General features: G+C 65.9%; 61 protein-coding genes and 5 pseudogenes (2 of these 66 running past the window's edge). 60 read left to right on the forward strand and 6 right to left on the reverse strand.

Going from position 1 to position 56,566, the window contains the following annotated elements:
• Positions 1-647, reverse strand: partial view of a maltokinase N-terminal cap-like domain-containing protein gene (locus QUE79_RS06230; protein ID WP_286345917.1) — the 5' portion only. 22 nt of this gene lie to the left of the window's left edge; 647 of the gene's 669 nt are visible here — the first part of the coding sequence; its start codon is at positions 645-647; the stop codon falls past the left edge of the window.
• 149 nt (positions 648-796) lie between these two features.
• Here QUE79_RS06230 and QUE79_RS06235 point away from each other — a divergent pair, with 149 nt between their 5' ends.
• Complete coding sequence (locus tag QUE79_RS06235) at positions 797-2,026, forward strand: sensor histidine kinase (RefSeq protein ID WP_286345918.1); 1,230 nt, start codon at positions 797-799, stop codon at positions 2,024-2,026.
• An 82-nt stretch (positions 2,027-2,108) separates the two neighbouring features.
• Here the strand turns inward: QUE79_RS06235 and QUE79_RS06240 are convergent, their stop codons facing one another.
• On the reverse strand, positions 2,109-2,990 hold the full coding sequence (locus tag QUE79_RS06240; protein ID WP_350271651.1) for a LysR family transcriptional regulator ArgP: 882 nt from the start codon (positions 2,988-2,990) through the stop codon (positions 2,109-2,111).
• A 74-nt stretch (positions 2,991-3,064) separates the two neighbouring features.
• Here QUE79_RS06240 and QUE79_RS06245 point away from each other — a divergent pair.
• Positions 3,065-3,687 (forward strand): annotated as a pseudogene (locus tag QUE79_RS06245) (LysE/ArgO family amino acid transporter).
• 237 nt (positions 3,688-3,924) lie between these two features.
• On the opposite strand, the gene QUE79_RS06250 reads toward QUE79_RS06245, so the two are convergent.
• On the reverse strand, positions 3,925-4,791 hold the full coding sequence (locus QUE79_RS06250; protein WP_286345920.1) for a type IV toxin-antitoxin system AbiEi family antitoxin domain-containing protein: 867 nt from the start codon (positions 4,789-4,791) through the stop codon (positions 3,925-3,927).
• Between the two features lie 545 nt (positions 4,792-5,336).
• On the opposite strand from QUE79_RS06250, the gene rpoB reads away from it, so the two are divergent.
• Positions 5,337-8,828 carry a DNA-directed RNA polymerase subunit beta gene (gene rpoB / locus QUE79_RS06255; RefSeq protein ID WP_286345921.1) on the forward strand — a complete coding sequence of 1,164 codons (3,492 nt, stop codon included), beginning with the start codon at positions 5,337-5,339 and terminating at the stop codon, positions 8,826-8,828.
• 52 nt (positions 8,829-8,880) lie between these two features.
• Positions 8,881-12,762 carry a DNA-directed RNA polymerase subunit beta' gene (locus QUE79_RS06260; protein ID WP_286345922.1) on the forward strand — a complete coding sequence of 1,294 codons (3,882 nt, stop codon included), beginning with the start codon at positions 8,881-8,883 and terminating at the stop codon, positions 12,760-12,762.
• A 248-nt stretch (positions 12,763-13,010) separates the two neighbouring features.
• Here the strand turns inward: QUE79_RS06260 and QUE79_RS06265 are convergent, their stop codons facing one another.
• Positions 13,011-13,421 (reverse strand): DUF3052 family protein, encoded by a 411-nt coding sequence (locus QUE79_RS06265; protein WP_286345923.1) that lies wholly within the window; start codon positions 13,419-13,421, stop codon positions 13,011-13,013.
• A gap of 36 nt (positions 13,422-13,457) precedes the next feature.
• Here QUE79_RS06265 and QUE79_RS06270 point away from each other — a divergent pair, with 36 nt between their 5' ends.
• Positions 13,458-14,486, forward strand: a complete 1,029-nt coding sequence (locus QUE79_RS06270; protein ID WP_286345924.1) for a GNAT family N-acetyltransferase — start codon at positions 13,458-13,460, stop codon at positions 14,484-14,486.
• Here the strand turns inward: QUE79_RS06270 and QUE79_RS06275 are convergent.
• Positions 14,483-15,604, reverse strand: coding sequence for a Fic family protein (locus tag QUE79_RS06275; RefSeq protein ID WP_350271745.1), 1,122 nt, complete (start codon positions 15,602-15,604; stop codon positions 14,483-14,485). The genes QUE79_RS06270 and QUE79_RS06275 overlap by 4 nt on opposite strands.
• A 406-nt stretch (positions 15,605-16,010) precedes the next feature.
• On the opposite strand from QUE79_RS06275, the gene QUE79_RS06280 reads away from it, so the two are divergent.
• The 47 genes and pseudogenes from QUE79_RS06280 to map all read left to right on the forward strand — a co-directional run bounded on the left by QUE79_RS06280 (position 16,011) and on the right by map (position 50,397).
• Positions 16,011-17,678 carry a GspE/PulE family protein gene (locus tag QUE79_RS06280; protein ID WP_286345925.1) on the forward strand — a complete coding sequence of 556 codons (1,668 nt, stop codon included), beginning with the start codon at positions 16,011-16,013 and terminating at the stop codon, positions 17,676-17,678.
• Between the two features lie 40 nt (positions 17,679-17,718).
• The gene (locus tag QUE79_RS06285) at positions 17,719-18,231 is read left to right on the forward strand and encodes a hypothetical protein (protein ID WP_286345926.1); all 513 of its coding nucleotides are present in this window, start codon (positions 17,719-17,721) and stop codon (positions 18,229-18,231) included.
• 89 nt (positions 18,232-18,320) lie between these two features.
• Positions 18,321-19,391, forward strand: coding sequence for a type IV pilus twitching motility protein PilT (locus tag QUE79_RS06290; RefSeq protein ID WP_434011038.1), 1,071 nt, complete (start codon positions 18,321-18,323; stop codon positions 19,389-19,391).
• The gene (locus tag QUE79_RS25295; protein WP_350271652.1) at positions 19,391-20,164 is read left to right on the forward strand and encodes a type II secretion system F family protein; all 774 of its coding nucleotides are present in this window, start codon (positions 19,391-19,393) and stop codon (positions 20,162-20,164) included. Before QUE79_RS06290 ends, QUE79_RS25295 begins: the two co-directional genes overlap by 1 nt.
• The gene (locus QUE79_RS25300; protein WP_350271653.1) at positions 20,098-20,616 is read left to right on the forward strand and encodes a type II secretion system F family protein; all 519 of its coding nucleotides are present in this window, start codon (positions 20,098-20,100) and stop codon (positions 20,614-20,616) included. The genes QUE79_RS25295 and QUE79_RS25300 overlap by 67 nt, the downstream gene beginning before the upstream one ends.
• 338 nt (positions 20,617-20,954) lie before the next feature.
• Positions 20,955-21,434, forward strand: coding sequence for a type II secretion system protein (locus QUE79_RS06300; protein ID WP_286345927.1), 480 nt, complete (start codon positions 20,955-20,957; stop codon positions 21,432-21,434).
• 96 nt (positions 21,435-21,530) lie between these two features.
• A complete protein-coding gene (locus tag QUE79_RS06305) occupies positions 21,531-22,904 on the forward strand; it encodes a prepilin-type N-terminal cleavage/methylation domain-containing protein (protein ID WP_286345928.1) in 1,374 nt (457 codons plus the stop codon).
• Positions 22,905-22,908: 4 nt separating this feature from the next.
• Positions 22,909-23,616, forward strand: coding sequence for a PulJ/GspJ family protein (locus tag QUE79_RS06310; RefSeq protein ID WP_286345929.1), 708 nt, complete (start codon positions 22,909-22,911; stop codon positions 23,614-23,616).
• 115 nt (positions 23,617-23,731) lie between these two features.
• Positions 23,732-25,438, forward strand: a complete 1,707-nt coding sequence (locus tag QUE79_RS06315; protein ID WP_286345930.1) for a hypothetical protein — start codon at positions 23,732-23,734, stop codon at positions 25,436-25,438.
• Positions 25,435-26,280: a prepilin peptidase gene (locus tag QUE79_RS06320; protein ID WP_286345931.1), complete on the forward strand. Its 846-nt coding sequence runs from the start codon at positions 25,435-25,437 to the stop codon at positions 26,278-26,280. The genes QUE79_RS06315 and QUE79_RS06320 overlap by 4 nt, the downstream gene beginning before the upstream one ends.
• Positions 26,281-26,313: 33 nt before the next feature.
• Complete coding sequence (gene pilM / locus QUE79_RS06325) at positions 26,314-27,033, forward strand: type IV pilus biogenesis protein PilM (protein WP_286345932.1); 720 nt, start codon at positions 26,314-26,316, stop codon at positions 27,031-27,033.
• 89 nt (positions 27,034-27,122) lie between these two features.
• Complete coding sequence (pilM, locus tag QUE79_RS06330; RefSeq protein WP_286345933.1) at positions 27,123-27,362, forward strand: pilus assembly protein PilM; 240 nt, start codon at positions 27,123-27,125, stop codon at positions 27,360-27,362.
• On the forward strand, positions 27,359-28,120 hold the full coding sequence (locus QUE79_RS06335; RefSeq protein WP_286345934.1) for a hypothetical protein: 762 nt from the start codon (positions 27,359-27,361) through the stop codon (positions 28,118-28,120). The genes pilM (QUE79_RS06330) and QUE79_RS06335 overlap by 4 nt, the downstream gene beginning before the upstream one ends.
• A 2-nt stretch (positions 28,121-28,122) precedes the next feature.
• Positions 28,123-28,608, forward strand: coding sequence for a hypothetical protein (locus tag QUE79_RS06340; RefSeq protein ID WP_286345935.1), 486 nt, complete (start codon positions 28,123-28,125; stop codon positions 28,606-28,608).
• Between the two features lie 29 nt (positions 28,609-28,637).
• A complete protein-coding gene (locus QUE79_RS06345; RefSeq protein WP_286345936.1) occupies positions 28,638-28,844 on the forward strand; it encodes a hypothetical protein in 207 nt (68 codons plus the stop codon).
• Between the two features lie 323 nt (positions 28,845-29,167).
• A complete protein-coding gene (locus QUE79_RS06350) occupies positions 29,168-29,641 on the forward strand; it encodes a DUF6121 family protein (RefSeq protein ID WP_286345937.1) in 474 nt (157 codons plus the stop codon).
• A 260-nt stretch (positions 29,642-29,901) separates the two neighbouring features.
• Positions 29,902-30,354 (forward strand): CBU_0592 family membrane protein, encoded by a 453-nt coding sequence (locus QUE79_RS06355; protein WP_286345938.1) that lies wholly within the window; start codon positions 29,902-29,904, stop codon positions 30,352-30,354.
• Positions 30,355-30,647: 293 nt separating this feature from the next.
• On the forward strand, positions 30,648-31,022 hold the full coding sequence (gene rpsL, locus QUE79_RS06360; protein ID WP_055964941.1) for a 30S ribosomal protein S12: 375 nt from the start codon (positions 30,648-30,650) through the stop codon (positions 31,020-31,022).
• On the forward strand, positions 31,022-31,492 hold the full coding sequence (gene rpsG / locus QUE79_RS06365) for a 30S ribosomal protein S7 (protein WP_055964944.1): 471 nt from the start codon (positions 31,022-31,024) through the stop codon (positions 31,490-31,492). The genes rpsL and rpsG overlap by 1 nt, the downstream gene beginning before the upstream one ends.
• A 75-nt stretch (positions 31,493-31,567) precedes the next feature.
• Positions 31,568-33,681 (forward strand): annotated as a pseudogene (gene fusA / locus QUE79_RS06370) (elongation factor G).
• A gap of 160 nt (positions 33,682-33,841) precedes the next feature.
• Entirely contained in the window at positions 33,842-35,035 is a 1,194-nt protein-coding gene (gene tuf / locus QUE79_RS06375; RefSeq protein ID WP_286345939.1) for an elongation factor Tu, read from the forward strand.
• A 197-nt stretch (positions 35,036-35,232) separates the two neighbouring features.
• Entirely contained in the window at positions 35,233-35,448 is a 216-nt protein-coding gene (locus QUE79_RS06380; protein WP_286345940.1) for an Rv0909 family putative TA system antitoxin, read from the forward strand.
• Positions 35,449-35,566: 118 nt separating this feature from the next.
• A pseudogene (locus tag QUE79_RS06385) lies at positions 35,567-36,540 on the forward strand (DNA topoisomerase IB).
• Between the two features lie 66 nt (positions 36,541-36,606).
• The gene (locus QUE79_RS06390; protein ID WP_286345941.1) at positions 36,607-37,386 is read left to right on the forward strand and encodes a DarT ssDNA thymidine ADP-ribosyltransferase family protein; all 780 of its coding nucleotides are present in this window, start codon (positions 36,607-36,609) and stop codon (positions 37,384-37,386) included.
• Positions 37,387-37,903: 517 nt separating this feature from the next.
• Complete coding sequence (gene rpsJ, locus QUE79_RS06395) at positions 37,904-38,212, forward strand: 30S ribosomal protein S10 (protein WP_055964962.1); 309 nt, start codon at positions 37,904-37,906, stop codon at positions 38,210-38,212.
• Positions 38,213-38,226: 14 nt separating this feature from the next.
• Positions 38,227-38,880, forward strand: a complete 654-nt coding sequence (gene rplC, locus QUE79_RS06400; RefSeq protein ID WP_286345942.1) for a 50S ribosomal protein L3 — start codon at positions 38,227-38,229, stop codon at positions 38,878-38,880.
• A 3-nt stretch (positions 38,881-38,883) separates the two neighbouring features.
• Complete coding sequence (gene rplD / locus QUE79_RS06405) at positions 38,884-39,546, forward strand: 50S ribosomal protein L4 (protein ID WP_286345943.1); 663 nt, start codon at positions 38,884-38,886, stop codon at positions 39,544-39,546.
• Positions 39,543-39,842, forward strand: a complete 300-nt coding sequence (rplW, locus tag QUE79_RS06410; RefSeq protein ID WP_055964972.1) for a 50S ribosomal protein L23 — start codon at positions 39,543-39,545, stop codon at positions 39,840-39,842. The genes rplD and rplW overlap by 4 nt, the downstream gene beginning before the upstream one ends.
• Positions 39,843-39,861: 19 nt before the next feature.
• Positions 39,862-40,701 carry a 50S ribosomal protein L2 gene (gene rplB, locus QUE79_RS06415; protein WP_286345944.1) on the forward strand — a complete coding sequence of 280 codons (840 nt, stop codon included), beginning with the start codon at positions 39,862-39,864 and terminating at the stop codon, positions 40,699-40,701.
• A gap of 12 nt (positions 40,702-40,713) precedes the next feature.
• Positions 40,714-40,995, forward strand: a complete 282-nt coding sequence (rpsS, locus tag QUE79_RS06420; protein ID WP_055964978.1) for a 30S ribosomal protein S19 — start codon at positions 40,714-40,716, stop codon at positions 40,993-40,995.
• A gap of 25 nt (positions 40,996-41,020) precedes the next feature.
• Entirely contained in the window at positions 41,021-41,413 is a 393-nt protein-coding gene (rplV, locus tag QUE79_RS06425) for a 50S ribosomal protein L22 (RefSeq protein ID WP_286345945.1), read from the forward strand.
• Positions 41,413-42,204, forward strand: coding sequence for a 30S ribosomal protein S3 (gene rpsC, locus QUE79_RS06430; protein WP_286345946.1), 792 nt, complete (start codon positions 41,413-41,415; stop codon positions 42,202-42,204). The genes rplV and rpsC overlap by 1 nt, the downstream gene beginning before the upstream one ends.
• A 2-nt stretch (positions 42,205-42,206) precedes the next feature.
• Positions 42,207-42,626, forward strand: coding sequence for a 50S ribosomal protein L16 (gene rplP / locus QUE79_RS06435; protein WP_055964987.1), 420 nt, complete (start codon positions 42,207-42,209; stop codon positions 42,624-42,626).
• The gene (gene rpmC / locus QUE79_RS06440) at positions 42,626-42,976 is read left to right on the forward strand and encodes a 50S ribosomal protein L29 (RefSeq protein WP_286345947.1); all 351 of its coding nucleotides are present in this window, start codon (positions 42,626-42,628) and stop codon (positions 42,974-42,976) included. Before rplP ends, rpmC begins: the two co-directional genes overlap by 1 nt.
• On the forward strand, positions 42,936-43,271 hold the full coding sequence (locus tag QUE79_RS06445) for a small ribosomal subunit protein uS17 (RefSeq protein ID WP_350271746.1): 336 nt from the start codon (positions 42,936-42,938) through the stop codon (positions 43,269-43,271). The genes rpmC and QUE79_RS06445 overlap by 41 nt, the downstream gene beginning before the upstream one ends.
• 29 nt (positions 43,272-43,300) lie before the next feature.
• Entirely contained in the window at positions 43,301-43,669 is a 369-nt protein-coding gene (gene rplN / locus QUE79_RS06450; protein WP_286345948.1) for a 50S ribosomal protein L14, read from the forward strand.
• A gap of 3 nt (positions 43,670-43,672) precedes the next feature.
• Entirely contained in the window at positions 43,673-44,032 is a 360-nt protein-coding gene (gene rplX / locus QUE79_RS06455) for a 50S ribosomal protein L24 (RefSeq protein WP_286345949.1), read from the forward strand.
• Positions 44,032-44,622: a 50S ribosomal protein L5 gene (gene rplE / locus QUE79_RS06460; RefSeq protein WP_286345950.1), complete on the forward strand. Its 591-nt coding sequence runs from the start codon at positions 44,032-44,034 to the stop codon at positions 44,620-44,622. The genes rplX and rplE overlap by 1 nt, the downstream gene beginning before the upstream one ends.
• Positions 44,623-44,764: 142 nt before the next feature.
• Positions 44,765-45,163 carry a 30S ribosomal protein S8 gene (gene rpsH, locus QUE79_RS06465; RefSeq protein ID WP_286345951.1) on the forward strand — a complete coding sequence of 133 codons (399 nt, stop codon included), beginning with the start codon at positions 44,765-44,767 and terminating at the stop codon, positions 45,161-45,163.
• Between the two features lie 6 nt (positions 45,164-45,169).
• On the forward strand, positions 45,170-45,706 hold the full coding sequence (rplF, locus tag QUE79_RS06470) for a 50S ribosomal protein L6 (RefSeq protein ID WP_286345952.1): 537 nt from the start codon (positions 45,170-45,172) through the stop codon (positions 45,704-45,706).
• 2 nt (positions 45,707-45,708) lie between these two features.
• Positions 45,709-46,080 (forward strand): 50S ribosomal protein L18, encoded by a 372-nt coding sequence (gene rplR, locus QUE79_RS06475; RefSeq protein WP_286345953.1) that lies wholly within the window; start codon positions 45,709-45,711, stop codon positions 46,078-46,080.
• Entirely contained in the window at positions 46,077-46,802 is a 726-nt protein-coding gene (gene rpsE, locus QUE79_RS06480; protein ID WP_286345954.1) for a 30S ribosomal protein S5, read from the forward strand. The genes rplR and rpsE overlap by 4 nt, the downstream gene beginning before the upstream one ends.
• The gene (rpmD, locus tag QUE79_RS06485; RefSeq protein WP_194600685.1) at positions 46,802-46,984 is read left to right on the forward strand and encodes a 50S ribosomal protein L30; all 183 of its coding nucleotides are present in this window, start codon (positions 46,802-46,804) and stop codon (positions 46,982-46,984) included. The genes rpsE and rpmD overlap by 1 nt, the downstream gene beginning before the upstream one ends.
• Complete coding sequence (gene rplO, locus QUE79_RS06490; RefSeq protein WP_286345955.1) at positions 46,984-47,553, forward strand: 50S ribosomal protein L15; 570 nt, start codon at positions 46,984-46,986, stop codon at positions 47,551-47,553. Before rpmD ends, rplO begins: the two co-directional genes overlap by 1 nt.
• 67 nt (positions 47,554-47,620) lie before the next feature.
• Positions 47,621-48,943, forward strand: coding sequence for a preprotein translocase subunit SecY (gene secY, locus QUE79_RS06495; protein ID WP_286345956.1), 1,323 nt, complete (start codon positions 47,621-47,623; stop codon positions 48,941-48,943).
• Positions 48,940-49,554, forward strand: coding sequence for an adenylate kinase (locus QUE79_RS06500; protein WP_286345957.1), 615 nt, complete (start codon positions 48,940-48,942; stop codon positions 49,552-49,554). Before secY ends, QUE79_RS06500 begins: the two co-directional genes overlap by 4 nt.
• 9 nt (positions 49,555-49,563) lie before the next feature.
• Complete coding sequence (gene map / locus QUE79_RS06505; RefSeq protein WP_286345958.1) at positions 49,564-50,397, forward strand: type I methionyl aminopeptidase; 834 nt, start codon at positions 49,564-49,566, stop codon at positions 50,395-50,397.
• 20 nt (positions 50,398-50,417) lie between these two features.
• On the opposite strand, the gene QUE79_RS06510 is transcribed toward map, so the two are convergent.
• Positions 50,418-51,614 (reverse strand): LCP family protein, encoded by a 1,197-nt coding sequence (locus QUE79_RS06510; RefSeq protein ID WP_286345959.1) that lies wholly within the window; start codon positions 51,612-51,614, stop codon positions 50,418-50,420.
• 311 nt (positions 51,615-51,925) lie between these two features.
• Between QUE79_RS06510 and infA the strand changes: the two genes are divergently transcribed.
• From infA to rplM, 8 genes and pseudogenes are all read left to right on the forward strand, one after another.
• On the forward strand, positions 51,926-52,147 hold the full coding sequence (gene infA, locus QUE79_RS06515; protein WP_055965022.1) for a translation initiation factor IF-1: 222 nt from the start codon (positions 51,926-51,928) through the stop codon (positions 52,145-52,147).
• A 68-nt stretch (positions 52,148-52,215) separates the two neighbouring features.
• The gene (rpmJ, locus tag QUE79_RS06520; protein ID WP_286345960.1) at positions 52,216-52,332 is read left to right on the forward strand and encodes a 50S ribosomal protein L36; all 117 of its coding nucleotides are present in this window, start codon (positions 52,216-52,218) and stop codon (positions 52,330-52,332) included.
• Positions 52,333-52,510: 178 nt separating this feature from the next.
• Positions 52,511-52,885, forward strand: coding sequence for a 30S ribosomal protein S13 (rpsM, locus tag QUE79_RS06525; RefSeq protein ID WP_286345961.1), 375 nt, complete (start codon positions 52,511-52,513; stop codon positions 52,883-52,885).
• Positions 52,886-52,927: 42 nt separating this feature from the next.
• Positions 52,928-53,325: pseudogene (gene rpsK / locus QUE79_RS06530) on the forward strand (30S ribosomal protein S11).
• A gap of 177 nt (positions 53,326-53,502) precedes the next feature.
• A complete protein-coding gene (locus QUE79_RS06535) occupies positions 53,503-54,495 on the forward strand; it encodes a DNA-directed RNA polymerase subunit alpha (RefSeq protein WP_286345962.1) in 993 nt (330 codons plus the stop codon).
• Between the two features lie 49 nt (positions 54,496-54,544).
• Positions 54,545-55,198 carry a 50S ribosomal protein L17 gene (gene rplQ / locus QUE79_RS06540; protein WP_286345963.1) on the forward strand — a complete coding sequence of 218 codons (654 nt, stop codon included), beginning with the start codon at positions 54,545-54,547 and terminating at the stop codon, positions 55,196-55,198.
• A gap of 213 nt (positions 55,199-55,411) precedes the next feature.
• Complete coding sequence (locus QUE79_RS06545) at positions 55,412-56,296, forward strand: tRNA pseudouridine synthase A (protein ID WP_286345964.1); 885 nt, start codon at positions 55,412-55,414, stop codon at positions 56,294-56,296.
• Positions 56,297-56,496: 200 nt separating this feature from the next.
• A pseudogene (gene rplM / locus QUE79_RS06550) lies at positions 56,497-56,566 on the forward strand (50S ribosomal protein L13); it runs 376 nt beyond the window's last position.

Raw genomic sequence — 56,566 nt, forward strand, 5'->3', positions numbered from 1 at the left:
AGCGTCATGGGCTCGTCGTGACCCTGCCACGAGCCGCTCAGCACCTCGCGCTCGGCTCCGGTGCCGGCGGCCGCGGCAAGGGCCGCCGCGTCCGCGCCGGGCACCCTGGCCAGGGCCACCCGCAGGTCGCCGGCGCTCGCGACGGTGATCCCGTCGTCGTCGCGGGTCGCCACGGCGGCGACGTCGGGTGCGGTGACCTCTCGTGATCCTGCCGCCCCGCTCCCCGCTGCGACGGCGGTGGGCTCACGGGGGACCCGGGCTCCGTCGATCTCGTAGAACTCGTCGGCCTGGACTCCGCCGCCGAGGGCCGCATTCGCGACCGCGGCGAGGTACGCGGGATCGCCGAGGGCGTCGTAGACGAACCGGGTGCCGAGGACGGAGTGCTCCATCGTGCCGAGCAGCCAGGCCTCACCGCCCGCGAGAGCGGTGTCGCGATAGGTCAGCGGCACCTGCAGCACGGGCCCCGCGCCTGCGCTGACGAACAGCGTCTCGATGCCGACGCGCCCCTCGGGATCGTCGAACCGGAACGCGGCGACCTTGTCGAAGTCGCGCTCGGGATCGCCGTCGAACCAGGGCTGCGCCCGGGCCCAGTCGGCGAGGATCTCGGTCTTCGACGGAGTCAGTTCCGACTTGTGCAGGAGTGCCATGCCCCGATCGTAGGGGGCGACGCGGCGCACCCCCAATACACGGTTCGTTTCGCGGATCACCCTCCCGATGCCTGCGCCGGGCCAGTACTCTTTCGATCCCGTCGAGCGTTCCACCCGGGCCTCGGCGTCACCCGACACGAAAACCCGACATGACTGTTCGCGAGCCCGCGCTCGTTCCCGTGCCCAGCCGGCGCGGACCTCTCCGGCCGATCACCGGCCTCCTGCTCGAGAGGATCCTCGGCCGGTGCCTCGCCGTGTTCACGGTCGTGTTCGGGGCGCAGGGACTGCCGTTCGCGATCCTGCAGCAGGACGTCCTCCGCGCACCGTTGTCGCTGATCGTCGTCGTCGCTCTGTTCGGGGCGTTCCTCGCGACCGCGGTCGCCGGATTCGCCGGCCGATCCGTCGAGGTCGCCGCCCCGATCGTGCCGATCGTCTATCTCGTGTCGATGGCGACCTGGCCGCTGACGGTGCGGGATCCTGCGCTGGTCCAGCCCTCGGTGCCGTGGCTCTGGTTCGTCTGCAATCTCGTCCTCGCGACGGGGGTGTTCGCGTTCCGGCCGTTGATCGCGTCGGTCTACCTCGTGCTGATCCCGGCCGTGTTCTTCGTCGTGCGCCAGACGCCGTCGGGCGGTGGGGCGTCGGTCGGGCACGCCCTGCTCGACAGCACCTACACCGTCGTCCTCGGAGCGGCCGTGCTGGTGCTGGTCGTGCTGCTGAGGAAGGCCGCGCACGACGTCGATGCGGCTCAGGGGGCCGCGGTCAGCCGCTACGGCGACGCCGTGCGCGAGCACGCCACGGAGCTGGAGCGCGTCCAGGTCGACTCGATCGTGCACGACGGCGTCCTGACCGCCCTCCTGTCGGCCTCGAGGGCCGAGACTCCGCGCGCGCGCCGCCTGGCCTCCGTCATGGCGGAAACCAGCATGACGCGGCTGGTCACGGCTGCGGAGGCCCCGAGAGCTGCCGGCAAGGAGGTGCCGCTCGCGCGGATCCGGGAGCGACTGGACCGAGCGCGCGTCCACCTCGACCCCGAGGCCCACCTCTCGCCCGAGAGCGAGGCGGGTTGGCTCCACCTGCCGGCCGACATCGCGCAGACCCTGGCCGACGCCGCGGTTCAGGCACTCGTGAACAGCTGCCAGCACGCCGGTGAGGACGCCGCGCGGTGGCTGGGGGTCGTCGCAGACGGTGACACGGCCGTCGTCATCGTCGGGGACGACGGAGCGGGGTTCGACACGGAACTGCCGTCCGAGCGTCTCGGGGTGCGGGTGTCCATCGTCGAGCGCGTGGAGAACTGCGGCGGCACGGCGGACATCGTCAGCGCTCCCGGCCGCGGCACGGTCGTCACGCTCCGTTGGCCGTCGCCCGCGCTCTCGTCGCCGTAGGGCGCGCCTCACGGCACGTGTGCGCGAGGCACGCTGGTGCGCACGACGCCGGGGCCGTCACGCCCGGCCCCATCCGCGACACCTACTGCCGCAGCGAACCGGCCCCCGCCACCCGCACCGCCTCGGTGACCGCGTCCAGCAGCACGGACGCCAGGTTCCAGCGCTGCCAGTAGAGCGGAACGTCCAGCGGATCGTCCGGCGCCAGCTCGACCAGCCGCCCCTCGGCGATGGCCCCGAGACACTGCTGCTCGGGCAGCACGCCCCAGCCGAAGCCGAGTGCGACGGCCCGCGCGAAGTCGTCCGACGTCGGGATGTAGTGCCGCGGAGCCGTGGAGGCCGAGCCCGTGTGCTTCCGCACGAAGGACTCCTGGAGGTCGTCGTCCCGATCGAAGTAGACCACGGGTGCCGCCGCCAGCGACGAGGGCGCAGGATCCCGCAGCCCCCACCGCAGGGCGAATCCCGGCGAGCACACCGCCCGATACCGCATCGCCCCCAGCGCCTGGGTCGTGCAGCCCTGCACGGGTTCGCGCGTCGACGTGACCGCCGCCATCACGGTGCCCGACCGCAGCAGCCGCGTGGTGTGCTCCTGATCTTCGCGGTGGAGGTCGAACACCACGCCGAGGTCGTCGCCCAGCCCGGCGAGCGCCTCGAGGAACCAGGTGGCGAGGCTGTCCGCGTTGACGGCCAACGCGATCCTGCTCGCTCCCGACGTATCGTCCGGCCCGTCGAGCGCGCGACGCGTGTCGGCCTCGAGCAACTCGACCTGACGGGCGTAGCGGAGCACCACCATCCCCGCCTCGGTGAGGCTCACCGGCGTCGTGCGCTGCACCAGCACGCGGCCCGTCGAGGTCTCCATCGCCTTCACGCGCTGCGAGACGGCCGACGCCGTGACGTGCAGTCGCCGAGCCGCCGCCTCGAACGTGCCCTCGTCTACCAGGGCGCTGAGGGTCTCGAGCTGGTCCATCTGCATAAGTAGAGCTTAGGCAACCTGAAAATCATTAGCTGTACTGAATCGCTTCCGCTCCCTACCGTGAAACCGTGACCGCAACCGTTCTGCCCGCTCTCGTCGGTTTCCTGACCGGGCTCTCTCTGATCGTCGCCATCGGGGCGCAGAACGCCTTCGTGCTCCGCCTCGGGATCGAGGGACGCTCCCGGGTGATCGCTCCGGTCGTCGTGATCTGCGCGGCGTCCGACGGCGTGCTGATCGTGGCCGGAGTCCTCGGGATCGGTGCGCTGATCCAGGCGGCACCGGTCGTCATGATCGTGATCAGGATCGTCGGCGCCGGCTTCCTCCTCGTCTACGGGCTGTCGGCCGCGCGTCGGGCGCTGCGCCCCGCGGCACTCGTCGCAGCGGCGGCGTCGTCTCCGACCGGCGTGCGCACAGCAGTCATCACCGCGCTCGCGTTCACCTGGCTCAACCCGCACGTCTATCTCGACACCGTCCTCTTCCTCGGGTCGGTCGCCAACCAGCAGGGCCTCGACGAGCGCTGGTGGTGGGCCGGGGAGCCCTGCTCGCGAGCTGCGTCTGGTTCGCCGGCCTCGGTTTCGGTGCGCGCCTGCTCCGCCCGGTGTTCGCTCGCCCCGCCGCCTGGCGCGTTGTCGACGCCCTCATCGCCGTCGTCATGATCGCCCTCGGCCTCCGCCTGGCCTTCGGCCTCTAGCTCCTCCCTGCCCTCCTGCCTGCCTGCCTGCCTGCGCGCCTCCCGCCTCCTGCCTGCCCGCCTCCCGCCTGCCTGCCTGCGCTCTCCTGCCTGCCCGCCCGCCTGCCCGCCCCGGGCCCGCCCGCCCGGGCCCCCTCCCGAAATCGAAGGGGATTTTCGCCGCCCACCCCGTTCAGCCGCAGAAAGCGACGGCACGGTCCAAGATCCCCTTCGTTCTGCCGAGCGCCCGACGCTCGATCACCCCCGAAGAACAGCGCACAGGATGGTGTCAAGAACCATCGGCCACTCGAAGAGCACCTGGTGGTAGGTGAACTCGAGCACGGTGTACCCGAGTCGAACGGCGGTCGCGATCCTGGCCCGATCCCTCTCGTAGTCGCGAGCCGACCCGTGGAACTCGAAGCTCGTGCACTCGATGACGACGCGCCCGGCAACGAGGAAGTCGACGCGAATCCCGTCGCTGATCCACTTCTGGCTCTCGAATCGCAGGCCGGCTTCGAGGAGCCCCCACCGCAGGACCGACTCGGTGCCCGATTCCGCCGTCGGGCTGGCGCGCTCCACGACGACCTGGCAGCGCGCGGGGAGCTCCGCGCAGAGCAGAGCCAGCTGCTCGCGCGCCAGCCCGTGCCGCCGAAGGGCGGAATCCAGGACAGCCAGGCCGAAAGCCGGAGGCTCTAGCGTCACGACCTGGCGAAGGCACGACCGCAGCCCGACGTGAAGTCGCTCGCGGCGGCGATCCAGGCGGGCCCCGTCGCGGAGAATCCGAACCCGGTGGTTCTCGCGATCGAGGGGCCGATCGGCCGAATCGGGATCGCGAAGCCCCTTGGCATTCTCGCGAACGCTCACGTGAAGCGACGCTCCCGGCGGTTGCCAGAGATCGAGGGACGGCGTCGCCGACGAGGCTGCGAGGACTCCGCCGACGCGGGCCGCCCGCACGACGGCCTCGGGGAGGTCCGGTCGGCCGTAGACGCCGTGACGGATGCGCGCGATCTCACCGCTCCGCCACGCGGCGTCGATCTGTTCGGGCAGGACACCCCGGCGGAGGAGCTCGGCCCGTCTCGCGATGCCGCCCAGCGAACCCAGGGACGCTCGTAGTTGTCGATCCATGGCGCGAGCATGTCGTCATGGCGGCGCCGCTCGGCGGCCGGGCCCCGCACCTGTGGAACCCGGTCCGCCCTTCGGCCCCTGTGGAGAAGACCTCCCGCCAGAAATCGAAGGGGATTCTCCCTCTTCGGGCCGCAGCGCCCGTCGGAGCCGTCGCTCAGGCGGAATCCCCTTCGATTTCCGGAGGGGGCAGGAGGGGGCAGGAGGGGCAGGAGGGGAGGGCTGGGGTCAAAGGGGGAGAGGGCACGCAGGATCCAAGGCACCCGGCCGCCGATCCGGGCCTCCGCTCAGCCGCTTATACCGGTGATCCGGAAAAAGGTCAACGACCTACTGGACAGGGCGCGTCGGGGCGACATATAGTTGACCTTTGCGCTCCCCATGTCCAGTCGTCATATTGCGGTCGACTTGACTTCCCCGAAAATTGCGGCGGGGTGGGTGACTGTCCGAGGCTACCGCTTCCGGTCATCCTGGTGAGTTCGTCTCCACCAATCACAACGTACTGTCCGACAGACGACACAGGGCCCCTAGGGTCCACGGAGGTAGTTTCCTTGGCTGCTGCGCCCAACGCACAAACCAACTCACCCAAGAACGGCCGGACAGCTCAGCGGCTGTCCTTCGCGAAGATCACCGACACGCTGACGGTCCCCGACCTGCTGGCGCTTCAGACGGAGAGCTTCGATTGGCTGGTCGGCAACGACGTGTGGAAGGGCCGCCTCGCAGAAGGCCAGGCTCAGGGCCGCACCGACCTCGCCGTCCACTCGGGCCTGGAGGAGATCTTCGAGGAGATCTCCCCGATCGAAGACCTCGGCGAGACGATGCAGCTGTCGTTCACCGCTCCCGAGCTCGAAGACCCCAAGTACTCGATCGACGAGTGCAAAGAGCGCGGCAAGACCTATGCCGCGCCGCTGTACGTCAACGCCGAGTTCATGAACCACCTCACCGGTGAGATCAAGACCCAGACGGTCTTCATGGGCGACTTCCCCCTCATGACCGAGCGGGGCACGTTCATCATCAACGGCACCGAGCGCGTCGTCGTGTCGCAGCTCGTCCGCTCTCCCGGCGTGTACTTCGACCGCACGCCCGAGAAGACCTCCGACAAAGACGTGTACTCGTCGCGCATCATCCCGAGCCGCGGTGCCTGGCTCGAGTTCGAGATCGACAAGCGCGACCAGGTCGGTGTCCGCATCGACCGCAAGCGCAAGCAGAGCGTCACCGTCTTCCTGAAGGCCCTCGGCCTCACCAGCGAAGAGATCCTCGAGGAGTTCAAGGGCTTCGCGTCGATCGAGGCGACCCTCGAGAAGGACGCCATCCTGACGAAGGAAGAGGCGCTCAAAGACATCTACCGCAAGCTCCGTCCGGGCGAGCAGGTCGCTGCCGAAGCCGCGCGTGCGCTGCTCGACAACTTCTACTTCAACCCGAAGCGCTACGACCTGGCCAAGGTGGGTCGTTACAAGATCAACCGCAAGCTCGGTATGGACGCCCCGCTGACCGACTCCGTGCTCACGGTCGAGGACATCGTCGCGACCATCAAGTACCTCGTCTCGCTGCACGCCGAAGAGAAGACCATCTCGGGCACCCGCGACGGCAAGCCGGTCGAGATCCGTCTCGACATCGACGACATCGACCACTTCGGCAACCGCCGTATCCGCGCCGTCGGCGAGCTCATCCAGAACCAGGTCCGCACCGGTCTCTCCCGCATGGAGCGTGTCGTCCGCGAGCGCATGACCACGCAAGACATCGAAGCGATCACCCCGCAGACCCTGATCAACGTGCGCCCCGTCGTCGCTGCGATCAAGGAGTTCTTCGGCACCTCGCAGCTGTCGCAGTTCATGGACCAGAACAACCCGCTGTCGGGTCTGACGCACAAGCGTCGCCTTTCGGCCCTCGGCCCGGGTGGTCTGAGCCGCGAGCGCGCCGGCGTCGAGGTCCGCGACGTCCACCCGTCGCACTACGGCCGCATGTGCCCGATCGAGACCCCGGAAGGCCCGAACATCGGTCTGATCGGCTCGCTCGCGTCGTTCGCCCGCATCAACTCGTTCGGTTTCATCGAGACCCCGTACCGCCGCGTCATCGACGGCATCGTCTCGAAACAGATCGACTACCTGACCGCGTCCGAGGAGGACGACTTCGTCGTCGCTCAGGCGAACGCTCCGCTCACCGACGACTTCACCTTCGCCGAAGAGCGCGTTCTCGTCCGCCGCAAGGGCGGCGAGGTCGAGCTCGTGGCCAAGGAGGACGTCGACTACATGGACGTCTCGCCGCGCCAGATGGTGTCGGTCGCGACCTCGCTCATCCCGTTCCTCGAGCACGACGACGCGAACCGCGCCCTCATGGGTGCGAACATGCAGCGCCAGGCCGTCCCGCTGGTCCGCAGCGAGTCGCCGCTCGTCGGCACCGGTATGGAGGGTTACACCGCCATCGACGCCGGAGACGTCGTCACCGCCGAGAAGGCCGGTGTCGTTCTCGAGGTGTCCGCTGACGTCGTCACCGTCCAGCTCGACGAGGGTGGCACCCAGGACTACTACCTGCGCAAGTTCGACCGCTCGAACCAGGGCGCGTCGTACAACCACCGCGTGATCGTCGACGCCGGACAGCGCGTCGAGGTCGGAGAGGTCCTGGCCGACGGCCCGGCCACCGAGAACGGCGAGCTCGCGCTCGGCAAGAACCTCCTCGTGGCGTTCATGCCGTGGGAGGGCTACAACTACGAAGACGCGATGATCCTGAGCCAGAACCTGGTGAAGGACGACACGCTCTCCTCGATCCACATCGAGGAGTACGAGGTCGACGCCCGCGACACCAAGCTCGGCAAGGAGGAGATCACCCGTGACCTCCCCAACGTCAGCCCCGACCTGCTGGCCGACCTCGACGAGCGCGGCATCATCCGCATCGGCGCCGAGGTTCGTCCCGGCGACATCCTGGTCGGCAAGGTCACGCCGAAGGGCGAGACCGAGCTGAGCGCCGAGGAGCGCCTGCTCCGCGCGATCTTCAACGAGAAGAGCCGCGAGGTTCGCGACACGTCGCTGAAGGTGCCGCACGGCGAGCAGGGCACGATCATCGGTGTCAAGGTCTTCGATTCGCAGGATGGCGACGACGAGCTCGGCTCGGGCGTCAACCAGCGCGTCGTGGTCTTCATCGCCCAGAAGCGCAAGATCACCGCGGGTGACAAGCTCGCCGGTCGTCACGGCAACAAGGGCGTCATCTCGACGATCCTCCCGGTCGAAGACATGCCCTTCCTCGCGGATGGCACGCCCGTCGACATCGTCCTCAACCCGCTGGGCGTCCCCGGTCGAATGAACTTCGGCCAGGTGCTCGAGATCCACCTCGGGTGGATCGCCAAGCAGGGCTGGAACGTCGACGGCATCCAGGAGTGGGCCGAGAACCTTCCGAAGCACGCGCTGTCGGCCCCGGCCGGCACCAAGGTCGCCACCCCGGTGTTCGACGGTGCTTCCGAAGACGAGATCGCAGGACTCCTCGACTCCACGCTGGTCACCCGCGACGGCGACCGTCTCATCGGCTCGTCCGGTAAGACGCAGCTCTTCGACGGCCGCTCCGGCGAGCCGTTCCCGGAGCCCGTCTCGGTCGGCTACATGTACATCCTGAAGCTGCACCACCTGGTCGACGACAAGATCCACGCCCGTTCGACCGGTCCGTACTCCATGATCACGCAGCAGCCGCTGGGTGGTAAGGCGCAGTTCGGTGGTCAGCGCTTCGGTGAGATGGAGGTCTGGGCCCTCGAGGCCTACGGAGCGGCTTACGCCCTCCAAGAGCTCCTGACCATCAAGTCCGACGACATCCTGGGCCGCGTGAAGGTCTACGAGGCGATCGTCAAGGGTGAGAACATCCAGGAGCCCGGTATCCCCGAGTCCTTCAAGGTGCTCATCAAAGAGATGCAGTCGCTCTGCCTGAACGTCGAGGTGCTGTCCGCCGACGGCCAGACGGTCAGTCTGCGCGACAACGACGACGAGGTGTTCCGCGCTGCGGAAGAGCTCGGCATCAACATCTCCTCCCGCTTCGAGTCCTCGTCCGTCGACGAGATCTAAAGCACCTCACCCCCATTACGACAACGTCGACACTTTTATAAAGGGATAAACATTGATCGAAGCAACAACTTTCGATGAGCTGCGGATCGGTCTCGCTACTGCCGAGAACATCCGCGCCTGGTCACACGGTGAGGTCAAGAAGCCGGAGACCATCAACTACCGCACACTCAAGCCCGAGAAGGACGGCCTCTTCGGAGAGCAGATCTTCGGACCCAGCCGCGACTGGGAGTGCGCCTGCGGAAAGTACAAGCGAGTCCGCTTCAAAGGCATCGTCTGCGAGCGCTGCGGCGTCGAGGTCACCAAGTCCTCGGTCCGTCGCGAGCGCATGGGCCACATCGAGCTCGCCGCGCCCGTCACGCACATCTGGTACTTCAAGGGTGTTCCGTCGCGTCTCGGCTACCTGCTCGACATGGCACCGAAAGACCTCGAGAAGGTCATCTACTTCGCTGCCTACATGGTCATCTCGATCGACGACGAAGGTCGTCACGCCGACATGCCGGGTCTCGAGAACGAGCTCCGCCTCGAGATCAAGCAGCTCGAGTCGCAGCGCGACAGCCGCATCGCCGACCGTCTGAAGAAGCTCGAAGACGACCTGGCCGCCCTCGAGGCGGAAGGCGCCAAGAGCGACCAGAAGCGTCGTGCCAAGGACGGCGCCGAGAAGGAGATGTCGCAGACCCGCAAGGCGTTCGACGAAGACATCAACCGCCTCGAGCGCGTCTGGGAAGACTTCCGCTCGCTCAAGGTAGGCGACCTCAAGCCGGAAGACGCCGTCTTCCACGAGCTGCAGGATCGCTTCGGCATCTACTTCGAGGCCCACATGGGCGCCGAGGCGATCCAGAAGCGTCTCCAGTCGTTCGACCTCGAGGCCGAGGCCGAGATCCTCCACGACCAGATCGCGAACGGCAAGGGTCAGAAGAAGATCCGCGCCATCAAGCGCCTGCGCGTGGTGAGCTCCTTCCTGTCGACCGGCAACTCGCCGGCCGCCATGGTGCTCGAGGTCGTCCCGGTCATCCCGCCGGAGCTCCGCCCGATGGTGCAGCTCGACGGTGGCCGCTTCGCGACCTCCGACCTGAACGACCTCTACCGTCGCGTGATCAACCGCAACAACCGTCTTCGTCGTCTGCTCGACCTCGGTGCTCCCGAGATCATCGTCAACAACGAGAAGCGGATGCTGCAGGAGGCCGTCGACGCCCTGTTCGACAACGGTCGCCGCGGTCGTCCCGTCACCGGTACCGGTAACCGCGCCCTGAAGTCCCTGAGCGACATGCTCAAGGGAAAACAGGGTCGTTTCCGCCAGAACCTGCTCGGCAAGCGCGTCGACTACTCCGGACGTTCGGTCATCATCGTCGGCCCGACGCTGAAGCTGCACCAGTGCGGTCTGCCCAAGCAGATGGCTCTCGAGCTGTTCAAGCCGTTCGTCATCAAGCGCCTCATCGACCTCAGCCACGCTCAGAACATCAAGAGCGCCAAGCGTATGGTCGAGCGTTCGCGCCCGCAGGTGTGGGACGTCCTCGAAGAGATCATCCGTGAGCGCCCGGTTCTGCTGAACCGTGCTCCCACGCTGCACCGCCTGGGCATCCAGGCCTTCGAGCCGCTCCTCGTCGAGGGCAAGGCCATCCAGCTGCACCCGCTCGTCTGCGCTGCGTTCAACGCGGACTTCGACGGCGACCAGATGGCCGTCCACCTCCCGCTGAGCGTCGAGGCGCAGGCCGAGGCCCGCATCCTCATGCTGGCGTCGAACAACATCCTGAAGCCGTCCGACGGCCGTCCGGTGACCCTGCCCGCGCAGGACATGATCATCGGCCTGCACCACCTCACGACGGTCAACGAGGGAGCAACCGGCGAAGGCCGCGCGTTCTCGTCCGTCTCCGAGGCGATCCTGGCCAAGGATCAGGGCTCGCTCGACCTCAACGCCGTCGTCAAGATCCGCATCCCGGGTCTGACGTTCGCCGAGGGTGAGGCTCCTGCCGGTTACGTCGAGGGTGACACCACCCTGGTCGAGACCACGCTGGGCCGCGCGATCTTCAACGAGGCGCTCCCGGACGACTACCCCTTCGTGCAGGAGGTCACCGACAAGGGTGTCCTCTCGACGATCGTCAACGACCTCGCCGAGCGGTACCCGAAGGTCGCCGTCGCCGCAGCACTCGACAACATCAAAGACGCGGGCTTCTACTGGGCCTCGCGTTCCGGTGTCACGGTCGCTCTCTCCGACATCCTCACGCCTCCGCGCAAGCCGGAGATCGTCGCGGGCTACGAGAAGCAGGCCGCGGCCGTCCAGGGCGAGTTCGACAAGGGCCTCATCTCCGACGCCGAGCGCCGTGCCGACCTGATCAAGATCTGGACGGAGGCGACGAACGAGGTCGCCGCGGCCATGCGCGAGAACTTCCCGAAGAACAACACCATCAACCGCATGGTGACGTCGGGTGCTCGTGGTAACTGGCTGCAGGTCCGCAACATCGCGGGTATGCGTGGTCTGGTGAACAACCCGAAGGGTGACATCATCCCTCGTCCGATCATCTCCTCGTATCGCGAGGGTCTGTCGGTGGCCGAGTACTTCATCGCGACGCACGGTGCCCGCAAGGGTCTGGCCGACACGGCTCTCCGCACGGCCGACTCGGGGTACCTCACGCGTCGTCTCGTCGACGTCTCGCAGGATGTCATCATCCGCGAAGACGACTGCGGCACCACGCGCGGTCTCGAGATGCCCATCGCGGCCCCCGACTCCACCGGCAAGCTCGTCCGTGACGCCACGGTCGAGAACACGGTCTACGCACGCACCCTCTCGGCCGACGCTGTCGACCCGAAGGGCACCGTCGTGGCCGAGGCCGGCGCCGACGTCGGAGACGTCCTGATCGACCTCCTGGTCGCTGCGGGCGTCGAGACCATCAAGGTCCGTTCGGTCCTGACCTGCGAGTCGGCCGTCGGTGTCTGCGCGAAGTGCTACGGCCGTTCGCTCGCCACCGGCAACCTCGTCGACATCGGAGAGGCCGTCGGCATCATCGCGGCCCAGTCGATCGGCGAGCCCGGCACGCAGCTGACCATGCGTACCTTCCACACCGGTGGTTCGGCTTCCGCCGACGACATCACGCAGGGTCTGCCCCGCGTCACCGAGCTGTTCGAGGCGCGTACCCCCAAGGGTGCTTCCCCGATCGCCGATGCCGCCGGACGCGTCACGATCGAAGACACCGACCGTGCCCGCCGCGTGATCCTCACCCCCGACAACGGCGACGAGCCGGTCATCTACCCCGTCCTCAAGCGTTCGACCCTCCTCATCGAGGACGGTCAGCACGTCGAGCTCGGTCAGCAGATCATCGCCGGTGCGGTCGACCCGAAGGAGGTCCTTCGCGTGAAGGGCGTCCGTGCGGTCCAGCAGCACCTCGTCGGCGGCGTGCAAGACGTCTACCGCTCGCAGGGTGTGCCGATCCACGACAAGCACATCGAGGTCATCGTTCGTCAGATGCTCCGCAAGGTGACCGTCGTCGACCACGGCGACACCGACCTGCTGCCGGGTGAGCTCGTCGACCGGATGCGCTACAACGAGATCAACCGCGGCGCCCTGACCGAGGGCAAGAAGACGGCTTCGGCTCGTCAAGAGGTCCTCGGTATCACCAAGGCGTCGCTGGCGACCGAGTCGTGGCTGTCGGCCGCTTCGTTCCAGGAGACCACGCGTGTTCTCACGCAGGCCGCCATGGAGGGGAAGAGCGACCCGCTGATGGGCCTCAAGGAGAACGTCATCATCGGAAAGCTGATCCCGGCCGGTACCGGCCTCAGCCGTTACCGCGACGTGGCCGTCGAGGCCACCGAAGAGGCGAAGGCCGAGCGCTACCCGAACCGTGTCTTCACCGACGACGCGTCGTTCAACGAGGCCGACCTCAGCTTCGTCGACTTCGACTCGTTCTCGAGTGACGACTTCACTCCGGGTACGTACAACTAAGCAGCAGCCCTGCAGAAAAAGCCCCGTCACACTCCGGTGTGGCGGGGCTTTTCGTCCCGCCCGCCCCGCCCCCACTCCTCCCGAAATCGAAGGGGATCTTCGCTCCCCGACCTCCGTCATAGGCGTCCGGGGCCCTTCCGCCGAAAATCCCCTTCGATTTCCGGAGGGGAGGCAGGCAGGAAGGGAGCAGGCAGGCAGGGGGGGGCAGGCAGGAGGGCAGGCGCGCAGGGCGAGCGCGAGGGCAGAGGCTAGAGGGCCCCGCGACGACTGGCGAAGCGCCAGACGAACTTCAGCCCCGACCAGTCCTCGTCGACGGCGGCCACCTTGGTGTCGACGAGGCCGGTCTCGAGCGCCGCGTCGCGCACCACGACGTCGGTCAGGTCGCTGGTGTGGCCCCCGGCGCGTCTCGGCCAGGCGATCCAGAGGACGCCGCCCGGGAAGATCCTGCTGGCCAGGATCGGCAGCCGCACCGGCAGGTCCGCGGCGCGCGTGACGAATGCGAGCACGACGTCGGCCTGCTCGTCGACGTCGGCCCGCACGAGCCCGTCGGGCGGGTCGGCCAGCGACCAGCCCTCGGGAGCCTCGTCCACCGCGAGGCGCACGCCGTCGGCCAGCCCCAGCTTCTTCGCCTGGCTCGCAGGCTGCCCCGTCGTCTCCATGTCGCCAACCCTAGAACCGCCCGGCAGGATGGAGGCATGTTCGACTCGACTCCGCTCCGAGAACGTGTGCCCGCCTTCCGCGACGTGGGCTTGCCGCCGAACGGCCCCGACGTCTTCTGGCGCAGGATCACGCCGCGTGACGTCGCCGCCATCACCTCCCTCGAGCGCGTGGCGGGTCTCCTCGACCACCCGAGCTACGTCGTGACGTCGGAGGAGATCGCCCGCGACCTCGCTCGCTCGGGCGTCGACCTCGCGCAGGACAGCGCACTGGCGGTCGACGGCCGAGGCCACGTGATCGCGTGGGGTCTCGTGATCCTGCTCCCCGCCCAGGAACGCTTCGTCGACTCCGACGTCGAGGGGGCGGTGCACCCCGATCGTCGGCGCGAGGGCATCGGTTCCGCGCTGCTGGAGTGGCAGGAGGCCCGAGGCCTGGCGCAGTTCGCCACCTCCGACGCGCTGCTGCCGGGGTGGCTCACGGCACCCGCCGACGAGCGGGCGACGGCGAAACTCGCGCTGTTCGAGGGCCGCGGCTTCGACAGGCGTCGGTGGTGGTTCGAGATGGAACGCGACCTGGCGGACCCGATTCCGGAGGTGCCTCTCGATCCTGCCCTGACCCTCGTTCCTTTCTCGTTCGAACTCTCGGAGGCGACGCGCCTGGCGCGGAACGACGTCTTCCAGGACCACTGGGGATCGCAGTCGACGTCGGCAGACGACTGGGAGGCCAACCGGCGACTCCCGATCGCCAGGCCCGACCTCTCGTTCCTCGCGCGCGACCGCGAGGGCACGGTCGCCGGATTCGTGTTGACCGAGACGAACCCCGCGGAGTGGGAGCGCGCGGGGCACTCCTACGGCTACGTGGGGTATGTCGGCGTGCGCCGGGACTTCCGCGGCCGGCGGGTGGCTCAGGCGCTGCTGACACACACGATGAGGGCCTATCGCGCCGAAGGGCTCGAGGCGGCCGTGCTCGACGTCGACTCCGAGAGCCCGACAGGTGCTGACGGCCTCTACACGAGCCTCGGCTTCGCGCCGATCAACCGCTCGATCACCCTCGTCAAGGAGTTCTAGGCATCGGCGACGGGCAGCTCCAAGGCGGCGCTCCGTTCGGGAATCGACCCGACCGGAGCCGAGATGGCGCGGAGGACATCGAGAGCTCTGTACTGCCGGTTGTACGTGCCGATCGGGGGTGTCAGCACTCCCCACTCCACGAGGCGCGAGACGGCCGTTCCGGTGGCGGCAGCGGTCTTGCCGAAGCGCCGGGTGAGCAAGGGCACCGTGACGACGGGATCGCCGATGAGAGAGTCGACGATGTCGCGCACGAGCCCTCGACCACTGTGATTCTGAACGATCTGAACGTAGGCCGCTTGAACGGCGATGAGACGATCGACACGCGACGCAGTATCGATGGATGCGGACTCGATTCCGGCGGCGAAAAACTGGATCCATCCGTCCCAATCGCCCGTTGCTGACACTGCTGCCAAGCGATCTTGATATTCGGAGCGGCGCGCTTCGAACCAGGGTGAGACTGTGAGGAGAGGCTCGCGGAGGAGGCCGTCGAGCATGAACTGAAGCACGATTGCGAGCCGACCGATCCTGCCATTTCCGTCGTTGAAAGGATGCAGAGTTTCGAATTGGTAATGAGCCATTGCCGCGGCGATCATCGGCTCGCGCTGCGAGGCGCGGTCTGCACCGATCCAATCGACCCAGTCTCGAACGGCGACGTTCAACTCCGTTCCGGGTGGCATCGGAACGAAGCGCGAGTCCTCCACGGAACCTGTCGGGCTCCCGATCGCGACCAGGGTGGTACGGACGCGCCCGGCATCGTGCGTTTCGGAGTCGGTGCCCCGGACGAGAACTCGGTGAACTTCGTCGAGAAGGCCGGTCGTCACGATGCCTCGCTCAGCGACGAAGTCGAAGGCCAGGTTGGCCGCGTCGATGTAGTTGAGGACCTCGGCCAGCTCCTTCGATGGAGTTGCGTCCGTTGCGTCCGCCGCGAGGACTTGTTCCAGCGGGGCAAAAGTCCCCTCGAGGGCTGACGTACTCTGCGCTTCTCGCCTTAGCGACGGTCTGCGGAGCAAGTGGGGCGAAGGGACCTGGCTGGACGCCTGGTCAAGACGTGCGAGTGCTCTAGTGGCGCGAGTGACGGCGCGCCACGTGTCTGGCAGGAGGGAGGCTCGTCCCCCAATGGTTGGGCAACGTAGGCCACGTGATCAAATGGGCGACGAAACCGGCCGTCTACTCCGGTGATCGGAACGAGATAGCCGAGGGGACTTTTAGCAAACTTCTGGGCATCCACATTGTTAGTTTACGGTTCAAAAATGAACTTGTGAGATCGACAATGTTAGCTCGCCATACGTCGCTCGATCGCAACGTCAGTTTCCCGCCTCGAACTGATAATTACACCCTTGTTATTTTCAGTCAGGGATAAGAATCGTCAAGCGGCGGATGCGCGCACCCCCAACGGGTGCCACTCCCTTTGGGATATGTCCCCCGGGCGTCCCGGCACGCGATGCTTGCCTGGCCCGGCCCCAGTCGCCGGTCGGCCGCGCGTCTGACGGAACTGCCGCGGTCACCTGTCCGAGGAGGTTCCGCATGGCGTCGATGACCGAGATCTTGATCTTGCACGGTCTTCTGCCGATCGAGCAGCTCGACCTGATGTCGAACCCGTCCGACGAAGAAGCGTCGGTGCGCGACCTGCTCGAACGCGGTGTCGTCTCCGAGCTCCAGATCGCCAAGGCCCGCGCGCAGGCCGCCAACATGTCGTTCGTCGAACTGGTCGACTATCCCGTCGACCGCAACGCCGTCACCATGGTCTCGGCTGCCGTCTGCCGCCGCCACAACGCCCTGCCGATCGCGATCCACGGCGGACTCCTGCTCGTCGCGGTCAGCGACGCCGGCAACGTCTTCGCCCTCGACGACGTGCGAGCCGCGAGCCGCATGCCCATCGAGTGGGTCATGGCCGAGAAGGGCGACCTCCGCACGGCCATCGACAGGTACATCCGCGCCGACGACGAGCTCAACGACCTCACCTCCACGCTGGAGGAGGAGAACACCGTCGCCGCCGAGTCCGCGATGGACATCGCGTCGGGCCCGGACGACGACGTCCCCATCGTCCGCTTCGTGAACCTCCTGGTCAGCCAGGCGATCACCGACCAGGCCTCCGACATCCATATCGAGCCGGGTGAGAACGAGGTGCGGGTCCGCTACCGCATCGACGGTGTGCTGCACGAGATGCAGCCGGCTCCGAAGAGCATCCAGAACGGCGTGATCTCGCGCCTCAAGATCATGAGCGACATCGACATCGCCGAGCGTCGCAAGCCTCAGGACGGCCGCATGTCGGTCCGCCACGGCAACCGCCAGATCGACCTCCGCGTGGCGACCCTGCCCACCGTGTGGGGCGAGAAGGTCGTCATGCGAATCCTCGACAACTCGAACACGTCGATGAACCTGCGCGACCTCCACATGCTCGAGCGCAACTTCGACGTGTTCGCCGAGTCGTATTCGAAGCCCTACGGGATGATCCTGGTCACCGGCCCGACGGGTTCGGGCAAGTCGACCACGCTCTACACGACCCTCAACGCGGTCGCCCGACCCGAGATCAACGTCATCACGGTCGAGGATCCCGTCGAGTACCGGATGAAGGGGATCAACCAGGTCCAGGTGAACCCGAAGGCGGGCCTGACGTTCGCCAGTGCGCTCCGCAGCATCCTGCGGTCGGACCCCGACGTGGTCCTGCTCGGTGAGATCCGCGACCACGAGACCGCGCAGATCGCCATCGAAGCCTCGCTCACCGGCCACCTCGTGCTCTCCACCCTGCACACCAATGACGCCCCCAGCGCGATCGTCCGACTCACCGAGATGGACATCGAGCCGTTCCTCGTCGGCTCCGCGCTCGACTGCGTGGTCGCCCAGCGCCTCTCCCGTCGCCTCTGCGACCGGTGCAAGCGCCCCGCCGACTACACGCCGATGCACCTCAACGCGCTGAAGTTCCACATCGATCCCGACCAGGCTCCGCCGACGATCTACGAGCCGGTCGGCTGCCAGTCGTGCTCCAACACGGGCTATCGGGGGCGCGTCGCGCTCCACGAGGTCATGGCCGTGTCGGAGGACATCGAACGCCTCGCCGTGAAGCGCGCCTCCAGCGCGGAGATCGGTCGCCTGGCGCAGGACCAGGGCATGTTGACCCTGCGACAGGACGGCTGGGAGAAGGCCAAGCAGGGCCTCACCAGCGTCGAAGAGATCCTTCGAGTCGTCGCCTAGCCCCCTCTCACGTGATCACACACCACCTAAAGGACCTCCGATGAGTGACCCGCTGTACGACCCGCAGACGCCCCGCCCCGTCTACTCGCTCGACGACGCCGACGGCGCCGAGGCCGCCGGCGGCTGGAGCCCCGCTCCGGTCGGCAGCCGCCGCTGGCTCCGCGAGCAGGAGCCGTCGTCGCCCCTGTCGCCCGGCATCGAGGCATTCCACGAGGTGATCGTGCCCGCCTCGGCTGCCGCCCTCGACAACCCGACCGCCTACGACCTCGCTGCAGCACCCGAGTCGCCTCAGGTCTTCGACCTGCCCGCGCCGACGGCGGCGCAGGTCTTCGACCTGCCCGCGCCGACGGCGGCGCCCGCTTGGCCGGCGTCGTCGTTCCCCGAGCCGCAGTCCTGGTCGGCGCCCGCGCCCACCTCGTCGGCTCCGGCCGTCTTCGACCTCGACGCGCCCGCTCCCACGCTCCCTTTCGTGCCCACCCCCGCGCACGTCGCCACCGCATCCGCGCCGACGGCCGAGTTCGCCCCCGGGGCGCCGCGGCCGGCATCGAGCTGAGCCACCACGCCGCCTACGAGGCGGACAAGGATCTCGTCGAGGCGCTCTGCCAGGTCGTCCTCCAGGGCGGATCCGACCTCCACGTCACCGTGGACGCCGCCCCCACCATCCGGGTCGACGGTCACCTCCAGCCCGTTCTCTCGCCCGAGCCCTGGGGCAAGGAGAAGGTGCGCTCGGCCCTCGCCTCGCTTCTGAACGCCGACCGTCAGGACCAGTTCGACGCAGAGCTCGAACTCGACTTCGCCTACTCGCTCTCGCCCGACTCCCGGTTCCGGGTGAACTTCTACCAGCAGCGCGGTGTCCTCGGCGCCGTGTTCCGCCTGATCCCGACGCTCATCAAGACGCTCGACGAGCTCGGCATGGACCCGGCCATCTCGAAGTTCGCCGGCATGCCCCGCGGTCTCGTGCTCGTCACCGGCCCGACCGGTTCCGGCAAGTCGACCACCCTCGCCGCGCTGATCGATCTGGTGAACGAGACCCGCACGGACCACATCGTGACGGTCGAGGACCCGATCGAGTTCATGCACACCCACAAGAAGGCCCTGGTCAACCAGCGCGAGGTCGGCTCCGACACCCACAGCTTCGCGAACGCGCTCAAGCACGTGCTGCGCCAGGACCCCGACGTGATCCTGATCGGCGAACTCCGCGACCTCGAGACGATCTCGGTCGCCCTCACCGCGGCCGAGACCGGTCACCTGGTCTTCGCGACCCTGCACACGCAGGACGCCGCGCAGACCATCGACCGCGTCATCGACGTGTTCCCGCCGCACCAGCAGGACCAGGTGCGCACCCAGCTCGCCTCGACCCTGCAGGGCGTCGTCTGCCAGACCCTGGTGCCCCGCGCCACCGGCCGCGGCCGCGTCGTCGCCACCGAGATCATGATGATGACCCCCGCCGTGGGCAACCTCATCCGCGAAGGAAAGACCTACCAGATCGCCTCGTCGATGCAGGCCGGCCGCGACCTCGGAATGCACACCATGGACCAGGATCTCGCCGACCTGGTCAACACCGGAAAGGTCACCCTCAAGGCGGCCCTGGACAAGGTGCACGACACAGAGGGCTTCCACCGCCTCGTCACCCGCGCCGACACCGGCGGATCCCAGGGGCTCGCGTCCGGCGGCATCGACTTCGGCGACGCGTTCTCGGGGAGTGACCACTGATGGCAACCGCACTGACCTACGCCTACCGCGGCCGCGACTCCGCCGGAAAGGTCGTCAAGGGAAAGGTCGAGGCCTCCAGCGAGGGCGCGGTCGTCACCCGCCTGCGCACCATGGGCGTCTCGCCGATCGCGATCTCCGAGAGCTCCTCCACCGGCCTTCAGCGCGAGATCTCCATCCCCGGCTTCAACAAGGGCGTCAAGCTCAAAGACCTCGCGATCATGAGCCGGCAGATGTCGACCATGATCGGGTCAGGCCTGTCGCTGCTGCGCACCCTCTCGATCCTCTCCGAGCAGACCGAGAACGTGAAGCTCGCGAAGATCCTGACCGAGATCCGCGAGGACGTCGAGACGGGCGTCTCCTTCTCGGATGCCGTCGGCAAGCACGCGCAGGTCCTCCCGCCCATCATGATCAACATGGTGCGCGCCGGCGAGACCGGCGGCTTCCTCGAGGGCGCGCTCGACTCGCTGGCGACGAACTTCGAGAAGGAGGTCAAGCTGATGGGCACCATCAAGTCGGCCATGACGTATCCGGTCGTCGTTCTGGTGATGTCGTTGGTGGCTGTGGTGGTGATGCTCGTTTTCATCGTTCCGGTGTTTGCCAAGATGTTCTCCGGCCTCGGAGGAAGCTCCCGCTGCCGACTCAGATGCTCGTGTACGCGTCCCATGCGATGGTGTTCGTCGGTCCCGCGCTCGCGATCGCTCTCTTCGTGTTCAGCATCTGGTGGCGCGGAAACAAGAACACCGATCGTGTGCGTAGCGTTGTCGACCCCCTGAAGTTGAGGCTTCCCGTCTTCGGCCCTCTCCTGACCAAGATCGCAATTGCGCGCTTCAGCCGCAATTTCTCCAACATGATCGGTGCCGGCGTCCCGATCTTGACGGCGCTTCGCATCGTCGGCGAAGTGTCGGGCAACTGGGTCCTGCAGCGGGCCCTCGTCACGGTGGCCGAATCCGTTCGTCAGGGCGAGTCGATTGCCGTTCCGTTGGCCGAGGCAAACGTTTTCCCCGCCATGGTCACGCAGATGATTTCTGTCGGGGAGGACTCTGGTTCGCTCGAGACGATGCTCGAGAAGATCGCGTCCTTCTACGACGCTGAAGTCCAGGCCACGACGGAGGCCCTCACGTCCCTCATTGAGCCGCTCCTCATCGCCTTCTTGGGCGTTGTGGTCGGTGGCATGATCGTCTGTCTCTATCTGCCGATCTTCAAGATCACCACTCTCATCCACTGAGCTCGTCACGTCGCAGGGGTGCGTCGTTCGCCGGCCCCTGCCGAGTCCATCAGGATCAACCACCACCGCCTTTGCAAAACGACATACGTTGTCTATTTGTCTGCCGACGGCTGATGTTTCTATGCCCTGGTCGGGAGCTCTATTAGAGGTCTCGTGAAATGGCCCCTGACCTGGGGATAAGGCGGATCTTGTGCTCCCCGGACTGGGGTCATGGAAACAAGGAAAACCCCCGGACAAGGGATTCTGCACCCCCGGACTCCCCAATAACGTCTGTCTTGGCAGGCAGAGCTTGCCTCCGCGAACACCTCCCCATCCACCACATTCCGAACGGATATCTCATGTACTTCGCACTCATGGGCAAGCTCAGTGCTCGCCGCAAGAACCTCGCCGAGCAGGACGACAAGGGCTTCACCCTCATCGAGCTCCTCGTCGTCGTCATCATCATCGGCATCCTGGCTGCCATCGCCATCCCGGTGTACCTCAACGTTCAGAACAACGCGAAGGACAGCGCCGTTCAGTCCGACCTGACGAACGCAAAGACTGCGGTCACTTCGTACTTCACGGCCAACCAGTCCTACCCCGCCGCGATCAACACCACGAAGACGACAGGCACCGTGCTCGGACTCGGTTCCTACGGCTACAGCGGAACCAGCGTCACCTACGGCACGGGCAACTCTCCCGCGTGGGCACCTTCCAAGCCGGCCGACACGGCCACGTCGTTCTGCATCACGGCCACGAGCCCCACCGGCACCAAGTTCTGGGTCACCGACTCGACTGGTGTCGTCAAGTCCGACACTGCTCCCGCCGGCTGCTCCTGATCCGAATCACAGCAGGGCGAGCATCGATGGATGCTCGCCCTGCTGTCGCCTGATCCTCCCATTCTTTCCGCAAAGCACCCGAAGGGGTGAACCTCCGTGAAACGACTCCGTGACGCAGTATCTCCGCAGCACGACCCGGAGGCGGGCCTCAGTCTCATCGAGATCATGGTCGCCATGATGATCTTCTCGATCATCACCATCGGTGTGGCCTTCACTATTTCCAACACGCTGGTGCTGACGCGCGACTCGCAGAATCGCGAGACGGCTGTGAACCTTGCGTCACAGGCGATCGACCTCGATCGATCCTTCAACGACGTTCAGACAATCAAGGTCGGCACCGTCGACACCAGCGTGGGCAACACGACGTATCACGTGAATACCAGCGGCCAGTGGGTCGCCAGCGGTGACAATTCGACCGTGTGCGGCACCGGCGGCGGCATCTTGCAGTTCTATCGCGTGACCGTCCGAGTCACGTGGGACGGTCAGTCGACGTCGACGGCGCCCGTCTACACCGACACGGTCATCGCTCCCAACACCCGTATCAACGACCCCGCGCTCGGCTCCATTCTCGTCGGCGTGACCAATTCATCCGGATCCGGCACGTCCGGCGTCACAGTCACAGTGACGTCGAAGACGTCGGGCCTCGCGGTTCCCGCCCCGACCACGACGGACGGCTCCGGATGCGCATTCTTCTTCAAAGTGAGTCCGGGCTCCTACACCGTCGCGATCAGCCGTACCAACAGCATCGACATTTCTCAAAGAACTGCCCCGACGAAAGACGTCACCGTGAAAGCCGGTGCATCCGCGCCTGCAACGTTCACCTATGACGCCGCTGCGACCTACCCGCTGAAGTACGCCTACAACGCCACCAAAGGGCCGTCGCCCGTCCTCCCGACCAACTTGACGGCGACATTCGTCAATGCGACGACGGGGGCATATACCCCCTTGTCGCCGACCAATCCCATACAGCTCTTCCCGTCGACGAATGGCTATTCCGTCCTCGCGGGAAGCTACGTCGGCTCGACCGGAACCTCCTCGCCGACCTGCCTCAGCCCTGATCCCGCCGCCTGGTCCACTCCGAACTCCTCTGGAGCGGTTGGCACCGCGGTGGTGCCTTCGGCAACGACTCCCGGAGGAACCGTCAGCCCGGCCGTCAACGTCGGCATGGGATCGATCACGGTCAACAACATGGTGAAGAACAACTACCTCACGGCAGTGAGTCGTACGCCCATCGCGGGGTCCGGCGACCCCGGATGCGCGATCGGGATGAGCTACTCGTTCCCGCAGATGACGAACACGACTCAGATGACGATCGCACTTCCCTACGGAACCTGGGCGATCTACCAGAGTTCGACGCCGGGTTCGACGCCTCTTCTCGGTGGTGTGGCCACGACGAACATGACCCTTCAGACGGCGGGTTCGACCAACCTGCTGCTCGGCACCGCGACCCTCGACCCGAGAGGAACGTGATTCCATGAGCCTCTCCCGCTTTCGAGCCCGCCTTCGCCCGGCCGCCCTTCGCGGTGACGCTGGCGTGAGCCTGAGTGAACTGCTCGTGGCGATGGTCATCCTGGCAGTCCTCATGAGCGTCGTGATGGCGTTCTTCGTGACGTCTTCCAAGACGTTCGCGACGAACAAGGCAATCGACGGCAACACGCGTACTGCTTCGAACGCGATGAACGAGGTCTCCCGTGTGCTCCGCGCCGCGACCCCGAATCCGAAGTTGAACAACACGACGGACCCCGCATTCGTTTCGGCCACGGCCACTTCAGTGGTCTTCTACGCCTACATCAACCTCACCTCCTCGCTGGAGACGCCCGTGCAGGTCCGGTTCACTTACAGCGCCGCCGCGGGCACGATCACGGAATCCCGGTGGGTGGCCACCGGGCTCACCGGCGGCCTTTGGTCCTTTCCGTCGGCTTCCTCGACACCGGCGTCGTCCCGAGTCATCGGCACGGCAGTGCTGCCGGCCTCGTCAAGCGTCGGAGCGCTCTTCTCTTACCTCGGAGCAGACGGCACTCCGATCGCTTTCGTGAGCTCGGCCATTCCGTCGACGTCACTCGGAAGCATCGCCTCCGTCAAATTCGCCATCTCGAGTGGTACTTCTTCGACTGCAGGTCAGGCGACCAATCTCGTAAACACCATCGGTTTGCCCAACGTCGGCATTGCGAGGACATCATGAAGGCCCTTCTCCGACGACTCCGAGGAAATGACCCTGAGGGGGCATCGCGCTGGCGATGGTCATCGGCATCGGCATGGTCCTCACACTGCTCGTGGCCACGATGTTGACCACGTCCGTGAGCGGCCTCGTCAAGTCCAATGGAGATCAGGACTCCGCGGCGGCGCTGGCCGCTGCGTATGCCGGCATCGAGGACTACCAGAGCCGTCTCGCAAACGACAACACGTACCAGCAGTACGGCAATGCGGCATCGACGTTCAGCAACCCGCCCAAGACCTCGGCAAATCCAAACCCCTACGTCAGCAAGTTCACGTCCGCGAACGGCAACGACGCGTTCGGCTTGGGAGCCTCGGGTACCTGGGCGAAAATCCCCGGAAGCACCCGTGCGCAGTACCGATACGAGGTCGACAACTCCGCGTACTACTCGACGGGCATCATCAGGCTTCGATCCACTGGTGAAGTCGGGACGACAGTGCGATCCGAGGTGGCTGAATTGAAGCAGAACGGCTTCATCAATTACCTCTACTTCACGGACTACGAAGTGTCGGACCCTGCAGTCAGCAACCTGAACTGCACTCCGACATACGACTGGAAGACCCCGCACGACTCGGACTGCACCGAGCTTCAGTTTGGTCCGAGCGACGACCTCCAAGGGCCGGTTCACTCCAACGATTCCCTCCTGATCTGTGGCTCGAAATTCGAGAGCACCGTGGAGACCGGATATCGGGTTGCAGGAACGGCCAAGCCGTACAACATCCCTTCGAGTACGTGTTCCGCCGCTCAGTTCACCTACCAGGCGGGTTACGCGCCGGTCTACTCGCCGCCAATAACCATGCCTGCGACGAACCTGAATATGAAGCAGGAAACGCGTTCCGACCTGACGGACACGACCGTGCCGCGCCCGGGCTGCTTGTACACCGGCCCGACGACCATCACATTCAACGACGGCGGCACCATGACCGTCCGATCGCCGTGGACGGTCAAGACGAATTGGACTGCGGACGCATCGGGGAACCCGAACGGCGGAATCATCAGTGGTGACTGTGGAACACCTGGCACGGGAGTCGGCCAGCTGGGCAGCTCGACGGGTCAGACCATTAACGTGCCTCAGAACAACCTCATCTACGTGCAGAACGTGCCACACACGACTTCCAACGATCCGAACTACTACTCGACCTCAGCCAAGCCAACTGGCCTCAGCTGCACGGGCGCTGCCGGAGGGTCGACGACGGGAAACGGACTCGGGTATCCCGCAGCGGGTGAAGTCGCTCCCACTTATGCGTCCGGTACCGCGTCCTACGGCTGTGACACGGGCGACGTCTTCGTCAAGGGAACAGTTCAAGGCAAGGTCACCGTCGCTGCCGAGAACTACGTGTACGTGACGGATGATCTCAAGTACAGCACCACGGACGCGTCGAACAACCTGCTGGGCCTCGTCGGTAACGGTGCTGTCTGGGTCTACAACCCGGTCGACTCGAATGGTGCCCTGCTGGACACGTCGAATACGGGGATCACGATCGACGCTGCGATCCTGTCCGTCCTGCACACCTTTCAAGTGCAGAACTACAAGGCGGCGGGGTTCAAGGGCAATCTGACGGTCCTCGGCTCGATCGCACAGAAATTCCGCGGGGCTGTCGGATCGACGACGTCGGACCGCAACGGGAACGTCATTTCCCGAACGGGATACACCAAGGTGTATCTCTACGATTCGCGACTTCGGTACACGGCCCCACCGAAATTCCTCACCCCGGTGTCGACGAGCTACGGCGTATCGACGCTCACCGAAACCAAGCCGGCGTTCACTGCGAATGGAGGCGACCGATGACGGCCTCGCTTGCATGGATCCTGCCGATCGGTGTGGCCGTCGGAGGATTCGGGCTCTTGATCGGTTCATTCCTGAATGTGGTCGTCTACCGGCTACCCAACGGCATGTCTCTGTCGACCCCGCCGAGCGCCTGCCCCGGGTGTGGTTCGAGGATCAAGGCGTATGACAACGTTCCTGTTCTGTCTTGGCTCGCCCTGCAAGGCAAGTGCCGAGGATGCAAGAAAGCCATCTCGGCTCGGTATCCACTCGTCGAACTCGGTACCGCCGCATTCTTCTTCATCGTGGGACTCCGCTTCGTCCCGAGAGGCCTCCTGCTGGAGCCGGGCCACGCGATCGTGGCGCAGCTGCCTGTGGTCCTTGCCTTCCTCTATCTCGCCGCGATCAGCGTCGCCCTCGGGCTCATTGACGTCGATGTGCATCGTCTTCCCAACGCGATCGTGTTGCCTTCCTACGTCGCCGGGGTGGTGCTCTTCACGGCAGCGGCCGTGCTGTCCGGTGAGTGGGATTCCCTGATCCGAGGGCTCATTGGTCTGGCTGTGCTGTGGGTCGCGTACGCAGGAATGGCCCTCGCGTATCCCGGTGGCATGGGGTTCGGCGATGTCAAGCTCGCCGGGGTGCTCGGTCTCTACCTGGGCTGGCTCGGCTGGGGGCCGCTGATCGTCGGAGCTTTCGCAGCCTTCCTCCTAGGGGGCCTCTTCTCCCTGATCCTTCTCGGCACGAAACGTGTCGGTAGGAAAGGCGGAATTCCCTTCGGTCCGTGGATGCTCGTAGGCGCCTGGGTCGGAATCTTCCTGGGCCCGAGCATCTGGGCCGGCTACCTGTCATTCCTCGGTTTCAACTGAGACCGCATCGCGACTGATGAAAGAGAGAACCAAATGACGAAATCCATTGTGGGTGTCGACATCGGACATGCGTCGCTTCGGGCTGTCGAGGTCGTCGGCGCCACGAGCAGCAAGCCCACCATCGTCCGCTACGGCGAAATCCTCCTGCCCGAGGGCAGTGTCAGTCGCGGCGAGGTCCTGGAACCCCAGACTGTCGCCGACTCGATGAAACAGCTCTGGAGTCAGGCCGGGTTTAAGAGCAAGCAGGTGGTCCTCGGAATGGGGAATCAGCGGGTCTTGGCGCGTGACCTCACCGTTGCCAAAGCCAGCAAAGCTCGTATCAAAGAGTCCCTGCCTTTCCAGGTGCAGGACATGCTGCCTGTCCCGGTGGCAGACGCGCTCCTCGACTTCTACCCTGTGTCGGAAGGCATCGGGGAGCACGGCCCCGTGGTCAACGGCCTGCTCATCGCCGCCGTCAAAGACGCGGTGCTTGGGAACGTGCGGGCGACGAAGCTGGCCGGACTGCATGCAGTAGGAGTCGACCTGATCCCGTTCGCAACGTCGCGCCTGCTGATCAATCGTCCTGGGACGCCTGGCACGATCGCCCTGATCGATATCGGAGCGTCCACGACCTCTGTCGTCCTCGTTGCTGATGGTGTGCCGCAATTCGTCCGCATCATTCCGAGCGGCGGTGACGACGTGACCGGCGATCTTGCCACCCGGCTGGAGATTCCGCGCGATCTCGCCGAGGAGCCAAGCGCACGCTTGGACTGACATCACCTTCCACGACGAAGGAAGACAAGTCGGCGTCGGCGGTCATCTTCGAGACCGTCAACGAGCTCCTGGGAAGCCTCCGGAACACAGTGAGCTACTACGCGAACACGCGTCCGACCGAGACGGTGAGCCACATCGTTCTGACTGGTGGCGGTGGCGAGCTGCCCGGCCTGCCAGAAGCGCTCCAAGAGGTGACGCGTCTTCGCGTTGTAAAAGGGGATCCTCTCGTCGGTCTCTCGTTGGCCAAATCCGCACCCGCCGAGCAGCTCCGTCAGAATTCCACGGGTCTGACGGCCGCACTCGGCCTGGCCCTGGGAAGTGCCGCATGAACGTCACTCTGACCCGCAAGAAAAACGACAGCGGGCGCTCGACAGCCAAGACGAAATCGGCGGTCGAGCACACAAAGGTCGGTCGACGGCAGCGGCCGTCCAAGGCGACCCGTCAGAACAGCGCCATGGTGATCGGGGGTCTGCCTCGCGTCGACCTGTTGCCGCGCGAGGTACGGGCCGAACGCCGCGCCGCCGCCGTCGTCCGTCGTACGTGGCTTGGCGTCGCCGGTGTGGCCGCCCTTGTGCTCCTCGCCAGCGCAAGCGCGTCATTGCTCTCGGCTCAGGCCAAGAGCGATCTGTCCTCTGCACAGTCGGCAACAGTCACACTCAATGCCCAACAGCAGAAGTACGCGAAGGTTCGCACCGTCCAAAATCAGGTGAACCTCGCAAAAGCCGCGCAGAGTGTCGGCGGCGCAACAGAGATCGACTGGACGACGTATCTCGCAAAAGTCCAGGCAAGCCTTCCCGACGATGTCTCCATGACGTCTGTCAGCCTCGATTCAGCGTCGCCCCTCACGTCGTACGCCCAGTCGGCCACGCCTGGGCAGGGCACTCGCATTGCGACCGTGACCTTCATTGCCACCAGTGCCTCGTTGCCGTCCGTGCCGGAATGGCTGGACGATCTGACGAAGTTGCCCGGCTACGTGGACGCCACCCCGGGATCCGTCTCCTTCGCGGCGGGCCAGTACACCGCCAATATCACAATGCACATCAACCAGGCCGCGTACTCCGGTCGCTTCACCACGAAGGACAAGTGACCATGGACCGCAACAAGATCCTGATGTTCGTGGCCGTCTTGGCCATGTTCGTGGTGGCCGGCGCAGGCTTTCTCGTCGGCGTCCAGCCGCAGCTTCAAGCGGCCGACGCGGCCAAAGCGCAGACCGCGACGACGAACCAGAACAACAGCGCTCTCGCTACGGGGGTTGCGACCCTCAGGAGTCAGTTCTCGAAGATCGATTCGCTGACGACGCAACTTGCCTCGCTAACAGCTTCGGTGCCGGCGGACGCGGCTTCGTCGACTCTGATCGACGAATACAACGACATTGCCAAGGCCACTGACACCACCATCGTCAACCTGACTTTCGCCGACGCGCAGGCCTACACCGAGCCCGTGGCGACGACGTCGGCCGGCGTCGCGGCAGCGCCGAAGTCGGTGACCAGTTCCCTCATCACGCCGACGAACTTCTCAGCCATTCCCGTCACGATCCAGATCAAGGGAGTTACGCCCAGGCGCTCGACTTCATGAAGGGGCTGCACGATGGCAAGCGTCTTTTCTTGATCACGAACGTCGCCAGCTCGGTGACGAGTGATTCGGACTCGACGGCGGCCACCACGGCGCCCAACAGCTGGACGATTTCGGGCCTCGTGTATTCGCTGACGGACGCGAAGACAGTGCAGACGCAGCAGCAGGCAAACACCGCCACCGCCACCGGCACCACGCCGACAGGCAGCTCCTCCACCGACACCGCAGCCGGTAAGTAGAGGAGCGACCAAGCCGCCACGGCCCGGTCGGAGGTCCCGATCGACCGGACCGTGGTGTCAGACCCGCCAGGGATGGCGGGACGGGAGCGTCGACGCGGGCCCCTAGCCCTCGCCGGCGCCTCCTTCTTTAAGGCGACACTCGACGAGCGGGCCCGCAGCGGCGGAGATCGCCCGAAATCGAAGGGGATTTTGCCGTCGGGCCGCAGGGCAGGCGGCGGGAGAGCCCGCGCCGCGAAAATCCCCTTCGATTTCGGGAGGGGGGAGGAGAGGCCGGCGGGAGCACCACCACCAGCCCCCGCGAAGCGCACGCGTAGCCTGGAATCATGTCCCGCGGCCTCCTCACGTTCATGGCCACGGTGACGCATCTCGCGCTCGTGGTCCTGACGATCGGGCTCCTCTTCTACGTCACCGACGACGACGTGATCGTCGAGCGCGACGCGGGGACGACGCTCGGGCCGGCCATGGTCTTCGGCTCGATGGCGGCCGTCTTCTTCGTGTTGGCTCGAAGCTTCGGCGTGGCCGGCCGCGATGGCGAGAGCCGGGCGCCTGCGATCCTGCGACCCTCTCTGCTGGCCGCGGTCGGAAGCTACGTCGTCATGCTGCTCATCGGCAGCCTGCTCTACGCGCTCCGTCGCGACGAAGCGGTCTGGCTGGTGCTGTTCGCCGGGCGGTACGCGGGTTCCGCGTTCGTGATCGTCTCGTCGGTCTGGGCCGGAGTCGTGGTCGCGGGTTTCCTTCTCCTGGCGCGCTTCGAATCCGCTCGTGCGGTCCGCGACGCCCACCACGACGACCTCTAGCGGCACCCCGCGAGGCACCCCGCGACGACCTCTAGCGGCACCCCGCGAGGCACCGCGCGACGCCCGCCACGACGACCTCTAGCGGCACCCCGCGATCGCCGCGGAGGACCACGGCGGACACCCTCGCTCGGGGTGTCGAATCCGGCCGGGAACCGTGCCTACAATTGCTCGTCCGGCACTCGTCCGAACACCTCCCCCGAAGCAGCCGGCATCTCTCCGGCAGCTTCGCCGCGCGCGAAAAGAAAGCAGAGAATCACAGCGTGCTCCTCACCATCCTGGGCTGGGTCGGCGCCGTCGTCATCCTCGCCGGCTACGCTCTCTTCTCCCTCGGAAAACTCCCGAACGGCCCGGTGTACCAGCTCAGCAATCTTGTGGGGGCCTTCGCGATCTCGCTCAACGTCGCGGCGCACGGCGCCTGGCCCTCCGCCGTCGTCAACGTCGTCTGGGCCATCATCGCGGCCGTCGTCCTCGTCCGCATGGCCAGGGCCCGATCGCGCACGAGGCGTCTCGTCGCCGAGGCGCGGCACGACGAGACACACGAGCGCAGGATGCAAGACGTCGAGCGCGCGCACCTGGTCACGTCGTTCCCGGCCGACTCCCTGCCGGCGGTCACGGCCGCTCTCGCCGTGGTCGCTCTCGCGGCCGCGCACCAGCAGCACCCCCGCGACCCCGAGTTCGCTCCGGGCGCAGAGCCCGCATCCACCGCCGTTTGATAAGAGCCTGGCGGCAGGCTATTCTTGCTCGGGTGTGCGTTTAAACGCGCGCCCAGAATCCAGGTGCAGTCGAAACTGGAATCAACCGTCTCTTCGGGGTGGCGAACTTCTCGCCGATTCGATCAGGCCCGACCGCATATGTCCAGGATGCTCCGCATCCATGATGCAGCGGCTCGGGAGAGACGCACGACAACAACACTCAGCATTGCGATGTGTGACGGCCGTGCTCCAGAGATGAGGAAGCCGTCCGACCGGGCCGGCCAGAGCCGAGAAGTACGTAACAAGGAGAACCAGTGCCAACTATTCAGCAGCTGGTCCGAAAGGGACGCACGCCGAAGGTCGTCAAGACCAAGGCCCCCGCCCTCAAGGCCAACCCTCAGCAGCGTGGCGTGTGCACGCGTGTGTACACCACCACCCCCAAGAAGCCGAACTCGGCCCTCCGCAAGGTTGCTCGCGTCAAGCTCAGCAACGGCACCGAGGTCACCGCGTACATTCCCGGTGAAGGCCACAACCTCCAGGAGCACTCGATGGTGCTCGTCCGCGGCGGTCGTGTGAAAGACCTCCCCGGTGTCCGTTACAAGATCGTTCGCGGCGCCCTCGACACCCAGGCCGTCAAGAACCGCAAGCAGGCTCGCAGCCGCTACGGCGCGAAGATGGAGAAGAAGTAATGCCTCGTAAGGGCCCCGCTCCCAAGCGTCCCGTCGTCGCAGACCCCGTCTACGGCGCCCCCATCGTCAGCCAGCTGGTCAACAAGATCCTGCTCGACGGCAAGAAGGGCCTCGCCGAGCGCATCGTCTACGGTGCTCTCGCCGGCGTCTCCGCCAAGAACGGCCAGGACGCCGTCGCCACGCTCAAGAAGGCTCTCGACAACGTCCGCCCGACCCTCGAGGTCCGGTCGCGTCGCGTCGGTGGCTCCACCTACCAGGTGCCGGTCGAGGTCAAGCCTCACCGCGCCAACACCCTGGCTCTCCGCTGGCTCACCAGCTACGCCAAGGCTCGTCGCGAGAAGACGATGACCGAGCGTCTCATGAACGAGATCCTCGACGCATCGAACGGTCTCGGCGCCGCCGTCAAGCGTCGTGAAGACACGCACAAGATGGCCGAGTCGAACAAGGCCTTCGCGCACTACCGCTGGTAACAGCTTTGCGGGGTGGTCACCACCGTGACCACCCCGCAAGAAACCACACTCTCTAACCCCCAATCGGAGGAACCCGTGGCACAGGACGTGCTCACCGACCTGAACAAGGTCCGCAACATCGGCATCATGGCGCACATCGATGCCGGCAAGACGACGACCACCGAGCGCATCCTGTACTACACGGGCATCACCCACAAGATCGGTGAAGTCCACGACGGCGCTGCCACGATGGACTGGATGGCTCAGGAGCAGGAGCGTGGCATCACGATCACCTCCGCTGCGACCACCTGCTTCTGGAACAAGAACCAGATCAACATCATCGACACCCCCGGTCACGTCGACTTCACGGTCGAGGTCGAGCGCAGCCTGCGCGTCCTCGACGGTGCCGTTGCCGTCTTCGACGGCAAGGAGGGCGTCGAGCCCCAGTCCGAGACCGTGTGGCGTCAGGCCGACAAATACGACGTGCCCCGCATCTGCTTCGTCAACAAGATGGACAAGCTGGGCGCCGACTTCTACTACACGGTCGACACCATCATCAAGCGCCTCGGTGCGAAGCCCTCGTCATGCAGCTCCCGATCGGCTCCGAGTCGAACTTCGAGGGCGTCGTCGACCTGGTCGAGATGCGCGCGCTCACGTGGCGCGGCGACTCGAAGGGTGACGTCGAGCTCGGTGCCAAGTACGAGATCGAGCCCATCCCCGAAGACCTCCAGGCCCAGGCCGAGGAGTACCGCGCGAAGCTGCTCGAGGTCGTCGCCGAGTCCGACGACGTCCTGCTCGAGAAGTACTTCGGCGGCGAAGAGCTGACCGTTGCCGAGATCAAGGCCGCCGTCCGCAAGATGACCGTCAACTCCGAGCTGTACCCGGTGTTCTGCGGTTCCGCGTTCAAGAACCGCGGCGTCCAGCCGATGCTCGACGCGGTCATCGACTACCTCCCGTCGCCGCTCGACGTGCCTCCGATGGAGGGCCACGACGTCCGCGACGCCGAGAAGATCATCATCCGCAAGCCGGACTCCGCCGAGCCCTTCTCGGCTCTGGCGTTCAAGGTCGCGGTGCACCCCTTCTTCGGTCGTCTGACCTACGTGCGCGTCTACTCGGGTCACATCGAGTCGGGTGCTCAGGTCATCAACTCGACCAAAGACAAGAAGGAGCGCATCGGCAAGATCTTCCAGATGCACTCCAACAAGGAGAACCCGGTCGACGGCGTCACCGCCGGTCACATCTACGCCGTCATCGGTCTGAAGTTCACGACCACCGGTGACACGCTGTGCGACCCGTCCGAGCAGATCGTCCTCGAGTCGATGACCTTCCCGGAGCCCGTCATCGAGGTCGCCATCGAGCCGAAGACGAAGCAGGACCAGGAGAAGCTCTCGCTGGCCATCCAGAAGCTCGCCGAAGAGGACCCGACGTTCCGCGTCGAGCTGAACGCCGAGACCGGTCAGACGGTCATCAAGGGAATGGGCGAGCTCCACCTCGACATCCTGGTCGACCGCATGAAGCGCGAGTTCAACGTCGAGGCGAACGTCGGCAAGCCCCAGGTCGCGTACCGCGAGACGCTCAAGAAGGGCATCGAGCGCTACGACTACACCCACAAGAAGCAGACCGGTGGGTCGGGTCAGTTCGCCAAGGTGCAGATCGCGCTGGAGCCTTTCGAGGTCACGGCCGAGTCCACCTACGAGTTCGTCAACAAGGTCACGGGTGGCCGCGTTCCGCGCGAGTACATCCCGTCGGTCGACGCCGGCATCCAGGACGCCATGCAGGTCGGTGTCCTCGCCGGTTACCCCACCGTGGGTGTCCGCGCGCTGCTCCTCGACGGTGCTGCGCACGATGTCGACTCGTCCGAGATGGCGTTCAAGATCGCCGGATCGATCGCGTACAAGGAGGCTGCCCGCAAGGCGCAGCCCGTGCTGCTCGAGCCGATCATGGCCGTCGAGGTGCGCACGCCCGAGGAGTACATGGGCGACGTCATCGGCGACCTCAACTCTCGTCGCGGCATGATCGCGTCGATGGACGATGCCAGCGGTGTGAAGGTCGTCAAGGCCAGCGTCCCGCTGTCGGAGATGTTCGGATACGTCGGTGACCTGCGGTCGAAGACCTCGGGTCGCGCCGTCTACTCGATGACGTTCGAGTCGTACGCGGAGGTCCCCAAGGCTGTTGCCGAGGAGATCATCGCGAAGAACAAGGGCGAATAGCCCACCCCGGGGGTTGCGTTCTCCACAGGGCGCACCACCCGAAATGCGGGGTCGAGCCTCGACCGCGTAGCATGAGTACACACCAATGCGCAGGCCCTGAGTCGGCCGGAGGAATCCGGCCGGCCCTGGGACTGCACTCGAGTCCTGAGGAGGACCCACAGTGGCGAAGGCCAAGTTCGAGCGGACTAAGCCGCACGTAAACATCGGAACCATCGGTCACGTTGACCACGGTAAGACGACGCTCACCGCGGCGATCACCAAGGTTCTGCACGACAAGTACCCGACCCTCAACGACGCGTCGGCATTCGACCAGATCGACAACGCGCCCGAAGAGAAGGCTCGTGGTATCACGATCAACATCTCGCACGTCGAGTACCAGACGGAGAAGCGTCACTACGCTCACGTCGACGCTCCGGGCCACGCCGACTACATCAAGAACATGATCACCGGTGCCGCTCAGATGGACGGCGCGATCCTGGTCGTCGCGGCCACTGACGGCCCGATGCCCCAGACGCGTGAGCACGTCCTCCTGGCTCGCCAGGTCGGCGTCCCCTACATCGTCGTGGCGCTGAACAAGTCCGACATGGTCGACGACGAAGAGATCCTCGAGCTCGTCGAGATCGAGGTTCGCGAGCTGCTCTCCAGCCAAGACTTCGATGGCGACAACGCTCCGGTCATCCAGGTCTCCGCTCTCAAGGCCCTCGAGGGCGACGAGAAGTGGGCCGAGACGGTCTTCGAGCTCATGAACGCCGTCGACGAGAACGTCCCGGAGCCCGTTCGTGCCACCGACCAGCCCTTCCTCATGCCCGTCGAGGACGTCTTCACGATCACCGGTCGTGGCACCGTCATCACCGGTCGTGTCGAGCGCGGCATCCTGAAGCCGAACGACGAGGTTGAGATCGTCGGCATCAAGGAGAAGAGCATCAAGACGACCGTCACGGCCATCGAGATGTTCCGCAAGACCCTCGAAGACGCCCGTGCGGGTGAGAACGTCGGTCTGCTCCTCCGCGGTACCAAGCGCGAAGAGGTCGAGCGCGGCCAGGTCGTCGTCAAGCCCGGCTCGATCACGCCTCACACCGAGTTCGAGGGCAACGTCTACATCCTCTCCAAGGATGAGGGCGGCCGTCACAACCCGTTCTACGCGAACTACCGTCCGCAGTTCTACTTCCGCACCACCGACGTCACCGGCGTCATCACGCTGCCCGAGGGCACCGAGATGGTCATGCCCGGCGACACGACTGAGATCACCGTTCAGCTGATCCAGCCGATCGCCATGGAGGAGGGCCTGCGCTTCGCTATCCGCGAGGGTGGCCGCACCGTCGGCGCCGGCACCGTCACGAAGATCATCAAGTAACACGATCCTTCTGACAGGCTGCTAGCCAGCACTGCCACACGAAGCGGGTCGAGCCGAAAGGCTCGGCCCGCTTTCGCGTGTCCGGACGTCTTCCCGGGCGGAACCGCTTTTCACCGAAACAGCGTTGCATCCGCGGCCGGTCGCGCCCATGATGGTTCGCAAGGGCCGGAAGTGCCGGTCACCGAGGAAGGACCGACATGGCAGGCCTGGACGACGTCACGAAAAAAGCCCAAGATTTCTTGAACGACAACAAGGTGAAAGACGCTCTGAAGAGCGACAAGGCAGAAGAGGTCAGCGACAACATCCTCAACGCCGTCGCCGGCGCGGCCGACAAGATCACCGGTGGAAAGTTCCACGAGAAGATCGAAGACGCCCGCGAAGCCGCCGACAAGAAGATCGGCAGCGACGAGTAAGACGTCACCTCGCTGGCCCCCGGTGCTCGCGCCGGGGGCTTTCGCGTGCCGCCACTGCTGCGGCCCGGCGCGTACCCCGGTGGGCGAGCGCGCAGGATCCTGCGAGTTTCGTAGGGGCATGCCTCGCCTTCGTCGCACCGACTCGACCCGCCCCGGTGTCACGCGTGCGCGCTCCGGACGCGGATTCACCTACCGCGACGACCGCGGCCGCACGATCACCGATCCCGACCTCCGCGCGCGCATCGAGCACCTCGCCATCCCGCCGGCCTGGACGGACGTCTGGATCGCGCCGTATCCGAACGGGCACATCCAGGCGACCGGCGTGGACGGTGCCGGGCGGCGACAGTACCTGTACCACCCCACCTGGCGCGAGCAGAAGGACCGCATCAAGTTCGACCGCGCCCTGTCGCTCGCCGAATCGCTGCCGGCGGCGCGGCGGCTCGTCACGATGGACCTGCGGCGCGCCGAACCCGATCGGGAGCGCGCCCTGGCAGCGGCCTTCCGCATGCTCGACTCGGGCTCGCTGCGGGTCGGCTCGGAGCGCTACGCCGAGCAGCACGGCAGCCATGGGCTGTCGACGCTGCTCTGCTCGCACGCGACCGTGAGCGGCGACACGGTGTCACTCTCGTTTCCCGCGAAGAGCGGGCAGGAGTGGGAGAGCGAGATCGTCGACCCGGACCTCGCGCGGGTGATCCGCGGTCTGAAGCAGCGCGGAGCGCGCGCGAACCTCCTCGCCTTCCGGCCGGAGGTGGGAGCATCCTGGTCCCCCTGCACGCCGCGGAGATCAACGAGTACGTCCACGAACGGACCGGGGGAGAGTTCACGGCGAAAGACTTCCGGACCCTCCACGGGACGGTGGCCGCCGCCGTGAGCCTCGCCCGGACGGGTCCGCAGCCGAGCGCGCCCAAGCGCCAGCGGGCCCTCGCCCAGGCGATGCGGGACGCCGCCGAGGTCCTCGGCAACACGCCCTCGATCGCGAAGCAGAGCTACGTCGACCCGCGACTCGTCGACGCCTACACCTCGGGGGAGACCATCGACCCGGCCCGCGCGGCCTCAGCCGAGTCGGAGGTGCGCGCCCTTCTGTACCGGTGACGGCCCCGGGTGACGTAACGTTGGCAGTTGCGCCCGGCTCATCGGGCGCTCGAGAGGACCTCTGCAGTGACCGAGTGCATCCACGGGCTGGATGAAGAATTGTGCGACATCTGCTCGCCCCGCCCGACCATCGAGCCGCAGGATCCCGCGCCGACCGCCCGCAAGACCGCTCCGGCGAGGCGCCTCCCGGCTCGCGTTCCCGGCGCCAAGCGTGCGCCGGCTGCGAGCGACCCGCTCCCCGACATCGACCTCGCCACGATGCGGGTCCACCACTGGACCCACCTCTCCAACCTCGAGGGCATCCTCTCGGCCGGGCTCCTGCGCGCCGATGCGGCCCCCGAACTCGACGTCACGTCGATCGACGCCCGCGAGAAGCGCGCGGCCGTGGCCCTGCCCGACGGATCGACCGCTGCCGGCCACGTGCCTTTCGCCCTGTCGCCCGACGCCGCCACCTGGGACGAAGTGCGGCACGGAGCGGAGGGTGCCCGCTGGTCGACCGCAGCGCGTGCCACCCGACCGACCGACTACGTGATCCTGGTCGCCCCCGTCTCCGCCCTCGGCGACGCGTTCGTGGTGGCCGACGGAGACGCATCGGCACCGCTCACGCGCTTCGCGGCCGGCTCGGCCGAGGGCGGTGCCCTGGTGCGGCGCGCGTCCCTGACCGATCCCGACCTGGTGGGCGTCGAGATCCTGGTTCCCGGATCCTTCGACCTGAAGGCGCTGACACTCATCGGCGTGCCGAACGACAAGGTGCGCGATCACGTCAAGGCCCTGGTCAAAGAGGCCGGCGGAGTCGTGCCCCGCGTGGCGATCTACCCGCCGTGGTTCAAGCCCAGCGAGGCCTGAGCAGGCCTCCGACGAGGTGCGACACGCCCGGGTTGCAGCAAATGCCGGGGTGTGGCAAGATTATCTGGTTCAACACTTCCGCCTCACGGCGTGAATCACTGCCAGGCAGTGCACAGTGTCGGTCTCATGACGAGCAGCGGTTTCATCGCCGCAGACGTACGAGGCCTCTCTGGGCCGCGGGTAGCAGGACACCTCTTCAATCGAATCCGAAGGCCTCGGCTGCGCTTCCGTGCGGCCCGGAGCTGGATCCGAGAGCGACTCCCACCGGGGTGGCGTTCTCGGGCCAAGAGATGGACCTCCCCAGGCCCCAGCGTCCGCTGAAAATCTCTTGCGCGGGTTCGAGCCAGCCCTAGAGCAACGAGCAATCGACTCGCGGGGCGTTGACAGAAAAACAGTGGTGCGGCAGGCGAGCAAGATGCCTTGCCTACCGACCGAGTCCGACCGAGCGAGAGTTCGGGAGGGCGCGTCAGGCGGCCCCGTGAAGGTGCGCGACGTTTACATCGAGAGAGAGTCACACATGGCGGGACAAAAGATCCGCATCCGACTGAAGTCGTATGACCACGAGGTCATCGACACGTCAGCTCGCAAGATCGTCGACACGGTGACCCGTGCCGGTGCGACCGTGGTCGGCCCCGTGCCGCTCCCCACGGAGAAGAACGTGATCGCAGTCATCCGTTCGCCGCACAAGTACAAAGACAGCCGCGAGCACTTCGAGAAGCGCACGCACAAGCGCCTCATCGACATCATCGACCCGACGCCGAAGGCCGTCGACTCGCTCATGCGTCTCGACCTCCCCGCCGACGTCAACATCGAGATCAAGCTGTAGGGGGCGACCGACAAATGGCTAACTCCACCAAGAACGTCAAGGGCCTGCTCGGCAAGAAGCTCGGCATGACCCAGGTCTGGGACGAGAACAACAAGCTCATCCCCGTCACCGTCGTCGAGATCTCGACCAACGTCGTGACCCAGATCCGCACCGAAGAGCTCGACGGCTACGTCGCCGTCCAGATCGCCGCCGGCGCCATCGACCCTCGCAAGTCGAACAAGCCCTCCACCGGTCACTTCGACAAGGCCGGCGTCACGCCGCGCCGCACCCTCACCGAGGTCCGCACCGCTGACGCCGCCGAGTACGCACTCGGCCAGGAGCTCACGGTCGACACCTTCGAAGCCGGCCAGAAGGTCGACGTCGTCGGTACCTCCAAGGGCAAGGGCTTCGCCGGTGTCATGAAGCGTCACAACTTCGCCGGTGTCTCCTCCTCGCACGGTTCGCACCGCAACCACCGCAAGCCCGGCTCGATCGGCGCTTCCTCGACCCCCAGCCGTGTCTTCAAGGGCATGCGCATGGCCGGTCGCATGGGTGGCGACCGCGTCACCGTCCTCAACCTCACGGTCCACGCCGTCGACGCCGAGAAGGGTCTGCTGCTCGTCAAGGGCGCCGTCCCCGGTGCTCGTGGCCGCACCGTCTTCGTCCGTACCGCCGTTAAGGGGGCCTAGCGCATGGCTACCACCACTGCATCCGCCAGCAGCGTCGACGTTCTCGACGCGAAGGGCGCCAAGTCCGGCACCGTCGAGCTCCCCGCCGAGCTCTTCGACGTCACGACCAACGTCCCGCTGATCCACCAGGTCGTCGTCGCGCAGCTCGCTGCCGCACGCCAGGGCACGCACAAGGTCAAGGGCCGCGGCGAGGTCTCCGGTGCCGGCCGCAAGCCGTTCAAGCAGAAAGGAACCGGTCGCGCTCGTCAGGGCTCGATCCGCGCTCCTCAGATGACCGGCGGTGGCATCGTCCACGGCCCGACGCCGCGCAACTACTCGCAGCGCACCCCCAAGAAGATGATCGCCGCTGCTCTGCTCGGTGCTCTCTCCGACCGCGCCCGCGGCGCCCGCGTCCACGTCGTCGAGAGCTTCGTCGCCGACGTCGTGTCGACGAAGGTCGCCCTCGAGCTTCTCGCCGGCATCTCGACGAGCAAGCACGTCCTGGTCGTCATCGAGCGCAGCGACGAGCTGACGCAGAAGAGCGTCCGCAACGTCGACGAGGTCCACGTCATCACGTGGGACCAGCTCAACGCCTACGACGTCCTCGTCTCCGACGACATCGTCTTCACCAAGAGCGCTTTCGAGGCCTTCGTGGCCGCGAAGACCAAGAAGGAGGCCACCGCATGAGCGGCATCCACAAAGACCCCCGCGACGTCGTGATCTCGCCGGTCGTCTCCGAGAAGAGCTACTCCCTGATCGACCAGGGCAAGTACACCTTCTTGGTCGACCCCCGCTCGAACAAGACCGAGATCAAGCTCGCCATCGAGAAGATCTTCGACGTCAAGGTCGACAGCATCAACACGCTGAACCGCCCCGGTAAGACGCGTCGGACCAAGTTCGGGATCGGCAAGCGCAAGAGCACCAAGCGCGCCATCGTGACACTCAAGTCGGGTTCCATCGACATCTTCACGGCTGTCGGCTAGGGCTCGGAGGGATAACAAAATGGCTATTCGTAACTACAAGCCCACGACTCCGGGTCGCCGCGGTTCGTCCGTCGCCGACTTCGCCGAGATCACGCGCTCCACTCCGGAGAAGTCGCTGCTGCGTCCGCTCTCGAAGAGCGGTGGCCGCAACAACGCCGGTCGCATCACGACCCGTCACATCGGTGGTGGCCACAAGCGCCAGTACCGTGTCATCGACTTCCGTCGCAACGACAAGGACGGCGTCAACGCGAAGGTCGCTCACATCGAGTACGACCCCAACCGCACCGCTCGTATCGCGCTGCTCCACTTCGTGGACGGCACCAAGCGCTACATCATCGCGCCGAACAAGCTCAGCCAGGGCGACATCGTCGAGTCGGGTCCCTCGGCCGACATCAAGCCGGGCAACAACCTTCCGCTGAAGAACATCCCGGTCGGTACCGTCATCCACGCGATCGAGCTGAAGCCGGGCGGGGGAGCCAAGATGGCTCGTTCCGCCGGTGCCTCGGTTCGTCTCGTCGCGAAGGACGGCCCCTACGCCCAGTTGCGCCTGCCCTCGGGCGAGGTCCGCAACGTCGACGCCCGATGCCGCGCCACCATCGGTGAGGTCGGCAACGCCGAGCAGTCCAACATCAACTGGGGCAAGGCCGGCCGCATGCGCTGGAAAGGCGTTCGCCCGACCGTCCGTGGTGTCGCCATGAACCCGGTCGACCACCCGCACGGTGGTGGTGAGGGCAAGACCTCCGGTGGTCGTCACCCGGTCTCGCCGTGGGGTCAGAAAGAGGGCCGTACGCGCCACCCCAACAAGGAGAGCGACAAGCTCATCGTCCGCCGCCGCAACGCTGGTAAAAAGCGCAAGTAGGAGTTGTAGAAGATGCCACGCAGTCTGAAGAAGGGCCCCTTCGTCGACGACCACCTGCTTCGCAAGGTTGTTGTCCAGAACGAAGCCAACACGAAGAACGTGATCCGCACCTGGTCGCGTCGTTCGATGATCATCCCGAACATGCTCGGCCACACGATCGCCGTGCACGACGGGCGCAAGCACATCCCCGTGTTCGTGACCGAGAGCATGATCGGCCACAAGCTCGGCGAGTTCGCGCCCACCCGCACCTTCCGCGGCCACGTGAAGGACGACAAGAAGGGTCGTCGCCGCTAACGCGGTGACGAAAGGAGGAGAGAAAATGGTGGAGTCGATCGCACGTGTGCGACACATCCGCGTTACGCCTCAGAAGGCCCGTCGCGTCGTCAACCTGATCCGCGGCAAGCAGGCCCTCGAGGCCCTGGCCATCCTGAAGTTCGCGCCCCAGGGCGCCTCTGAGCCCGTCTACAAGCTCGTCGCGTCGGCCATCGCCAACGCCCGGGTCAAGGCGGATGCCCAGAACAGCTACCTCAACGACGAAGACCTCTACGTTTCGAGCGTCTACGTCGACGAGGGTGCCACCCTCAAGCGGTTCCAGCCGCGTGCTCAGGGCCGTGCGTTCCAGATCCTGAAGCGCACCAGCCACATCACGGTCGTCCTCGCGACACCGGAAGAGGCCGAAGCGGCCGCAACGTCGAAGAAGGCGAGCAAGTAATGGGCCAGAAAGTAAACCCGTACGGCTTCCGTCTCGGAATCACCACCGACCACGTGTCGCGCTGGTTCTCCGACAGCACGAAGGCCGGACAGCGCTACAGCGACTACGTCGCCGAAGACATCAAGATCCGCAACCTGCTCAAGACCTCCCTCGACCGCGCCGGCGTGGCCAAGATCGAGATCGAGCGCACCCGCGACCGCGTTCGCGTCGACATCCACACCGCCCGTCCGGGCATCGTGATCGGTCGTCGTGGCGCCGAGGCCGAGCGCATCCGCGCCGACCTCGAGAAGCTCACGGGCAAGCAGATCCAGCTGAACATCCTCGAGGTCAAGAACCCCGAGGCCGAAGCTCAGCTCGTCGCTCAGGGCATCGCCGAGCAGCTCAGCGCTCGCGTGGCTTTCCGCCGCGCCATGCGCAAGGGACTGCAGGGTGCCCAGCGCGCCGGCGCCAAGGGTGTTCGCATCCAGGTCTCGGGTCGCCTCGGCGGCGCCGAGATGAGCCGTTCGGAGTTCTACCGCGAGGGCCGCGTGCCCCTGCACACCCTTCGCGCCAACATCGACTACGGCTTCTACGAGGCCAAGACGACGTTCGGCCGCATCGGTGTGAAGGTCTGGATCTACAAGGGCGACATCACCAACAAAGAGCTCGCGCGTGAGCAGGCGAACCAGAAGTCGTCGCGCCCCGAGCGTCGTAACGACCGTGGCGGAGACCGCGACCGTGGACCCCGTGGTGGCAACACCCGTGCTCCGCAGACGCAGGATGCTCCGGCCACCGCAGGAGCTGAGGCGTAACCATGTTGATTCCCCGTCGTGTCAAGCACCGCAAGCAGCACCACCCCGGCCGTTCCGGCCAGGCGACCGGTGGCACTCGCGTGAGCTTCGGTGAGTACGGCATCCAGGCGCTCACGCCTGCCTACGTCACCAACCGTCAGATCGAGTCCGCTCGTATCGCCATGACCCGTCACATCAAGCGTGGAGGAAAGGTGTGGATCAACATCTACCCCGACCGCCCGCTGACCAAGAAGCCGGCCGAGACCCGCATGGGTTCCGGTAAGGGTTCGCCCGAGTGGTGGGTCGCCAACGTCAAGCCGGGTCGCGTGCTCTTCGAGCTCAGCGGCGTCAGCGAGGAAGTCGCCAAAGAGGCTCTGACTCGCGCAATCCACAAGCTGCCCCTGAAGGCACGCATCATCAAGCGCGAGGAGGGCGACGCATAATGGCGATCGGATCCAAGGAGCTCGCTTCCACCGAGCTCGACACGTTCGAAGACGAGAAACTCGTCGACGAGTTGAAGAAGTCCAAGGAAGAGCTGTTCAATCTGCGCTTCCAGTCCGCCACGGGCCAGCTCGAGAACCACGGCCGCGTGCGCGCCGTGAAGCGCGACATCGCTCGCATCTACACGGTCCTGCGTGAGCGCGAGCTCGGCATCCGTGCCACCCCCGCCCCGGTCGTGGCCGCCCCCAAGGCAGCTGCGAAGAAGTCGACCAAGAAGGCCGCCGCCCCCAAGGCCGCAGCCGACGAGGCACCTGCCACCGAGGCCGCCGACACCGCCGAGGAGACCAAGTAATGGCTACCGAGAAGAAGACCGCGGACGCCTCGACCGAGACTCTCGTCCGCGGCTACCGCAAGACGCGTCGTGGCTACGTCACCAGCGACAAGATGGAGAAGACCATCGTCGTCGAGGTCGAAGACCGCGTGAAGCACCCCTGTACGGCAAGGTCATCCGCCGCACCTCCAAGGTCAAGGTCCACGACGAGGCTAACTCGGCCGGCGTCGGCGACCTGGTCGTCATCAGCGAGACCCGTCCGCTCAGCGCTTCGAAGCGCTGGCGCCTGGTCGAGATCCTCGAGAAGGCGAAGTAGGCCTCGGCCTACTCCAGAAGGAGACAGAAGTGATTCAGCAGGAATCCCGCCTCAAGGTCGCCGACAACACCGGTGCCAAAGAGATCCTCACCATCCGCGTTCTCGGTGGCTCCGGCCGTCGCTACGCCGGCCTCGGCGACGTCATCGTCGCCACGGTGAAGGACGCCATCCCCGGTGGCAACGTGAAGAAGGGTGACGTCGTCAAGGCGGTCATCGTTCGCACCAAGAAAGAGACCCGTCGCACCGACGGCTCCTACATCAAGTTCGACGAGAACGCCGCAGTGATCCTGAAGGCTGACGGAGACCCTCGCGGTACCCGCATCTTCGGACCGGTCGGTCGCGAACTCCGCGACAAGAAGTTCATGAAGATCATCTCGCTGGCGCCGGAGGTTATCTAAGTCATGGCAAACATCAAGAAGGGTGACCTGGTTCAGGTCATCTCCGGGCCCACGCAGGCTCGCGGCGGAGACCGCGGCAAGCAGGGCAAGGTCATCGAGGTGCTCAAGGCCGAAGACCGCGTCGTCGTGGAGGGTGTCAACTTCGTCACCAAGCACGTCCGCGTCGGTCAGACCCAGCGCGGCACCAAGACCGGTGGCATCGAGACGCACGAGGCTCCCATCCACGTGTCGAACGTGCAACTGGTCGACCCCAAGAGCAAGAAGCCGACCCGCGTCGGTTTCCGCGAAGACAAGGTCACGAAGGACGGCGTCACCAAGACGGTCCGCGTTCGTTACGCCAAGAAGTCGGGTGAGGACCTCTGATGACTGACACCACCGCCCTGCAGGCTGGCACAAACCAGCCGCGCCTCAAGGCCAAATACCAGGCGGAGATCCTTCCGCAGCTGAAGAGCGACTTCGGCTTCACGAACGTGCACCAGGTGCCCGGACTCGTGAAGATCGTCGTCAACACGGGTGTCGGCGAGGCTGCTCGCGACTCCAAGGTCATGGATGGCGCGGTCAAAGACCTCACCGCCATCACCGGCCAGAAGCCGCAGGTCACCAAGGCCCGCAAGTCGATCGCTCAGTTCAAGCTGCGCGAGGGTCAGCCCATCGGCGCTCACGTCACGCTTCGTGGCGACCGCGCCTGGGAGTTCCTCGACCGCCTGCTGTCGCTCGCTCTTCCCCGTATCCGTGACTTCCGCGGTCTCAGCGACCGCCAGTTCGACGGAAACGGCAACTACACGTTCGGTCTCAACGAGCAGAGCATGTTCCACGAGATCGATCAGGACCGCATCGACCGCGTCCGTGGCTTCGACATCACCGTCGTGACCACGGCCAAGAACGACGACGAGGGCCGGGCTCTGCTCAAGGCTCTCGGATTCCCGTTCCGCGCGGCCGACCAGGCCAACTAAGATCGTTCGGTCGGACACTTCGCTTTCTGGAGTGTCCGGCCGTCCTTCCGTGTTCGGAGAACCGCTTCGAACCACCCCGATCGCTCAGGTCGGCTCCCGGTGTACCGGAAGCCGAAACCAGGCGAGAAAGTGATCAAATCGCATGACGATGACAGATCCGGTCGCAGACCTGCTGACCAGACTGCGCAACGCGAACTCGGCGTTCCACGAAACCGTGTCGCTGCCGAGCTCCAAGCTCAAGTCCCACATCGCCGAGATCCTCAAGAAAGAGGGTTTCATCGACGGTTGGAAGGTCGAAGACGCTCGCGTCGGTCAGACCCTCACCATCGACCTCAAGTACGGCCCCGCCCGTGAGCGCTCCATCGTGGGCATCAAGCGCGTGTCCAAGCCGGGCCTCCGCGTCTACGCGAAGTCGACCGAGATCCCTCAGGTTCTCGGCGGTCTCGGCGTGGCCATCCTGTCGACTTCCTCGGGTCTGCTGACCGACCGCGAGGCCGAGCAGAAGGGCGTGGGTGGGGAAGTCCTCGCCTACGTGTGGTAACCCGCCATGTCACGAATCGGACGACTCCCCATTCCGATCCCTGCCGGGGTCGATGTGAAGATCGACGGCCAGGCCGTCACCGTCAAGGGCCCGAAGGGTGAGCTCGCGCTCGTCGTCGCCAGCCCCATCGAGGCCAAGATCGAGGAGGGCACCGTTCTGGTGACCCGTCCCGACGACGAGCGCTCTTCGCGCTCGCTGCACGGCCTCACCCGCACGCTCATCGCGAACCAGATCATCGGCGTCACCCAGGGTTACTCCAAGGGGCTCGAGATCGTCGGTACCGGTTACCGCGTTCAGGCCAAGGGCTCGAACATCGAGTTCGCCCTCGGCTACTCCCACCCCATCACCGTCGAGCCGCCCACGGGCATCAGCTTCACGGTCGAGGGCAACAACAAGCTCACCGTCACCGGCATCGACAAGCAGGCGGTCGGCGAAGTCGCTGCCAACATCCGCAAGCTGCGCAAGCCCGAGCCCTACAAGGGCAAGGGTGTGCGCTACGCCGGCGAAGTTGTCCGCCGCAAGGCCGGAAAGTCAGGTAAGTAATCATGGGTCTCGGAACCAGAGGTAAGAGCAAGTCGGCCGCTACGAGCCGCCGTCACACTCGCCTGCGCAAGAAGATCGCGGGCACCGAACTCCGCCCGCGTCTCGTCGTCAACCGTTCGGCACGTCACGTGTTCGTCCAGGTCGTCGACGACAGCAAGGGCCACACCGTCGCCAGCGCATCGACCCTCGAGGCCGACCTGCGCACGTTCGACGGTGACAAGACTGCCAAGGCCAAGAAGGTCGGCGAACTCGTCGCCGAGCGTGCCAAGGCTGCCGGAATCGAAGCGGTCGTGTTCGACCGCGGTGGTAACAAGTACGCCGGACGCGTCGCGGCTATTGCCGAGGGCGCCCGGGAAGGTGGGTTGGACCTGTGAGCGACGAAACGAACAAGACGCCGGAGGTGGCGGCCGAGGCCGTCGTCGACCGCCCCGTCGAGACGGCTGCCGGCTCGGAGTCGAACAACCGCGAAGGCGCCAACGCCGGTCGTACCGACCGTCGCGGTGGCAACGGCCGCGGTGACCGCAACCAGGGTCGTGGCGGTCGTGACGACCGCGACAAGAGCCAGTTCCTCGAGCGCGTCGTCACCATCAACCGCGTCTCCAAGGTCGTCAAGGGTGGTCGTCGCTTCAGCTTCACCGCTCTCGTCGTCGTCGGCGACGGAAACGGTCTCGTCGGTGTCGGCTACGGCAAGGCCCGCGAGGTCCCCACGGCCATCTCGAAGGGTGTCGAGGAGGCGAAGAAGAACTTCTTCCGCGTCCCCCGCATCGCCAACACGATCCCGCACCCCGTCCAGGGTGAGGCTGCGGCAGGCGTCGTCCTGCTGCGTCCCGCTGCGGCCGGTACCGGTGTCATCGCCGGTGGTCCCGTCCGCGCCGTGCTCGAGTGCGCCGGCATCCACGACGTCCTGAGCAAGTCGCTCGGGTCGTCGAACACCATCAACATCGTGCACGCGACCGTCGCGGCGCTGCAGCAGCTGGAAGAGCCTCGCGCCGTCGCGGCTCGCCGTGGTCTGGACATCGACCACGTCGCTCCGGCCCGTCTGCTTCGCGTCGAGGCCGAGGCTCGCGCCGCAGCAACTGAGAAGGCAGGTGCCTGATGGCTCAGCTCCGCGTAACTCAGATCAAGTCCAAAATTAGCGAGAAGCAGAACCAGCGCGACACGCTGCGGAGCTTGGGTCTCAAGCGAATCGGCCAGACGGTCGTTCGCCCGGACGACAAGCAGAACCGTGGTTACGTCGTGACGGTCGCTCACCTCGTCAAGGTCGAGGAGATTGACTAATGGCTGACGAGAAGACAGAAGCCACCACGAAGGCTGCTGCCCCCAAGGCTGCAGCCAAGAAGCCGGCCACCAAGGCGACTTCGACCAAGGCTGCGGCCTCGAAGTCCGAGACCTCGGACGTCGCTCGCCCCCAGATCCTCAAGGTCCACCACCTTCGCCCGGCTCCCGGTGCCAAGAAGGCGAAGATGCGCGTGGGTCGCGGTGAGGGCTCGAAGGGCAAGACCGCCGGTCGCGGCACCAAGGGCACGAAGGCCCGTTACTCGGTCAAGGTCGGTTTCGAGGGTGGGCAGATGCCTCTGCACATGCGCACCCCGAAGCTGCGCGGGTTCAAGAACCCGTTCCGCGTCGAGTACCAGGTCGTCAACCTCGAGAAGCTGGCCGACCTCTACCCCAAGGGCGGTGAGGTCACCGTGAGCGACCTGGTCGCCAAGGGGGCCGTTCGCAAGAACGAGAAGGTCAAGGTTCTGGGAGGCGGCGATCTCGCCGTCAAGCTCACCGTCGTCGTCGACAAGGTCTCCGGCTCTGCCGAAGAGAAGATCGTCGCCGCGGGCGGAACCGTCACCAAGTAATACCTGAGAGGGTGGCCCGGAAGGGCCACCCTCATCAGTCGTCTATCCTCATTACCGGGAGGCCTTCGTGTTCAGAGCTGTTGCGAGAATTTTCCGCACACCCGACCTTCGGCGAAAGATCGGGTTCACGCTCGGCATCATCGCGCTCTTCCGACTCGGGTCGTTCATCCCCTCGCCGTTCGTCGACTACTCGAACGTCCAGACGTGTCTGGCCGGCAACCAGTCGACATCGGGCCTCTACGAGCTCGTCAACCTGTTCTCCGGTGGCGCGCTCCTCCAACTCTCGGTCTTCGCGCTGGGCATCATGCCCTACATCACGTCGTCGATCATCGTGCAGCTGCTCCGCGTGGTCATCCCCCACTTCGACGCTCTCTACAAAGAGGGCCAGTCGGGCCAGGCCAAGCTGACGCAGTACACGCGTTACCTCACCATCGCCCTGGGCATCCTGCAGTCGACGACCCTCATCACCGTCGCGCGGTCCGGCGCCCTGTTCGGCTCCTCCACCGTCTCCGAGTGCAGCCAGCTGATCACGAACAACGCCTGGTACGCGATCCTGCTCATGGTCATCACCATGACCGCCGGTACGGGCCTCATCATGTGGATGGGCGAGCTCATCACCGAGCGCGGTATCGGCAACGGCATGTCGATCCTGATCTTCACGTCGATCGCCGCCAAGTTCCCCACCGCCCTCTGGGCCATCGAGCAGGCCAAGAGCTTCGAGATCTTCCTGATGGTCATCGTGGTCGGAATCGTGATCATGGGGCTCGTGGTCTTCGTCGAGCAATCGCAGAGACGGATACCCGTGCAATACGCCAAGCGGATGGTCGGGAGGCGGACGTACGGCGGCAACAACACGTACATCCCGATCAAGGTCAACATGGCTGGCGTCGTGCCGGTCATCTTCGCCTCGTCGCTGCTGTACCTGCCGGCTCTCGTGGCGCAGTTCAACACGCCGTCCGACGGCTCCGCGCCGGCCGGCTGGGTCACCTGGGTCCAGACGAACCTGACCTCGGGCGACAAGCCGCTCTACATGCTCCTGTACTTCCTGCTCATCATTGGCTTCACCTACTTCTACGTGGCGATCACGTTCAATCCAGAAGAGGTCGCCGACAACATGAAGAAGTACGGCGGGTTCATCCCCGGCATCCGCGCCGGGCGGCCGACCGCCGACTACCTCGACTACGTCCTCACCCGCGTGACCCTGCCGGGTTCGCTCTACCTGGGGCTGGTCGCACTCATCCCTCTGATCGCCCTGGCCACGGTCGGTGCGAACCAGAACTTCCCCTTCGGAGGAGCGAGCATCCTGATCATCGTCGGTGTCGGTCTCGAGACCGTGAAGCAGGTCGATTCCCAGCTGCAGCAGCGTCACTACGAGGGGCTCCTGCGATGACGGGCGGTGCGCTGCAGGGCGCGCGCCTGCTCATCGTCGGCCCTCCCGGGGCCGGCAAGGGCACCCAGGCCGGCAGGATCGCCGAATCGTACGGGATCCCCGCGATCTCGACCGGCGACATCTTCCGTGCCAACGTCAAGAACGAGACGCCCCTCGGCCTCCAGGTCAAGGCCATCATGGCGGCCGGCGACTACGTACCCGACTCGCTCACCAACGAGCTGATCGAAGACCGCCTCGGCCAGGCCGACGCCGTGAACGGCTTCTTGCTCGACGGCTACCCGCGCACCGCCGACCAGGTGGCCTTCCTCGACTCGCTTCTCGCGGGCAAGGGTGAAGAACTCACGGCCGTCGTGCAGCTCGTGGCCGACCGCGACGAGATCGTCGAGCGACTGCGCAAGCGCGCGCTCGAGCAGGGCCGCAGCGACGACACCGAAGAGGCCATCCGTCACCGCCAAGACGTCTACCTCCGCGAGACGGGGCCCCTGATCGCCGAGTACGGCGACCGCGGCCTGCTGCTCGAGGTCGACGGGCTCGGCACCGTCGACGAGGTCGCAGCGCGAGTCGACGACGCCCTCTCGTCGCGCGGCATCCGCCCCGCGGCCGCGGCCTAGAACTCCCGCGTGGCCTTCCGCCGGTCGGGGATCTACAAGACCCCCGACGAACTCCGCAGGATGCTCCGTCCCGGCCTGCTCACCGAAGCCTCGCTCGATGCGGTCGCCGCCGCCATCCGGCCGGGCATCACCACCGCCGAGCTCGACGCGATCGCGGAGAAGACGATCCGCGACGGCGGCGGAGAACCCAACTTCATGCTCGTCCCCGGCTACCACAAGACGCTCTGCGTCTCGGTGAACGACGACGTCGTGCACGGGATCCCCGGCGATCGGGTGCTCGTGGCCGGCGACATCGTGTCCGTCGACAGCGGGGCCCAGTTCGAGGAGTGGAACGGCGACAGCGCGCGCACGTTCGTCGTGGACGATCCCGCGGATCCTGCTCGCTTCGCCGCCCGCCAGCATCTCAACGAGGTGACCGAGCAGTCCCTCTGGCACGGCATCGCCGCACTGGCGACGGCCAAGCACCTCAACCAGGTCGGTGAAGCCATCGAAGACTTCATCGAGTCGCAGGGCGACTTCGGGATCCTCGAAGACTATGTCGGGCACGGAATCGGCCGGTCGATGCACGAAGATCCGCCCGTGTTCAACTACCGCGTGCGCGGCAACGGCCCGGCCGTCAAGCCCGGGCTGGTCGTGGCGATCGAGCCCATGGTCACCGCGGGCGGCATCGACACGTTCACGCAGGACGACGAGTGGACCGTCACGACGCGCGACGGCTCGGACGCCGCCCACTGGGAGCACTCGGTCGCTGTGCACTCCGGCGGCATCTGGGTGCTCACGGCCTCCGACGGCGGCGCCGAGAAGCTCGCGCCCCTCGGCATCCGCCCCGTCCCCGTTCCCTAGCTGGCGTCCGTCACATCGCCCTAGCCGTTGCCGACCGAGCAGGTCGCCTCGGAGGCGGCCTGGCCGGTGATGGTCGACGGGAGCGTCGACGTGCCGGACGTCGGCGTCGGCGTTGCCGCCGAAGAACCCGACGACGACGGGGAGGCGCTCGATGACGGGGAGGCGCTCGGTGACGGCGAGGCGGTCGACGTCGACGAACCGGAGACCTGGGACGCCCTTCCGACGCTGTCCGCACCGAGGACGAACTTCGTGTCGTGCTGCAGATCCGTGTTCAGCACCGTCGCGGCCGAGCTGTCGGCCACCACGCGGTTCGCGTTGGCCGGATCGGTAGCGGTCGGGTATTGCACGAACAGCACCTTCGACAGGTCGATGTTCTTGAGGGCCAGGCCGAGCTCGACCATCGTGTCGGTATCGCTCAGACTCTTCGAGAGGGTCATGTTCTTCACGGCGGCCGAGGCCAGGCCGTACAACTTCACGGGGTTTCCGAGCGTGCCGCCCGAGACGATTTTCCGCATCATGGCAGAGAGGAAGACCTGCTGGGACGAGATGCGCGCGAGGTCGCTGCCGTCACCGACGCCGTGCCGCGTGCGCAAGAACTGCAGTGCCTGCAACCCCTGGAGGGTGTGGTCGCCGGCGGAGAGCACGAGACCGGAGTCGGAATCGTCGATCGCCTTGGCGACGCAGACGTCGACTCCGCCGATCGCGTTCGACATCTCGATCACGCCGTCGAAGGTGATCTCGGCGGCGTAGGGGATCGACAGCCCGGTCATCGACTCGACCGTGGCGACGGTGCAGCCGAGCCCTTCTCCGAGAGTCGTGTTGAATTGCTGGTAATCCGCTGCAGGGAACGTGGCGCCGTTCGTTCCGGTGCAGGACGGCAGGTCGACCATCAGGTCGCGCGGGAACGAGACGGCGGTCATCTGCTTGTGATCGGCCGACAGGTGGATGAGGATCGTGACGTCGTTGCGGCTCCCGTCGGCGACACCCGCCGCCACCTGCGACTGGCCCACCCGGGTGTCGCTTCCGACGAGCAGGATGTTCGCTCCGCCGGCGATCGCGCCGATCGAGGTGCTCTCGGCGATCCTGTCGTCCTTCGCGCCGATCGAAACACTCTTGATCTGGGATTTAAGCGTGATTCCGGCGTACGCCGCGACGCTTCCGACGCTGACGACGGACACCGCCAGGGCCACGCCCACGAGGAGTGCGACGAACCGCACCGGGCCGCTTCGGGGCAGTCGCCCGTGACGGGCGACGCCCGGTTGGGCAGGATTTCGACGGCTCGAACGTTCTCCGGGCACGGGTCTCTCTTTCGGGCTTTCGGCATCGGGAAGACGCAACGCGAACGACGGCGTGTCGAGTTGACCCGCCGGGTTGGCAAACTATAGCCCCATCGCATAAGATCGATCTTTGGTGTCCCAGGCCCGCTTTCTGCGTGCCGTCGTGGTCCCGATTCGCCGAGGCGATCGTGATCCTGTGGCTACCATTCCCCGCAAGACCAACACAACCAATTTTTAGCGACAGTGAGGCTATGGCCAAAAAAGACGGTGTCATCGAAATCGAAGGCGCAGTGGTCGAAGCGCTGCCCAACGCGATGTTTCGCGTTGAGCTGAGCAACGGACACAAAGTTCTCGCTCACATCTCCGGAAAGATGCGTCAGCACTACATCCGCATCCTCCCCGAAGACCGTGTGATCGTCGAGCTGAGCCCCTACGACCTGACCCGCGGCCGGATCGTCTACCGCTACAAGTAGGGCGTGCTGGAAAGGAACGGCCCGACGCACCCGTCGGGCACGAGGCCAGCGAGTCAAAAGGAAACAACATGAAGGTCAAGCCCAGCGTCAAGCCCATCTGCGAGCACTGCAAGGTGATTCGCCGTAACGGCCGCGTCATGGTCATCTGCAACAGCAACCCGCGCCACAAGCAGCGCCAGGGCTGATTCTCGTCTGAGAATCCTGTTCCAGAGCAACACCAGCTCCACCGGCAACACCCCAAGCAGCACCAGATCCGCAGGATCCCGAGACGGTCACCGTCGAGGGGCCGCGAGGACACCCAGGGCGGAGGCCCTGGCACCGGCGCTGTGACACACCTCCACCATCTCTCAAGGAGAAGCCACAATGGCACGTCTAGCAGGCGTTGACATCCCGCGCGACAAGCGCGTGGAAGTCGCACTGACCTACATCTACGGAGTCGGCCGCACGCGCGCGCTGAAGACTCTCGCCGAGACCTCGATCGACGGCAACATCCGCGTCAAAGACCTGAGCGACGACCAGCTCGTCCTGCTCCGCGACTACATCGAGGGCAACTTCAAGGTAGAGGGTGACCTCCGCCGCGAGGTCGCCGCCGACATCCGCCGCAAGGTCGAGATCGGCAGCTACGAGGGCATCCGCCACCGTCGCGGTCTGCCCGTCCGCGGCCAGCGCACCAAGACGAACGCTCGCACCCGCAAGGGCCCGAAGCGCACCGTCGCCGGCAAGAAGAAGGCTCGATAGGCCCGGCGCCCGCCGTAGCCATCTAGGTTGTAGGAGAAAAAATTGGCAGCACCGAAGTCGGCCGCGCGTAAGCCCCGCCGTAAAGAGAAGAAGAACGTCGCCGTGGGCCAGGCCCACATCAAGTCGACGTTCAACAACACCATCGTTTCGATCACCGACCCGTCCGGGGCCGTGCTGAGCTGGGCTTCGTCCGGCGCGGTCGGCTTCAAGGGCTCGCGCAAGTCGACCCCGTTCGCGGCGCAGCTCGCCGCCGAGTCGGCTGCGCGTCAGGCGCAGGAGCACGGCGTCAAGAAGGTCGACGTGTTCGTGAAGGGCCCGGGTTCCGGGCGCGAGACCGCGATCCGCTCCTCCAGGCCGCCGGCCTCGAGGTGGGTTCGATCAACGACGTCACGCCGCAGGCGCACAACGGTTGCCGCCCGCCGAAGCGCCGTCGCGTCTGATCCGACGCGCGCTTCGCGCTGGTGCTGAAGGCGGGGGCCGCGCGCGGCCCCGCTCCCGGCGTCAGCAGACGCCTCGCGTCACCCGTCATAACTTTCACAACTCAATACCGGCGGGCCCGCCACCTGCCGCATCGCACAAGAGTCATATAGCGGACTCTTCGCCGAAAGGAATCCACAGTGCTCATTGCACAGCGCCCCACTCTCACCGAGGAGAACATCTCGGAGTTCCGCTCCCGCTTCGTGATCGAGCCCCTCGAGCCCGGCTTCGGCTACACGCTCGGCAACTCGATGCGTCGCACGCTCCTCTCGTCGATCCCCGGAGCAGCTGTCACCAGCATCCGCATCGACGGTGTGCTTCACGAGTTCACGACCGTTCCCGGTGTCAAAGAAGATGTCACCGAGGTCATCCTGAACATCAAGAGCCTCGTGGTGTCGAGCGAGCACGACGAGCCGATCACGGCGTACCTGCGGAAGCAGGGTGCCGGCCAGGTCACCGCCGCCGACATCTCGGTTCCCGCCGGTGTCGAAGTCCACAATCCTGAGCTCGTCATCGCGACCCTGAACGACAAGGCCAAGTTCGAACTCGAGCTGACCATCGAGCGCGGCCGCGGCTACGTCTCGGCCGTGCAGAACCGCTCGGAGTTCTCCGAGGCCGGTCAGATCCCGATCGACTCGATCTACTCGCCCGTCCTGAAGGTCACCTACCGCGTCGAGGCGACTCGTGCCGGTGAGCGCACCGACTTCGACCGCCTCGTGGTCGACGTCGAGACCAAGCCCGCGATCAGCCCCCGCGACGCCATCGCTTCGGCCGGCCGCACGCTGACCGAGCTGTTCGGTCTCGCTCGTGAGCTCAACAACGCGGCCGAGGGCATCGAGATCGGCCCCGCGCCGGTCGACGCCGTTCTCTCCAGCGAGCTCCAGACCCCGATCGAAGACCTCGACCTCTCGGTCCGCAGCTACAACTGCCTCAAGCGCGAGGGCATCAACACGGTGTCCGAGCTCGTCGCTCTCTCCGAGACGCAGCTCATGAACATCCGCAACTTCGGTCAGAAGTCGGTCGACGAGGTGAAGGACAAGCTCGTCGAGCTCGGCCTCTCGCTGAAAGACACGGTTCCCGGCTTCGACGGTGCTCACTTCTACAGCGGCTACGACGAGGAGGAGACCAACTAAGGTCTCCCCGCTCGACGCCCTCCACCTCTAAACACTTTTAGGAAAAACAATGCCCAAGCCCACCAAGGGTCCCCGCCTCGGAGGCGGCCCGGCGCACGAGCGCCTTCTGCTCGCCAACATGGCCGGCCAGCTGTTCACGCACAAGAGCATCAAGACGACCGAGACCAAGGCCAAGCGCCTCCGTCCCGTCGCCGAGCGCCTCGTCACCTTCGCGAAGCGCGGCGATCTGCACTCGCGTCGTCGCGTGCAGGGCATCCTGCGCAACAAAGAGACCACGCACATCCTGTTCTCCGAGGTCGCGCCGCTGCTCGAACTGCGTGAGGGCGGCTACACCCGCATCACGAAGCTCGGCTTCCGCAAGGGCGACAACGCGTCCATGGTGCAGATCGAGCTCGTCCTCGAGCCCGTGAGCCCCAAGACCAAGGGTTCCGCCAAGTCGTCCAAGACGGCCGCCGCGACCCCCGCGACGACCGAGGCGCTCCTCGAGGAGTCCTCCGACGAGCTCACGGCTTCCGACGAGACCATCATCGAGGCCACGACCGAGGCCCCCGTCGACACCGACGAGGTCCCCGAGACGACCGCCGAGCTCGAGTCGGAGTCCTCCGACGACCTGACCGCCTCCGACGAGACGATCATCGAGGCGACCACCGAGGCTCCGGCCGACGAGGCTCCGGCCGACGAGGCCGACGGCGACAAGAAGTAGTCGTTCCACTGGCACCACAGCCTGAAGGCCCGCTCTCCTCTGGAGGGCGGGCCTTCTGCCGATCCTGCGCCTCTGCGGCTGTCCGCCGATCCTGCCCCTCCGTAAATCGAAGGGGATTCTCCCGGCAGGGCCCACCCCATCAGGATCGAGCGGGGTCGGGACGAAAATCCCCTTCGATTTAAGGAGGGGAGGGCGTCTCGTAGAATCGACGGCGTGGAAAACGAGACAGGGCCCGTTCGACTTCGGCTCGACGTCTCGTACGACGGCACCGCCTTCAACGGCTGGAGCGCGCAGCCCGGCCTCCGCACCGTCCAGGGCGAGATCGACATCGCGCTCGAGACGACCCTGAGGCGCCACCTGCCGGCACCGCGGCTGATCGTCGCCGGCCGCACCGACACGGGTGTTCACGCGATCGGCCAGGTGGTCCACCTCGACCTCACGGCCGATCAGCACGCCTTCCTGGCCACCCCGCACCGCAACCGGACCAAGTACCCGCCCTTCCCGCCCGCGCTGCGATTGGCGCGCAGGATCAACGGTCTGGCCGGGGCCGCGGACGACCTGCACGTGACGCACGCGGCGGTCGTCCCGCGCACCTTCGATGCGCGCTACTCCGCCCTCTGGCGCGAGTACGAGTACCGGGTGTCCGATCTCACGGGCCCCAGGCACCCCATCCGTCGGTACGACACCCTCTGGTTCGACGCGACCGTCGATCTCGACCTCATGAACGCCGCGGCCCTGTCGTTGCTCGGATTGCACGACTGGGCGGCGTACTGCCGGCCCCGGGACGGCGCCACGACCGTGCGGACCCTCCAGGAGTTCCACTGGCGCCGCGACCCGGACGGGATCCTGGTGGCACGCGTCCGCGCCGACGCTTTCTGCCACAGCATGGTGCGCTCCCTGGTGGGCGCGACGCTGGCCGTGGGGGAGGGGCGGCTCTCGATCGACGACGTGACGCGCATCCGCGAGACGGGGCTGCGCAAGGGCGAGTTCAAGGTGGCGAACGCCCACGGTCTGACACTGCGCGAGGTGGCTTACCCGGGCGAGGAGCACTTCGAGGCGCGGGCGGAGCTGACCCGGGCGCGGCGGGCCGCGCTCTAGCCGCGACGGAGCCCCGCGATCCTGCGCGTGGTTGCCGGCCGCCCCGTGATCCTGTAACGTGTCCCCTTGGTGTCTGCGCAACTGCGCGCTTTCGCCCGAAGTTGAGCCCTCCACCTGACTCGTTCGTGCCTCATCGAGGTGCCAACGGCAACGGAGCGGGATTCACGAACCTCTCACCTCGACCAGAAAGCAGCACTACTGTGACGCGCACTTTCTCTCCCACCCCGGCTGACGTCCAGCCGCAGTGGTTGATCATCGACGCCAACGACA

The organism is Frondihabitans sucicola, assembly GCF_030296615.1.
GTDB classification, from domain to species: Bacteria; Actinomycetota; Actinomycetes; order Actinomycetales; family Microbacteriaceae; genus Frondihabitans; species Frondihabitans sucicola.

Coding starts and splice junctions, on each gene's coding strand:
- rpsG (WP_055964944.1), top strand. CDS start 31,022: ATGCCTCGTAAGGGCCCCGCTCCCAAGCGTCCCGTCGTCGCAGACCCC.
- QUE79_RS06250 (WP_286345920.1), bottom strand. CDS start 4,791: ATGGATCGACAACTACGAGCGTCCCTGGGTTCGCTGGGCGGCATCGCG.
- rplQ (WP_286345963.1), top strand. CDS start 54,545: ATGCCCAAGCCCACCAAGGGTCCCCGCCTCGGAGGCGGCCCGGCGCAC.
- infA (WP_055965022.1), top strand. CDS start 51,926: ATGGCCAAAAAAGACGGTGTCATCGAAATCGAAGGCGCAGTGGTCGAA.
- QUE79_RS06240 (WP_350271651.1), bottom strand. CDS start 2,990: ATGGACCAGCTCGAGACCCTCAGCGCCCTGGTAGACGAGGGCACGTTC.
- rplB (WP_286345944.1), top strand. CDS start 39,862: ATGGCTATTCGTAACTACAAGCCCACGACTCCGGGTCGCCGCGGTTCG.
- rpsS (WP_055964978.1), top strand. CDS start 40,714: ATGCCACGCAGTCTGAAGAAGGGCCCCTTCGTCGACGACCACCTGCTT.
- rpsJ (WP_055964962.1), top strand. CDS start 37,904: ATGGCGGGACAAAAGATCCGCATCCGACTGAAGTCGTATGACCACGAG.
- QUE79_RS06285 (WP_286345926.1), top strand. CDS start 17,719: ATGAGTGACCCGCTGTACGACCCGCAGACGCCCCGCCCCGTCTACTCG.
- rpsH (WP_286345951.1), top strand. CDS start 44,765: ATGACGATGACAGATCCGGTCGCAGACCTGCTGACCAGACTGCGCAAC.
- QUE79_RS06320 (WP_286345931.1), top strand. CDS start 25,435: ATGACGGCCTCGCTTGCATGGATCCTGCCGATCGGTGTGGCCGTCGGA.
- QUE79_RS06265 (WP_286345923.1), bottom strand. CDS start 13,421: ATGGAGACGACGGGGCAGCCTGCGAGCCAGGCGAAGAAGCTGGGGCTG.
- QUE79_RS06300 (WP_286345927.1), top strand. CDS start 20,955: ATGTACTTCGCACTCATGGGCAAGCTCAGTGCTCGCCGCAAGAACCTC.
- QUE79_RS06350 (WP_286345937.1), top strand. CDS start 29,168: ATGTCCCGCGGCCTCCTCACGTTCATGGCCACGGTGACGCATCTCGCG.
- rplO (WP_286345955.1), top strand. CDS start 46,984: ATGGCTGACGAGAAGACAGAAGCCACCACGAAGGCTGCTGCCCCCAAG.
- rplF (WP_286345952.1), top strand. CDS start 45,170: ATGTCACGAATCGGACGACTCCCCATTCCGATCCCTGCCGGGGTCGAT.
- QUE79_RS06280 (WP_286345925.1), top strand. CDS start 16,011: ATGGCGTCGATGACCGAGATCTTGATCTTGCACGGTCTTCTGCCGATC.
- rpsM (WP_286345961.1), top strand. CDS start 52,511: ATGGCACGTCTAGCAGGCGTTGACATCCCGCGCGACAAGCGCGTGGAA.
- QUE79_RS06340 (WP_286345935.1), top strand. CDS start 28,123: ATGGACCGCAACAAGATCCTGATGTTCGTGGCCGTCTTGGCCATGTTC.
- rplV (WP_286345945.1), top strand. CDS start 41,021: ATGGTGGAGTCGATCGCACGTGTGCGACACATCCGCGTTACGCCTCAG.
- QUE79_RS06270 (WP_286345924.1), top strand. CDS start 13,458: ATGTTCGACTCGACTCCGCTCCGAGAACGTGTGCCCGCCTTCCGCGAC.
- QUE79_RS06335 (WP_286345934.1), top strand. CDS start 27,359: ATGAACGTCACTCTGACCCGCAAGAAAAACGACAGCGGGCGCTCGACA.
- rplX (WP_286345949.1), top strand. CDS start 43,673: ATGGCAAACATCAAGAAGGGTGACCTGGTTCAGGTCATCTCCGGGCCC.
- rplP (WP_055964987.1), top strand. CDS start 42,207: ATGTTGATTCCCCGTCGTGTCAAGCACCGCAAGCAGCACCACCCCGGC.
- QUE79_RS06500 (WP_286345957.1), top strand. CDS start 48,940: ATGACGGGCGGTGCGCTGCAGGGCGCGCGCCTGCTCATCGTCGGCCCT.
- rplD (WP_286345943.1), top strand. CDS start 38,884: ATGGCTACCACCACTGCATCCGCCAGCAGCGTCGACGTTCTCGACGCG.
- rpmJ (WP_286345960.1), top strand. CDS start 52,216: ATGAAGGTCAAGCCCAGCGTCAAGCCCATCTGCGAGCACTGCAAGGTG.
- QUE79_RS06235 (WP_286345918.1), top strand. CDS start 797: ATGACTGTTCGCGAGCCCGCGCTCGTTCCCGTGCCCAGCCGGCGCGGA.
- rplC (WP_286345942.1), top strand. CDS start 38,227: ATGGCTAACTCCACCAAGAACGTCAAGGGCCTGCTCGGCAAGAAGCTC.
- pilM (WP_286345932.1), top strand. CDS start 26,314: ATGACGAAATCCATTGTGGGTGTCGACATCGGACATGCGTCGCTTCGG.
- rpmD (WP_194600685.1), top strand. CDS start 46,802: ATGGCTCAGCTCCGCGTAACTCAGATCAAGTCCAAAATTAGCGAGAAG.
- QUE79_RS06380 (WP_286345940.1), top strand. CDS start 35,233: ATGGCAGGCCTGGACGACGTCACGAAAAAAGCCCAAGATTTCTTGAAC.
- rpsC (WP_286345946.1), top strand. CDS start 41,413: ATGGGCCAGAAAGTAAACCCGTACGGCTTCCGTCTCGGAATCACCACC.
- QUE79_RS06310 (WP_286345929.1), top strand. CDS start 22,909: ATGAGCCTCTCCCGCTTTCGAGCCCGCCTTCGCCCGGCCGCCCTTCGC.
- QUE79_RS25295 (WP_350271652.1), top strand. CDS start 19,391: ATGGCAACCGCACTGACCTACGCCTACCGCGGCCGCGACTCCGCCGGA.
- rplW (WP_055964972.1), top strand. CDS start 39,543: ATGAGCGGCATCCACAAAGACCCCCGCGACGTCGTGATCTCGCCGGTC.
- rplR (WP_286345953.1), top strand. CDS start 45,709: ATGGGTCTCGGAACCAGAGGTAAGAGCAAGTCGGCCGCTACGAGCCGC.
- rplE (WP_286345950.1), top strand. CDS start 44,032: ATGACTGACACCACCGCCCTGCAGGCTGGCACAAACCAGCCGCGCCTC.
- rpmC (WP_286345947.1), top strand. CDS start 42,626: ATGGCGATCGGATCCAAGGAGCTCGCTTCCACCGAGCTCGACACGTTC.